The sequence below is a fragment of the Pseudomonas sp. RIT-To-2 genome (genome assembly GCF_029623465.1).
Classification (GTDB): domain Bacteria; phylum Pseudomonadota; class Gammaproteobacteria; order Pseudomonadales; family Pseudomonadaceae; genus Aquipseudomonas; species Aquipseudomonas silvicola.
This window is the reverse complement of record NZ_JAPYKM010000037.1, coordinates 1-57,671: the sequence shown is the minus strand read 5'-3', so window position 1 is coordinate 57,671 and position 57,671 is coordinate 1. Positions and strand designations below refer to the sequence as shown.

The following is a 57,671-nucleotide window of genomic DNA, read 5'->3' as shown; positions in this document are numbered from 1 at the left end:
TGCCCGGCCAGGTTGACCGTGGTGTTGCCGCCCCCAGCGATGCTGGTGGCACTGCCCAGGGTGATGTGCGCGGCACTGAGGTTCATGTCGCCGGTGCTGGTGAGGCGGCCGTTGCCGCCGTAGCTGCCGGACAGGGTCAAGCCCAGGGTACCGTCACTGGCCAGCAGACCGTCGTTGTTCCAGGTGGCGCCGTTGCCGGTCAGGCTGCGGGTGCCCAGCAGTTCGCCGCTGGCGGTCTGGTTGAGGGTGTTGACGTTGACGGTGAGGTCGCCGGCCTGGATGACGCTGCTGTTGGTCCAGTTGTCAGCCGCGATGGTCAGGCTGCCGTTGGTGACCACGCTGCCGCCCGCGTTGGTGAGGTTGGCGGTGGCAATGGCGAAAGTGCCGGTACCCACGTGCAGCAGGCTGCCATTGGCGTTGAGGAAGCTGCCGGCGTTCAGGGTCAGGTTCTGATTGGCGCTTTCCAGGGTGCCGTTGCTGTTGTTCAGCAGTCCACTGACGTTCAGGGTGGTGCTGCCCGTAGCCCCCAGAGCCCGCAACTTACCGGTCTGGTTATCAATGCTGGCCGCCGTAATCCCCAGGGTGCTGTCGCTTTCAACAATGCCGTTTTCGTTGTTCAGCGCACCACTGAGGCTGAGGTCAATCTGCTGGCCGCCGATCTGGCCATCCGCCGCGCCACTGTTATCAAGGTCATGGGCGGTGACGTTGACCTTGCCGCCGGCATACAGGCCGCCGTTCTGGTTGTTGAAGTCACCGGTGCTGATCACCGCGTCGCCGGTTTGCGCGGCAATGCGGCCGCCATCGTTGTCCAGGCCGGTGCTGGTGAGGTTCAGGCTTTGGGCCTGGATAGTGCCTTTCTTGCTGTTGTTGCTCAGGTCGTAGCCGTTTTTCAGCGCGCCGGTCAGGTAGGCGGTGAAGGCGGCCTTGAGGCTGCTGAGGGTGCCGCCACGGCTGTCGAGGGTGTTGGCGGTGACGGTCAGGGCGTCGTTCTGGGCCAGCAAGGTGCCGCTCTGGTTGTCGATATCACCGCTGGTGGTCACGCTCAGGGCGGTGCCGGCTTGCAGGGTGCCTTGGCTGTTGGCCAGGCTGGCGGCGTGCAGGTTGACGGCGGCGTTCTGGCTGTAGATCAGGCCGTTGCCATTGTTTTGCACGGCGCCGCTGGCGGTGATGTTCAGTGCGCCGTTGGCGGCGACGGTGCCGCCCTGACTGTTGTCCAGGTCGCCGGTGAGCAGGGTCAGCAGGGTTTGGCTGGCCAGTTGGCCGTTTTCGTTATTGACCTGGGTGGCGCCCTGCATCAGCAGGTCGCTGCCGGTGGCGAGTTTGCCATGGGTGTTGGTGAGCACGCCGAGCAGGTTGAGGGTGCCGGTACCGTTGGCGGCCACGCTGCCGCTGGTGTTGTCGAAGCTGGTGCCGGTGAAGGCTAAGGCGGTTTCGGCGTTGAGGGTGCCGGCGTTGTTATTCAGGCTCATGGCCTGCAGGGTCAGGCTGGCGCCGCTGTCGATCAGGCCGCCTTGGCTGTTGTTCAGCAGGTTGGCGACGGTGAGGGTTTGGCCAGCGCCGCTGGAGAGGATGCCAGCGGTATTGTCGAGGTTATTGGCGCTGACGTTCAGCGCGCCCTGGCTGACCAGGGCGCCGTTGTTGCCGTTGAGCAGGTCGCCTTGCACGTTGACCGTGACGTCGCCGTAGCGGCTGGAAACGGTGCCGGTGTTGCGGTTGTCCAGGCTGGCGGCGCTGATGATCACCCCTTGCCAGCCAGAAATCAGGCCGCCGGGGTTGAGCAGGCTGCTCGCGGTGAGGGTCAGCAGGTTGTCGCTGATCAGCTTGCCGCTGGTGTTGTCGAGCGTGCGGCCGGCCAGGGTCAGGCTTTGGCCGGTGGAGAGTTCGCCGTTCTGGTTGTTGAGGTCGCGCAGATGCTTGACGGTCAGGTTGCCGGTGGTGGTGATCAGGCCGCTGGCGTTGTTCAGGTCGCCGGTTGCAGTGCCGAAGTCCAGGGCGATAGCGCTGCCCAGCAAGTTGCCGCCGGTGCTGTTGTCGATACCTGCGGCGGTGATGGCCAGGTTGCCGCCGGCGTTGACCAGGCCCAGGTGGTTATTGGTGAGTTGGCCGTTGACGATCAGGGCCAGGTCGCCCTGGCTGTTCAAAGTGCCGCCGGCGTTGTCGAGGCTGGCCGCTTGTACTTGCAAGGCGGCGGCGGCGATGGTGCCGTTGAGGTTGCTCAGGGCCTGGTTGACCAGCACGCTCAGGGACTGGTTGGAGAGCAGTTTGCCGCCGTCGTTGGCCAGGCTGTCGGCATTGAAGGTGAAGGCCTGGGCGCTGGAGATTTCGCCGCTGCTGTTGTCCACGGCAGCGAGGTTGTTCAGCACCAGCACCGGGGCGTTGATCAGGCCGCTGGTGTTGGTCAGTGCACCGTGATTAAGGTCCAAGGTGAGCGCGGTGTTGCTGAACAGCTGACCACCGGCCTGTGCCAGACCGGTGAGGTTGGCGGTCAGGGCGGCCTGGCTGGCGATCTGTCCGCTGGCGTTGTTCAGTTGGCCGGCGGTCAGGGTCAGGCTGTCGCCGCCACTGACATCACCGCCCTGGCTGTTGTCGAACGCGCCGGTGGCGAGGGTCATGGCGCCCTTGGCGCTAAGGGTGCCTTTCTGGCTGTTGTCCAGGCTGGCGCTGCTCAGGTTCAGGCCGCCATCGGTGACCAATTGGCCGCCTTGGTTATTGACCGCGCCGGGGGTGGTCATGCTCAGCAGGCCGGCACTGGACAGGCTGCCCTGCTGGTTGGCCAGGCTGGCCGCCGACACCGTAAGAGTGCCCTCGCTGCTCAGCAGGCCTTGGGGGTTGAGTAGGTCGCTTGTCAGGGTTACCTGCAGGTTGTGCAGGCTGGACAGGGTGCCGCCGGTGTTGTCCAGGGTCTGGCCGGTGAGGGTCAGGCCGGCCTTGCCGGTGAGCTGGCCAGCGTTGCGGTTCACCACGTGGGCAACGTTAAGGCCCAGGCCTTGGGTGGCGATCACCAGGCCGCCATCGCTGTTGTTCAGGCTTTGACCGGTGATGGTCAGGCCGGTGTTGCTGGAGAGTTCGCCGCCACGGTTGTCGATGCTGGCGACGTTCAGGGCCATGGCGTTGAGCGCGCCCACCAAACCGTTCTGGCGGTTGTCCAGGGTGGTGCCGGTGAGGGTCAAGGCGCCGCTGGCGAACAGTTCGCCGTTCGGGTTGATCAGGCTGACGACGCTGGCATTGACATCGCCCTTGCCGGAGATCGAGCCGTTGGTGTTATCGAGATTGGCGGCGCTCAGCAGCAGGTTGCCGTCACTGAGCAACGTGCCGTTCTGGTTGCCCAGTGCCTGGGTAACGCCCAGGTTGAGGTCGCCCTGGCTGCTGAGGGTACCGCCGCTGTTGTCCAGGCTGGTGCTGTGGCTGGTGAGCACGGCAGCGGAGATCATGCCGTTGATGTTGCTCAGGGCCTGGTTGACGACCAGGGTCAGGCCCTGGTCGGAAATCAGCTTGCCGCTGGTGTTGGTGAGGCTGTCGGCGCTGAAGCTGAACGCCTGGGGGCTGGAGATTTCGCCGTGGCTGTTGTCGACCCCGGCGAGGTTTTTCAGCACCAGGATCGGCGCGTTGATCAGGCCGCCGTTGGTCAACTGGCCCTGGTTGAGGTCCAGGTTCAACTGGGTGTTGCTGAACAGTTGGCCACCCTGCTGGTTCAGGCCGGTGATGCTGGCCGTCAGGGCGTCGGTGCTGGCGATGCGGCCAGCGCTGCCGTTGTTGAGCTGGCCAGCGGTCAGGGCCAGGGTGCCGCCGCTGGTGAGGCTGCCGCCCTGGCCGTTGTCGAACTGGCCGGTGGTGACGCGGGTGACGCCGCCCCCGGAAAGGGTGCCTTGTTGCTGGTTGTCGAGGCTGGCGCTGGCCAGGGTCAGGTTCTGGTCGGTGGTGATCGCACCGCCTTCGTTCAACACGGCGCCCGTGGTGGTCAGGGACAAGGCGGTGGCGCTGCTCAAGCTGCCGGAGGTGTTGTCCAGGCTGGCACTGGTGACGCGCAGGCTGCCTTCGCTGTCGAGCAGGCCGCGGGTGTTGGTCAGGGCGTTGGCCAGGTCGATGTTCAAGGCCGACAGCGCCGACAGGGTGCCGCCGCTGTTGTCCAGGCTCAGGCCCTGGAGGGTGACGCGGCCCTGGCTGGACAGCAGGCCCTTGGCCTGGTTGATGACCTGGGCCACGGTGAGGCCCAGGGCCGTGCCGGCCAGGACCTTGCCGCCGTTGCTGTTGTTCAGGCTCTGCCCGGTGATGGCGACGCTGGCCGCGCTGGACAGTTTGCCGCCACGGTTGTCGATGCTGTTGAGCGCCAGCACCAGTGGCTGGTTGGCGGCGACAATACCGCCGTTGCGGTTATCCAGGGTGCTGCCAGTCAAGGTCAGGGCGGCCTGGGACTCCAGCTCGCCGCCTTGCTGGCTGAGGTCACCGACGCTGGCGGTCAGGTTGCGTTTGCTGGTGATCTGCCCGCTGGTGTTGTCGGCGCTGCCGGTGGCGAGGCTCAAGGTGCCGTCGGCAGTGATGGAGCCGGCCTGGTTCGCCAGGCTGCCACTGTGCAGGTCGACCGCGCCCTTGGCGCTGATGGAACCCTGGTGGTGGTTATCCAGCACGCCGGTGACGTGGGTGGTAAGGCTGGCGTTGCTCACCAGACTGCCCGCGTTGCTATTGTCCAGGCTGGCGGCGCTGATGCTGACGGCCTGGCCGGCACCGAGGGTGCCTTGCTGATTGTTGAGCGCGCCGCTGAGCCCGACGGTCAACGCGGTGTCGCCATTGGCCTGGCCGTTGCTGTTGTCCAGGCTGGCCGCTTGTATCTGGGTAGTGGCCGCGCTGGACAGCTCGCCGTTGTGGTTGAGCAGCGCGCCGCCGACGGTCAATGTCAGGTCGGCATTGCTGTCGATGCTGCCATTGCTGTTGTCCAGACTGCCCGCCCGGGCGTCGATGCCGTTGGCCGAAACCAGGCCGGCGATGTTGCTCAGGGCCTGATCGATACGCAGCACCAGGCTTTGCTGGCTGGTGACCTTGCCGTTGCTGTTGTCCAGGCTGCTGGCGGCCAGGGCGAAGGCTTGCTGGCTGGAGATTTCACCGCCCTGGTTGGCCACGGCGGCGAGGTTGTCGAGTTTCAACGGGCCGGGGCTGGTGATCAGGCCGTTCTGGTTGTCGAGCAGGCCATGGTTGAGGTTCAGGGTCAAGGCGCCGCTGGCGCTCAACTGGCCCTTGGCGTGCTGGTCGAGGCCGCTGACGCTAGCGGTCAGCGCCCCGGCGCTGCTGATGTGCCCCGCCTGGCTGTTGTCGACCTGCCCTGCTGTCAGGTTCACGGCCGAGGTAGCGGTGATCGTGCCGCCCTGGTTATTGAGAGCGCCGCTGGCGTTGAGGGTCACTGTGGTACCGGCATTCACCAACCCGGCCACGCTGTCCAGCGAAGCCAGGTTGAGGGTGACGTCGGCCAGACTCGACAGTTCGCCGCCGTTGTTGTTGACGTAGCCGGACTGCACCGTGAGGGCACCGTTACTGGTCACCAGGCCGCCCTGGGCGTTGAGCAACTGGCCGACGGTGAGCCCCAGGGTACCGGTGCTCATGACCCGGCCCTTGTTCTGGTTGTCCAGCGTCGTAGCGCTGGCTTGCACCTGCTGCTGGGCGCTCAGGGTGCCGCCCTGGTTGGTCAGGGTCTGCGCCACCTGGGCGCTGAGGGTGCGGCTGGCAATGACGCTGCCGCTGTTGCTCAGGTTCTGCGCGCTGACGCTGACATCGCCCGTGGTGTTGCGGCTGTTGTCGGCATTGACACCGGCTTCGATGATGCCGCTGTTGCTCAACTGGCCGCCGCTGCTAAGAGTGATGGCGTCGCGGGCGGCGAGGTTCTGGTTGTTGTTAAGGTCACCGCGGGTGGTGACGTTCAGGTGGCTACCGGCATACACCGGGCCTTGGGTGGTGACGCTTTGGGCGTTGACAGTGACGGCGCCGCTGGCCGCTGTTTGGGCGACGTTGAGGTGGCCGTTGGCGTCCAGTTCGATGTCGCCGGCACTGGCCGCCAGGTTGCCGGCCAGGTTGACCCCTACCCCTTGCTCAGTGCCCACCAGTTTGATGGTGTTGGCGTACATGCCGCCCAGGGCGGTGGAGTCAATGGCCAGGGTAGGTTTGGTGCTACCGTCGTCGGCACGGGCGGTGGTGTGCAGGGTGGTGGCATCGACGTCATTGCGGCCGGCGATCACGGTCAGCTGGTTGGCGTTGATCTGGCCGTTGATGCGTGCCGAACGGGTGATGACTTCGAAGCTGTCGACGTTGTTGGCGTTGATGCCGGCGCCGTCGATGGCCACGTCGCCACCGTCTACCTGGTAGTGGTCCAGCTTGCCGCTGGCGTCCAGCACCGGTGTGCCGGTGGTTAGGGTGGCACGCGGGGTGTTGATGAACCCACAACCGTTGCAGGTGATGCCGTAGGGGTTGGCAACGATGACGTGGGCGGCCTGGCCGGCCACTTCGGTGTAGCCATTGAGCTGGCTGCGGTTGGTGCTGGTCACCTCGTTGAGGATGGTGGTGGCGGCCGTGCCCTTGAGGTTGCCGTTGCCGACGATGATGCCGCCCAGTTGCGTGCTTTGGGTACTGCTGGTGGCGTTGTTGAGGATCAGGCCCTGGCTGCCGACGTTGTAGTCGCTGTACTGGTTATGGGAAAGGCCGCTGGCGTTGGGCGCGGCGATGTTGACGATGGGCACGCCATTGCCGGCCGCGTTCAGGCTGGTGCCCTGACCGCTGACGGTGATACCGCCGGCCTCGGCCCACAGCGGTTGCCAGAACAGGGCGTTGGCCAGAATCAGCGCCAGGCCACGCTTGGAGATGCCCCAGAAACGCTCGCGAGGTTGAATCTCGGCCGAGGGTTGGCGGGCCAGGAAAGCCAGGTGGCGTACGTCCATGTTCAGCGTCTCGCAAGCGTTTTTTAAAGGAGGAATTCGAGGCGGAAATACACTGGGGCTTCACGGTCGGTCATGACCGCCGGGCGCTCCAGGGAATGGGCCAGGGTGATGCTGAAGTTGACGTGCTGGCCGCGGGCGAACAGCTCCAGGGAGTCGCTGGACACCCGGCCGTGTTCGTCACCGGCATGCTTGACGTCGCTGATCACGCCCTGGTCATAGCCGATGTCGCTGCCGTATTCGCTGAACACCGGCTGCAGCCAGGCCCAGGCCACGGGTCGGGTCCAGCGCAGGTCATTGCGCCAGTAACCGCCGCTGTCGCCGGTGAGCATCTGGTCCTTGTAGCCGCGAATCGACGACTCGCCGCCCAGGCTCATGCGCTGCGGGCTGAACAGCACGTCTTCGCTGTGCTGCCCGGTGGCCAGGCTGCTGAAACTGAAGGACTCGCCCCACAGTTTGAACGGCAGCAGGTAGCTGAGGGTGCCGGTGTATTTCTGGTAGCGCGCGGTGGCGTCGGCCGGGCCCGGGTCGTGATCGCCCTGGGCCCCTAAAGCACCAATCCCTTGCTGCAGGCCCAGGTCCAGGTTGAGGAACCCGCCGCCGATGCGTCGGCCATGGTTGAAGCCGTATTGCAATTCGGTGATGCGGTTGCTGCTGTTAGCCAGCTTGCTGCCCGCCACGTAGTTGTCGGTGGCCAGGTGCGACAGGCCCAGGCTCAGGGAGGTCTTGCTCAGCGCATCACGGTAGATCACCCGTTCGGCCTTGAACTGATGAGTGTCGCTGTCGCCGCTTTGCTTGAAATCAAAACCGTTGGCCTGGGCCAGGGAGCGGTAGTCGCTCTGGTTGTAGCTGTAGGTGAAGTTCCACCAGCCCCACGGCAGGTTGTAGCTCAGGCCGGCGTTGTGGCTATTGTGGGGGTCGTCCGGGTGGGCGTCTTCGCCGCCATTGAGGCTCAACTGGTCGGCCAGGCCCAGGGGGTTGTCCCAGTCCAGGCGCGAGCCCCATTGTTGCTCGCCGGTGCTCTTTTGCCCGTCATTGCTGCGCGACACCGAGACCCGCCACGGCTTCTGCGCGGCGTTGCTGACCTGCACGTCGCTGGTGCCCACAGTCTGTCCCGGCACCAGAGCCATCTGCGCCTGGTTGGAGGGCAGGCGGTTGAGCTGGTCGACCAGTTGCTCGATCTGACGCAGGTTCAGTACGTCGCCGGCACGGCCGGGAAAGCTCATGTCCAGTTCACGTTGCGACAGGCCACTGCCCTGCTCTGGCGCCAGGCTATGCAGGTGGCCTTCGATGACCTGCACGGTCAAGTGGCCCTTGGACAGGTCCTGGGGCGGCAGGTAGGCACGGCTGGTCACCAGGCCCAGGGCGATGTAGCGGTCGGTGATGACCTTGAGCACATCGTTGAGCTGGGCCACGCCCAGGCACTGGCCCAGGTACGGTTTGACCAAGCGGGGGCCGTCGGGCAGATGGTCGTCGCCCTGCAGGTCGATGGCATCGATCTTGAAACAGCGGCTGCTGGCCGGTGCCGCCGGCGCTGCCACGGTCGGGGTGGGTGCGGGCAGGTTCTGCAGGTCGTCCAGGCGCTTGCGCTGCTCGTCGAGCAGGCGGTCCTGACGGTCGCGGATCAGGTCCTGATCACCGGGGCTGGGGGTGTTGGCCGCGTGTGCCAGGGGCATGGCGGCGGCCAGGCACAACGTAAGAACAAGCCTTGGGGCAGGCGTCCGTGACCACATTGAAATCGTGTCCTAGGCGATGTATCGCAATTTTTTACAATTGCTTACATTTCAAAAGGGCGCGATATTGAAGTGCCATCATTTTGGCGTCAAATTAATAAAAACTCAGGATTGGATCCTTGCCTTCCCCTCGCCGCTCCTTCATTTCTTCACCGTGCCATGGCCGGTTAAGGAATCTCCGAACCAGTCCCGGGGATGCGAAAATCGCCTGACCACCTGATCCGAGCTGCCTATGAGCCAGATGAGCTTTTCCGACTTCGAGTACGCCGGCAAGCGCAAGCAAACCCGTCGCGAGCGCTTTCTTGCCGAGATGGATCAGGTCGTGTCCTGGACAGGGTTATTTGCGGGGAAAAAGGCCTGTCGTTGCGCCAAGGCGCCATTGTCGACGCAACCATTATTCATGCCCCAAGCTCGACCAAGAACAAAGACGGCGAGCGAGATCCCGAGATGCATCAGACCAAGAAAGGTAATCAGTATTTCTTTGGTGAGGTCAAAACAGCTGATGGGTATGGGAGAGTTGTGCTCTTAACGCGGAGAACCGGGCGAAAAACACCCTCGACCCCCGCTGCACCAGGCCGTTTTCAGCAAATAGCGCTGTGTGCTGAGAAAATTACGACCTGCGGCCAGCCTCGGCTTTTGCTCGTTCAGCTCACCTTCACCTAAAAATCGAAACGCTGGTCAAACACTAAATGTTCCCCCACCGTCACGGTGCATTGGCGGGCCACTTCAATCGGCAACACCTTGCCCAGCAACGGGGCCAGCGCCTTATAGAACACCTTATCGCAGGCGGCATCTTCGCTGAAGGCTTGGGAGTTACCGGCCGCGTCGGCGGTAATCCGGCAGGCTGCCACCAATTCGGTGGGCAACTCGTTCAATGGCACCTTCTTGGAGCCGACGCCGTGCAACTCAATCAGCTCGCTGCACGCACCTTGGGCCGGACCTTCCTTGATGGTTTTGGTGAAGGCGACGCGTTGGTAGTCATCGCCGGCGAACAGCACCTGATCGTTGACCGTTACGCGGTATTGTGAGGGTTTGAAGGCAATGGTTTTGATACAGAATTGCGTGGCGACCGGTTTGCCATTGATCTCAGTTGTGGTCGCTTTGCAGCCTGGGGTGGCCTGGGTGAAGGTGGTATCGGGGGAGCTGACGCAACCGGCCAGAGATAGCAGGCACACACCGAACAGCATTCTTTTCATGAGACTTCCTGTGCTCAAACATACATACCGCCTCCAGCAGGCGGCTCCGGACACGGATCATACCAGCGACAGGGTGGCCAAAGGCGCAGGAAGCAAGGTGTGCCCCAAGTTGGCTACCGTACCCGATCTCGACAGCTGGCCGCTTTCGGCCAGAAGCTGCCGATACCACCCCCCCGACGGCTAAAGCTCAGTCACGCGCTGTAGCCGCTGCCGACAGGCTGCGCTGGCCGCTGTGTACGCTGGAGATTTCCAGTGTGGTTGAATGCCAGCGCAGCCTGCGGCAGCGGCTACAGTGCTGGGCCCGGCCATCCGCAATGGTTCGCTAGCGATCAGACGTGACCGGCCGCTATCGCCACTTAGACGCCCTTGACGGAGGGTTATTAGCGGCCAATTGCAGGCCGAATTGCAGCCGAGAAGTAACCTCCAAGCCAGAATGGTTCATGATACGCCAGCGAATTTCCTTTCAACCTGGTCCTGCTCACGCCCCCAATTTTTCCAGCCTCGGAGTTCTTCAGCGTATCGCTGAGAATCAACAACGCGCGGCCGCAGCTCGGCAATGTCGGCGGTATCACCCTATTCAACCAACGCACGTACTTGTCGCGCTATCTCATCGGCGTTATCAGGTACACATACTGAAATGCCCAAATAGTGCTCAAGATGCAGGGTAAGCGTCTGCTCGCCTACCATCAGATCCCAGTAGCGCAGATCCAGTCCGTCGATTTTTGTCTTCCAGTAACCGCCCAGGACACGCTCAAGCCTCTGAGCCACTCTCTCAAAAAGTTTCCAGTCAGCGTGTTCTGATATTTCTATGATCGCCATATGTCACCTCACCAAGCGAGACCAAATTGTCGTGACTCTCGCAATCGTCAGCAATGGGTCGATTGTGTTGAAAAAGTCAGACATGGCTTCCACGGCAGAAAATTACAGCCTCTGTGCTTGAAGTCTTTGCTTTGAGCAGAGGGTTCCGGGGCCAGATTTCGCGTAGATGCGCGCAAAAAAAGCATTTTCGGCAGTCAGTACATACGCATACTGGAACAACCGACTTTTGCAACACAATCGCCCGATGGCTGCCGTCGTCTGTAGGCTCGGGCGTTGCCTCCAGCTTCTGGCGCGCCGTCCTCATGAGGGGCTTCAGACCCGGCCCTGTTGATTGAAATACTGTACAACCATAACCCCCACGAAAATAATCGCTAGGCCTAGGCCTTTTCCCCACCCTATTGGCCTTTCCACAAGCCCCATCAGACCGAAATGGTCGATTGCCACAGCGGACATCAGTTGGCCTCCAATCACGCACGTCATGAACACGGTTACTCCCATCCGGGGTGCCAGGATCAGGGCGGCGGTTATGTAGAGTACGCCGGCGATCCCCCCCGTCCACGCCCAGGTTGGAAGACTGGTCGCTGGTCCCCATTGAGGAGCGCTTGCGCGCATGGCCATCATCACCGGGCTCACCGCCATCAGGCTGATGACCAGTGACATGACAGTGGCCCACAGTGGATGGCCTAGACCTCGGCCCAGCATGGCGTTTGTACCGGCTTGAAAAGGCACGACAGCGCCCGCCGCAATGGCAGCGGCGGCTAGTAAAACCCCGGACAGCGAAATCGGCAGATTCATACCTCTTGATCTCCTAGTGATTGCATTTAATAGAAGTTTCAAATATGAACAGTGAGAATGGAAATTCGTATTTGAACGTATTGGTATTCAAGCTATGAATCGCTTCAGCGGCATGGACCTCAACCTTTTGCTCACGCTTCAAGCGTTGCTCGCGGAACGGCACATCACCCGTGCTGCGCAGCGCTTACATAAAAGTCAGCCCGCCATCAGTCACGCGCTCCGGCATCTGCGCCACCTATTTGGCGACCCATTGCTGGTGAGGCGAGGTAGGCACCTGGATTTGACCCCGCGTGCGGCGGCGCTCATCGCCCCCCTGAATGAGGTACTGAGCCGAATTAGCCAGCTGCTCGATGCGCCGCAATTCGACCCTGCCAAATCACAGCGAGCATTTCGGCTGGTGATGTCGGATTATGGTTCCAGAGTGCTGCTGCCTGGGCTGGTCGAGAGGTGCCGAGCACGAGCACCAGGGGTTGAGTTGCTAGTGCAGCACGGGAGTCGGAATGCCATGCTTGCCGCCGTCCAGGATGGGGACGCCGATTTGGCGCTAGGTGTTTTTCCAGGACGTCTGGCCGAGGTGGTACAGCGCTCCCCATTGTTTGTCGAGCGCTTTGTCTGCTTGGCCGATGCTTCTACGTGCGTTGGCCACGAGGGGCTCACTCTCTCGCAATGGCTGGCCAGGCCCCATATTGTCGTCGGTGGGCGCGCGGTACAGGAGAGCGAGGTTGACCAGGCATTGGCCCGACTGGGGCTGCAACGCAATGTGAAGGTAACGCTCCCGCATTGGAATGTTGCCAGTGAACTCGTCGTTGCAACGGATCTGATCTTGACAGTGGCGATGCGTAGCCTGACCCCGGTGCATGGGGATAGCCGGCTATGCATTTTCGAGCCTCCATTCGACATTCCGTGTTTTGACTTTTCCATGGTTGCACATCGCAGGAGTGATAATGATCCTGCTCATGCTTGGATGCGACAGCTGGTGATGGAAGTGGCGAGTGCTCCATGTTGAGCCGCGGCCGTCTGCTTTAACTCTTTGATCACTCTGAGAATGCCCTCGGCTTGGGATTCGCCTCGCTCAATCCGGAGGAAATCTGCACCGCCAGACAGCCCTTGGCCATAGCCACAGGTTGCGCTGATCCTCGATCACGCTGGATCAGAAACAGCCCTCCACCCGGACGGCTAAGGCTCGGCCACGCGCTGTAGCCGCCGCCAAGCTGCGCTGGCCGCTGGGCACGCGGGAGATTTCCAGTGTGGTTGAAGGCCAGCGGAGCCTGCGGCAGCGGCTACAGAGCAGGGGCTGACCGTCAGCATTGGGTAGAGGGAGGATCGTCCGCGCCGGCTGAATTCGACCCTTATCTGCCTTTCGGAACTGTTAGTTTCTGGTTATCGATTCGACGTGCCCACTCAGCGATCCGCCCACGACATAGAGTCCTCCGCCTACAACCAGAAACGCCGCAAGTACATAGAACATCGCTGCCGGCGGCAAGGCAGCTAGTGCAATCCCACCTATCACGGGGCCCAAGGCACCACCGAGGTTGGAGAGGTTCTGGGCCGCGTAGTACATCCCGCGCAGGTGGGCCGGCGCAATGCGATCAATGAACATGTACTCGACAGGGAACACGATGATTTCACCTAGGGTGAAGAGCAGCATGGCAAACGCCCAGCCAGCCAGGCTCCCTGCCAGAGAGAAACCGACCAGCCCGGTGAGGAAGAGCGCCAGCCCGCCGACGAGCCACAAGGTCAGGCGCCGTGGGTCGATGCATTTACCTACCCAGTATTGCAGACCAATCACCGTGCAGGCATTCACTGCAAGCAGTGTCGTAATCTTCGAGTACACCTCCTGCGGGTCAGCGGTCACTACCAGGTATTGAGACAGGTAAGCTGTGAATTGGCCGAAAACGACCGCACTGAGTACGCCTCCCAGTGTGAAGCACACCAAGCGACGGTCCTTGAGCAGCACCTTGCTGACCTGGGTAAAGGAAAAACGAGGTGCGCTCGAAGGCTCGCACGGCATTCCTCGGTCACCTTGGCTGGCATACAGGCCGAAGAAGGCTGCACCCAGCGCTGCGGATACCAGAAACGGCAACCGCAGGCTGAAGGCCGCTAACCCCGCACCTATGAACGGCCCGACCGCATAGGCAATGTTGATTAGGGTATAACGCAAGGAAAACACACGGCTTTGTTCTTGAGCCGGTAGCAGCCTTCCGAAGGTTGCTTTAGAGGCAACGTCAATGACCGAATAGGCGAAATTGAATACGACCAAGGACAGGAAGAACAAGGCCAGGTTTGGCGCCAGGCACATGCCAATGAACCCCGCGATAAAGCACCCGGTAAACGACAGGATCAGCCGAAACGGCGCTAACAGGTCAGTTAAGTAGCCGCCATATAAGCTCAGCATCAACCCGGCGATGAGTGCGCAGCCGATTACTGTGCCTACCTCGGATACACCCAGGCCGTAGTGGGAGGTCAGGTAGATGACAAGATAAGGCAGGGTAATCGCTCGCCCCAGGGTCAACAGCAGCGCACTGGCCAAGAGCAGGTTTACGCTAACGGGGTATTGCCGAAGAGTAGCAAGCACCTATTGGATCCTTCCTCAGTTCGATCCAGATGCTACAGCAGGTCAAGCCCCTTAGAAATGGGGCTGCCAGCGAAAGCTATCGTTCAACCAGTTAAGACGGCCACCCTTTCCTTCGGACTGTCCCACCAGCGTATCTGGTTGAGTGAACCCTTTGTCACTGACCGCTTTGGGGCGAAAGAATCCTGTTGCCACTGATAGCTATCGACCCATAGCGCACGTTGAGAAAACGCGGCATCCGACCTGTTGACGACCTCCGATTTCGTGATTCATAGTCTAGTGCCTTGGCGCCCGACGATTGGCTGGGGAGCTCGACAGCCATAAGTCCTTATTGGTTCAATTATCCTCATTATCATAGAGCGTCAAGGGTGAAAAAATAATCACCCCTAAAAACGACTAGCTTGCCGAGGAAGATAATACTTTTGGTCTGCTGAATCGACTAAGGGAGCGGTAGTTGCAGCGGTTGTAGACTTTTCATCAGTTTTTGCCATTTTATGATGAGTTTGGGTTTCTTGGGTGTCTGTGGTGCTGGGCTTGGAGAAAATATTTGGAGGGTGGGTAATGGGTTCGTTGCTTTTACTTGGGGTGCTGCCCGCTTTAGTTATGTTTATAACGTCGTATGAATTGTACGGTAAGTCTAAGGGGAGGGGGCTTCCCGTCATTGTGCGATGGGTGCTGCGTGTAGCGTATCCATTGCTTCTTGTTGAATTGTTGGGCGTGCTTTTTATAATTTTCAGGGATTGAAAGTTGTCCTATGAGGGAGCCTTCAGGTAAGAGCTTACATGAACGGATCAGCACACAAACCTCCAATTCCCACCAGTTGCCAGCCTAGCTACGCGGCCGTTAAGCATTCCACTGCACATCGAGCGATTGTTACCTGAATGCCATTCCGAAGTCAGGCGGGTGATAGATTCTGAAATCGCGTGCCGTCGCTTCTTTCTTCATGGCGGCTTTTGACGAGGCAAGCGCGTGGCCTGTTGAGTCTTCATTAGCCTCAACCCTCCGTGAAACCCTGCTGAGCACCCAAGGGAGGGCTTGATGTGCCAACAGGGAGCACGCGACTGTCAGCCTTCGACCCAGGCTGTGTGAAAACGCACTGAACACTTCGAAAGCTGAGATCTAAGGGCGTTGCCTGCAAAACCAGCAGACGTAATCGCGAATTGCCCTAGTCAGTTAAATAGGCGTTCGTTAATACTGTTTGGGCCGCGTCAGCGGCCCAAACAGCAACTCACGGACGATCAAGCGGGTGGATCACGCCCTGATCGCTTCAAGCAGTCCTGAGATACCGAAGATGCTCATCATTCGTTTGAGGCTGTAGGCCAGAACATGAAGGCTCATCTCGGTGCTTACCCTCAGCAGAGTTTTGGTCAGGACGTGGGTACTACCCATCCAGTATTTGAGCGTTCCAAATGGATGTTCAACGGTCTGTCGGCGGAGCCTCATCATCGTTGGATCATTTTCAAGCCGTACCTGCATTGCATCGGCTATGGCTTCATGTTCCCAGCGCTTTACCCGGCGCTCCTTACCGGTCGTACATTGCTTGTGCATTGAGCAGGACTGGCACCCCGAGAAGTAGTAACAATGCAATAACATGCCGTCTTCCACTGAAGAATGCCCCCGGGTCTCTCCCGCAGGGCATCGATACTCGTCCGATGCGGCAAGGTAGATGAAGTCCTGCTTACCAAATCGGACTTCGGCTTTGCTGCATGATGTCAGGGGTTTCGGTACAAAAGTGGTGATGCCAGCCTGCTCGCAGGCAAGGATTTCCAGACCCTTGTAATAACGTCGGTCGGCTACCACCGTCAGCGACTCGGCACTGATCTCCTCACGCGCCTGGTTCGCCATATTGCTGAGTTGCGTCCGGTCATTGCCAACGTTGGTCACCTCATGGGCAATGATCAGATGGTGTTTGTCGTCGACGGCCGTTTGTACGTTATAGCCAACCGTTCCGGTGCCCCGGCCGCTCGTGGCCATTGAGCGTGCATCTGGATCGGTGAGGGAGATTTGCTGGTCTGGGCTGTCGTGAAGCTGTGCCTCGATGTCTTTGAGTTTCTGCATCTGCTGTTTCAGGGTTTCAATCTTTTCTTTCAGCTGCTCGGCTTTGGCCTCAGCCACTTCGGGCGTTGCCCGATCCGCCGAATCCATTGCCGTCAGATATCGATCAATGCTCTGCTCGATCTGCTGCATGCGTGCCTTCACTTTGCCTTGGGTGAAGTTGCGGTCGCGATTATTGACGGCTTTGAATTTGCTGCCATCGATGGCGATGATCGATTGAGAGAAGAGATTGAGGTTACGGCAAATCAGCACGAACTGGCGGCATACACTGCGAATGGCTTTGCCGTTGTCCTTGCGAAAGTCGGCAATGGTTTTGAAATCCGGAGCCAAACGCCCCGTTAGCCACATCAACTCGACGTTGCGCTCGGCCTCACGCTCAAGCCGGCGACTGGACTGAATACGATTGAGGTAGCCGTAGATATAGATCTTCAGCAAGACCGCTGGATGGTAGACCGGACGACCCGTTGCAGCAGGATCGACGCCCTCAAAACCAAGTGCACCTAGGTCGAGCTCATCGACGAAAACGTCGACCTCGCGCACTGGATTTTCTTCGGCTACGTAATCGTCCAGGCACTCCGGCAGCAAGGTGACTTGCGTCCGAGACTCACCTTCGATGAATCGCTTCATGATCGTCCCCACCACGATCTAGACGATCAGAAGACTAGACAATCGCAGGCGTTTTCACACAGCCTGGGTCGATTACAGCCCTTCGCGACTGGCAGCTTCCGGCCACAGCCCCCACCAGAAGTGGAGGACTGGCCAGCCGGCAGCGTAGTTGCTGAAGATTGACGGTTTTGCCCGTCAGACTTGTTTAGCAAGGAATTTAGTAGAGCCGCACCCTGGCTCCGACACTCCTCCAGCGCTCAGTGAGTGAGCGCTTCGACTGTCATAGGCACTTTCCGACGCGTTTACAGCGCATATAGGCAAGGGGTTGTCTCTGGTGGGTTGTCGAGCATCCTGTAGGCATCGTACGCGTCCGATACCGCACTGCTGCCAGCGCCGGCGTCGGCCTCTTCGATAGGCTCTGGTCCGCTTGGCTAATCTGAAAATGCATCTGGAAGACTTGCCTTGGAGATCAATATCAGTAGATCGGAGCGCTCATGGAGCTCCGACCATGACTGATCAGCAAAGTCTTCCAATGCCTGCTGAGTCGCAATCACTCGAAGCTTTTTCGACGCCGATTGCTGGTAAACGCGCAGTCCCCGGGCGATAGCAGGGGAAGCTTGGCGCAGCCAGAAAAAGGCCCCCCGTCCGCCTCCTGATTATCTGAGAGGACAACGTCGCATTGTTCTATCAGGTAACTGAAAAACACTCACACATCGGGCTTTCTCCCCGACCAGCCGCGCGGAGCTTTTTGCTAACCAGACTCAGGAGGCAAGATGTGGACTGCGGGCATCCCGCGAAGCGGAGGTGTACGCATAAAGCGTTGCGAGCATCGCCAACAAGGTCGCCCCCGTACCAATCAGGAACACCACCGCCATGCCCTCCTCGCGGGCTAACAGACCGGCAAGCGGGGCAGCTAGGCCAATGGAGATATCGAAGCAAGCGTCGTAAAAACCGATAGCCAGGCCCAAGCTATGGTGCGGAACGTTGCGAATCGCCACCAGTGCGAACAGCGGATAGATCATTGACACGCCGAAGCCGCTCAGTAGAGCACCGACAATGGCATAGCCAGGTGTCGGCGCCATCCACAGCACAGCCTGGCCTGCCGCTTCAATGACCAACATCAGCAATGCCATGTTAGGCCCCACCGCAGTGTCCGAGCGCGAGCCCAGCAATAGGCGCGCACCGACATAGCCTGCGCCGAAGGCAGCTAGGGCGTAACCGGCACCGTTCCACTGGTACTGGGCGTAGGTCAAGGTGATGAACGAAGATACCGTCACATAACCCACCGTGGCCAAGGCAAAAACCAGGCCCGGACGCCAGATCTTCCTCAACAGCTCTCCTGCCCCCAAGGCTTTCTCCACGCAGTGGAGCAGTCTGGCAGCAGGGGTGCGCAGGGCGATGAGCACGCCCACCAGGGGAATGACCATGGTCACCAGTGAAACCCATGCAAAGCTCACCACCTCACCCAGCAATGCGGCCACTGCGGCGCCTGCGCAGATGCCACCGAACATGGCGATACCGATCCACGACAGTGCCTTGCCCGCCTTGTCTGCACCGAACATGCCGATCGGCCAAGTACTGCCACCCGTGAACAACAGACCTTGAGCGAAGCCCATGGCAATACGCCCGGCGATAATAACCACCAGGCTGACTAGAGGCATTTCAACCAGCTGCGCCGCGACCAGGTAGCAGCCACCAGAGATGGCACTGCCACTCAGGCCGAGCATAACGGCCCATTTCGGACCTCGGCGATCGGCGGCGGTGCCAGCGAAGTGCCGCGTCAGCAAGGTAGCCACCGATTCGATGCCCATGACACAGCCCACTACTGACATACCGAAACCCAGTTGCCCATGGACCCAAAGTGGGACGGAGGCCAGCGGCATGCCCATGGCCATCAGGCCGAGAAAGACAACCACTGCGACCGGTAGTAGCCTTCGTGTATCGCTTTGGTTGGGTGCTCGGGTTTCAACAGGCATGATCCAGATCCTTCTAGTACATAAACGAGATAGCCGCCGTCGCCAGTGATAGCCCCCTCGCCCAGCAGACGCAGGTGACATTGGCGCAGTTGAGTGGTTACCCGCTGATCGCCTTCCCGACGGACTACGGCTCGGGCCTGAACGAAATCGTCGAGACCCTCTACCGCCGCCACGCCCTTACGCGTAGGCCGGCCCCCACCGGCAAGCAGATCACCTCGATCATCGCACTGGTGGCCGCGGGCCGGGGTGTGGCGGTGGTGCCCGAGTGCACGCAGACCCTGGCCAAGCGAGGGGTGACCTACCGGCCACTGGCCGAGCCCGAGGCCACAGCGCCACTCTTGGTGCTCACCCGCAAGCATGAGCGCGCCCCGTTGGTGAGGGCATTTGTCGATGTGCTCAAGAAAACGATGGCGGCGCAAGTGGGGGCCTGATGAACCCGCCGATCATGGCAGGGCTTTCGCGTGCATTCTCAAGGCGCAGATCACCTTAGCCGCCTTGTTGGTTCACTGCAGTCTGTGGTGCCGCCACCGTCTTTCCCGGCAAGCCGTGAAGAACCACTTTTTTCTCGGTGTCCTTCCAGGCGTCGGCCGTTCTCCCCCAAGAACAAACGAACGCAATGACGCAATCCACAACAATAAATTGCGCCTCAGGCCATTTCAAAATGCCTCCCCTGGGCGAAGAATCCCCCTGTGCGGCACACCTTACCCAGGCAGCCGCCCGCGGAGATATTGTCCCGGCACAGGTGCCTATGATGGGCCCGGCACATTCCCCACCCATGCGTATAGCTACTATCGGAGATAATTGTGAAACGCATCCCTACGCCCCGCAAGACACCTACCCAAGCGCGCTCCAGAATGATGGTCGAAGCGATACTCACGGCCACCGCCCACATCATCGTCAAGCACGGCTACAGCGGCACCAACACCAACCTGGTGGCTCAGTTGGCCGGCGTCAGCGTCGGTTCGCTGTACCAGTATTTCCCCAACAAGGATTCGCTGATCGCGGCGCTGCATCAGCGCGAAGCACAAGCGCTGGCAGAGATGATTCGCGACATCACGGCGCAGTACCCACAGGTCAACAGCCTGCATGAACACCTGTCGCTGCTGGTTCGTACCCTGCTGACCCATTACCGCGAGGAAACCCAGCTGTTGCGCGTGCTGGAGAAAAACTTTTCGGCGTTGATCGACCAGCCTTGCGAACAGTTCTACAAGACCGAGATTCCGAACCTGCTGCAGGCCATGCTCAACCGCTGGCAGGATTCGCTATGGCGGCCGAACCTGCCGATGGCGGCCTGGATGACGGCCCACATGATTCGCTCGATGCTGCAGGCCTACGTGGTGGAGACACCGGAAATCGCCCCTCGGGAGATGGAGCAGGCGATTGTCCGTTCACTGATGGCACTGTTGTGCGGCGTCGAAAGCGAGGCCCGCACGCCGGGTTCGAGCCGGCCACTGACCTTGAGCCTGCAGCCTGCTTCGTAATGCCCTGAAGTAACGCAACACGTTAACAACAAGACCATCGAATTCGGCTCGGGCCTCCTCATGCCCTGCCTGCCCAACGGCATGCTCAACGATAGCCAACGATGGCGTCAGATAACGGTTAGCCCGGCACCGTGAGCCTGGCTGACCACCCCATGGCCTGGGGCCGATGATTTGGGCAACTGCCTGCCCACCTCGGCCCCGGCGCCAGCAGCCCGCCATTCGTGGGAGGCCATCCTAGAAGAATCCCCCACCCGACACTACTCGCCTGCCACAGCCCCTGTTTCATGGCCGATGGGCCGGCTCCGCGTGCCCCGTACTCGTTTTTTCCCGGGACACCGTGTCCCGGGTTGGTGAACCTGAAAATGCGAGTAATACCCCCCGTTTCGCATTTGCGCGCCCATGGCCGGAAAATTTTCATCTTCGACTTCCACCTGGCGAATGACCGCTGCATGAGCTCGCCGCAGGCTCACGGGCTACGTCGCAGCCCCCTCGCTTGCATCCCTTCCACCCTGAATGCGAGTAGCTATCACTCGTGGCACTCCCTAGCATTTGCAACAAGCCTGGCGCTGACAACGCAGCGAGCGAAACGTTCTCCCTGCGTCGGTGCCTGTCCCTTCTGACCTTCCGGTCATTTCGCCAAGAGGATACATGCGATGGGTAACAAAGGATTTGATACGGTCATCGAAGTGAAATACCGCGATACCGACTCCATGGGCCACGTCAGCAGCCCGGTGTACTACGACTACCTGCAGCACGCCTACCTCAGCTACATGCACAACCTGCTGAACCTGCCCAAGGATCAGAAGCTGCCGCACATCATGATCAAGACCGCCTGCGAATACGTGCAGCCGGCCATCTACGGCGACACGCTGACCGTGGCCAGCCGCGTGGTGAAGTTCGGCACCAAGAGCTTCGAGATGGAACACATCATGCACCGCAACGACGCGGAAAAAACCACCGTTGCCAAGGGCCAGTCCATCCACGTGATGTTCGACTACGAGCAGAACCGCAGCACGGTGGTGCCCGACCAGTTCAAGCACCAGGTGGCTACCTTCCAGGAAGCCTGACGCACACGGCTGCGCCCCTTCGCCGGTGGTCAGCGCCGGCGAAGCCCTACACCAAGAAGGACTTTGCACATGAATCTATCCTGGAGCGACGCCTACCGCGCCGTGATCGAGCGTTACCGAAACCTGGGTGCGGAACTGGCCGCGGCACGTTCCGGCGCCCCCGAGGGCTTCGACTACGCAGGCTGGCAGCGCGTGACCGAGAGTGGTCTGTGGAAGCTGGTCATCCCGCAAGCCTACGGCGGCCAGGGTGAAGACTGGTGGGCCTTCACCGCCGCGCTGGAAGGGCTGGCGACGTCTATCCGCACCCCTGAACTGCTGCTGTCGGTGATCGCCCAGGCAGGCATGGTTCGCGCCATGATGCTGTACGGCAGCGAAGAGCAGAAAGACCGTTACCTGACCGCCATTCTCAACGGCGCCATCAGCGCCACCGGTATCGCCGAGCCAGGCACCGGGACCGATGTGCGCAGCATCGCCACGCAGATCACCGCCGAAGGCGACGGTTACCGCCTGGTGGGCAGCAAGTACAACATCGCCCACGCCCCCATCGCCGATTTCACCCTGGTGGTCACCAAGGTGGCGGGCGCCGAGAAACAGAACATCGCCCTGGTGCTGATCGACAAGGACACCCCCGGCCTGACCCGTGGTGAGCCTGACAGCAAGCTGGGCAACCGCAACCTGCCCACCGGCGCGCTGTTCTTCGACAATGTGCCCGTGCCGGCTACCCAGGTGCTGGGCCAGGTGGGCAAAGGCCTGCAGCAGTTGATCAACATCATCTCCCTGGGGCGCGCCTACTACGGGCTGGTGGCCGTCAACCTGCCGACGCCCTTCATCGGCGAAGCCCTTGAGTACGCGGCGAACCGCCAGAGCTTCAAGAGCGCCATCGACACTCATCAGTACGTGCAAAAGCGCCTGGTGGACCTGACCATCGGCATGGAGCGCAACCGCTGGATGGTGTATGCCGCCCTGCACCAGCTGCTCACCAACGACCCGCAAGCCCTGCTCAGCTGCTCGATCGCCAAACTGGGCGCCGCCCAGGACTTCATCGACAGCGCCCTGAGCCTGCTCAAGCTGTATGGCAGCCTGGGCTACCACGAAGGGCCGGTGTCGCAACTGGTCAAGGACGCCCTCGGTTTCGCGGCCGTCGGCGGCACGGAAGAGATGCACCAGAAGAATATCTTCAACCAGATCCTTCGGCTTCACGGCACCAGCGCCTGAGCACAGCCTCGCGAGGACGCGACCCGACGAGGTAGCGCCCGCCGTTCATTTTAATAAGACCCACCCTGCCTATGTACACAAGCCCCCGCCTGCGCCCCCGCAGCCGCGGCCCCTGTGTGCGCGGGCGGGGTGCGTCACTGACTGGGTAAAACACGATGAACGAACCACTCAAGCAACCGGGCGCGGCAGCCAACCTTATCCCCCAGGCGCTGCAAAGGTCGGTGATTCAGACCCCTTACGGTGACGAGCTGGAGCATGCCAGCATCGACCAGTTGCGCGATTTCCAGCTCCAGCGCCTGCGCTGGACCCTGGACCATGCCTATACCCACGTACCCTGGTACCGGGACCGCTTCCACCACCTGGGCGTGCACCCCTACGACCTGCATGATGCAGCGGACCTGGCCCACTTCCCGCTGACCACCAAGGCGGACCTGCGCGCCCACTATCCTTTCGGGCTGTTCGCCGTGCCCATGGATGAAGTGGTGCGCCTGCATGCGTCCAGCGGCACCACCGGGCAACCGACCGTGGTCGGCTATACCCGCAATGACATCGACGTCTGGTCATCACTGGTGGCCCGCTCCATCCGCGCGGCGGGTGGCAAACGCGGTGACCGCATGCACATCGCCTACGGCTACGGCCTGTTTACCGGGGGCCTGGGTGCCCATTACGGCGCGGAAAAGCTCGGCTGTACGGTCATTCCCATGTCTGGCGGGCAAACCGCCCGCCAGGTGCAACTGATCCGCGACTTCCGGCCAGACCTGATCATGGTCACCCCCTCGTACATGCTCAACATCGCCGAGGAAATCGAGCGCCAGGGCATCTCGCCGCAAGAACTGTCGCTGCGCGTGGGTATCTTCGGGGCCGAACCGTGGAGCGCCACCATGCGCAACGAACTGGAAACCCGCCTGGGCATCCAGGCGCTGGACATCTATGGGCTCTCGGAACTCATGGGGCCGGGCGTGGCCATGGAACACCTGGACACCAAGGACGGCCCGACGCTGTGGGAAGACCACTTCTACCCTGAAATCATCGACCCGGACACCGGCAAGGTGCTGCCCGACGGCGAGTTCGGCGAACTGGTGCTGACCACCTTGAGCAAGGAAGCGTTGCCGATGGTTCGCTACCGCACCCGTGACCTCACGCGGTTGCTGCCGGGTAACGGCCGGGCCATGCGCCGCCTGGACAAGATCACCGGGCGCAGCGATGACATGCTGATCATCCGCGGTGTGAACGTGTTCCCCACGCAGATCGAAGAGCAACTGTTGAAGGTAGCCGCGCTCAGCCCCGTGCACGAACTGCACGTACGCCGCGATGGCCACCTGGACACCCTGACCGTGAACGTCGAGTTGCGCGCCGAACACGCCGACTGGACCCCCGCCCAGCAACACGCCGTGTCCAAGGACCTGGCTCACCGCATCAAGGTGCATGTGGGCATCAGTACTCAGGTGGTTGTACACCCATGCCAGGCCCTCAAGCGTTCGGAGGGCAAGTCCAGCCACGTCCTGGATTACCGTCAGCCCGCGTGAATGCGCAGCCTGCAGGAAGATGCCCGATGCCAGACTCCTCCCCTATGCACCCCGACACCGCTTTGGCCGCTGGGCCAGGCGTGATCGAACAGGCGCTTGAGCATCAGCTTCAGCGCCTGCTGCCCACCCACCACTGGCTGTGCCGTGCGCCCAGCTTCAAGCGCAAACAGCAGTGGTTTCGCCGGCTGCTGGATGAAACCAGTCATGCCGTGCAGTTGCAGGACAGCGTCGTCCGGCAGCCTGCCCGCCCCGCCCCTGCCAGGCCTTGGGCGCGACACCTGGCGGTGCCGACGCCGCCGGGCACCCTGGCTGATTTCGCGGTGACCAGTTGGCTGCTCGATAGCGCCAACCCACCCGCGCAGCCCGACAGCCAAGCTCACCCCACTTTCGCCAGTGCCTGCGAACGTATCGAGCGACGGGCGATCTTCCACCGCCGCCAGGCCTTCGAACTGTTGCTGGCCATGACCCAGAAACGGCAGGCGGGCCTTGGCGGCCAGGTTCAGGCCGCCATCGATCGGCAGTGGCCGCACTTGCTGGCACGCCTGGCAGGCTGGCCCGCCGACGAGCAGCAGGCCTTCATGGCCCGCACCCTGGAACAATTGCAGTTTCTCGGCTGCCGCGCCGGCACCCGCGAAGCCAAAGGGGTGGCCCATGGCTGAGTCGTCCTCCGTCCTCGACACTTTGTTGCAACTGGGCGACAGCGCACTGATCGCCAGCCAGCGCCTGTGTGAGCGCTTCGGCCAGGCGCCGACCCTGGCGCAGGACCAGCAATGGCTGAGCATCGGCATGGAACTGCTGGAGCAATCGCGCCAGTGGCTGGAGTACGCCGCTGAACTGCTCAACGATGGCCGAGATGCCGACCAACTGGCCTTCCTGCGCGACGCCCGGCAATTCCACAACCTGGTGATACTCGAACAGCCGCACAGCAACCCACTGCAAGCGGGCCTGTGCCACTGGCTCTATGACGGCTGGCACCAGGAACGGCTGAGCACGCTGCAACTGTCACCGCTGCCGTTGCTGGCGATCACCGCCCGCCGTGCCCTGCCCCAGGTGCGCGCCCACTGGCAGCACGCCAACCAGTGGCTACTGGATGCCAGCGCGCAGGACCGCCCCGGCCTGCAGCATGCCCTGGACCAGCTATGGCCGCTGTGCCAGGGCGTGCCGCCGGACAACCCCGACACCGATGACAAGGGCATCGACCGCAGTTGGCGCATGCCACTCAAGGCCGCCCTCACCCGTGCGGGTCTTGCCCCACCCCGCCTGGCACCAGCCTCTCAATCGCGCGACCACGCCCACTTGCAGGCCGTGCTGCAACCCCTGCAAGGCGTGGCGCGTACCGCCCCCCATCACCGATGGTGAGCTGAACCCACCACCAAGGACAATCGATCATGGACATGACCATTGGCGACTTTTTACTGCGCCGCTTGCGCGAACTCGGCATCGACCACCTGTTCGGCGTACCGGGGGACTACAACCTGGCCTTCCTGGAGCAGGTGGAAGCGCGTGATGACATTCATTTCATCGGCAACTGCAATGAACTCAACGCCGCCTACGCCGCGGACGGCTATGCCCGCACCCGTGGCTTCGGCTGCCTGCTGACCACCTATGGCGTGGGCGACCTGAGCGCCCTGAATGGCGTGGCCGGCGCCTACGCCGAGCGCGTGCCCGTGGTGCTGGTCTCGGGCGCCCCGCCCTTGCACGCCATCCTCAACCGCGCCCTGCTGCACCACACCCTGGTGGATGGCAACTACGACAACGTGATGGTTGCCGTACGCCAGTTCACCGTGGCCCAGGCGCGCATCACGGTGGAGAACGCCACCGCGGAAATCGACCGCGTGCTGCTGACCTGCTTCCGCGAGCGCCGCCCGGTGTACCTGCAGCTGCCATCGGACCTGGCCACGCTGCAGGTCGAGGTCCCCACCACCGCGCTGGCCCTGCGCGAAACCCGCAGCGACCCCCAGCAACTGGGCGAAGTGCTGGAGCGCCTGCAACAGCGGCTGGCCAAGGCCGTCAGCCCGGTATTGCTGGTGGACGTCGATGTGGCGCGCTTTGGACTGACCGAGCAAGTGCTCTCGCTGATCGAGGCGCGCGGGCTACCGTTCGCCAGCATGGTACCGGCCAAGGCCGTGCTGGATGAAAACCACCCTTTGTTCCTGGGTACCTACGTGGGCGCCGGCTCGGCCCCGGCCGTACGCACGGCCGTGGAAAACTCCGATTGCGTGATCGGCCTGGGCGCCTGTTTCGCCGACGTCAGCACCGGCCTGTTCTCCCAGCAGCTGCAAGCGGATGCGCTCATCCAGCTGCACCCCTACAGCGCCTCACTGGACGGTCTGAATTTCAACGCCGTCGCCGTCGGCCAGGTCCTGGATGGGCTGATCACCACCACCGTCAAGCGCGCCGACACCCCGGCACTGGCCAGCGTGACAGCACCCCAGGCCTGGCAGGCCGAGGCCGACAGCCCGCTGAGCCAGGCACGATTCTGGACGCGCATGGGCAGCTTCATCCGTTCCGGTGACGTGATCATCGCCGAGAACGGCACCTCGGCCTCTGGCCTGGGCGGCCTGCGCATGCCACCGGCGGTCACTTACATCAGCCAGCCGCTGTGGGGTGCCATCGGCTATACCTTGCCGGCCCTGCTGGGCACGCAACTGGCGCAGCCCGCGCGACGCCAGTTGCTGTTCATCGGCGATGGTTCATTGCAGGTCACCGTGCAAGAGCTATCGAGCCTGCTGCGCCTGAACCTCAAGCCGATCATCTTCGTGATCAACAACGATGGCTACACCATCGAGAGGCTGATACTGGGGGAGAATTCCAGCTACAACGATATCAACCCGTGGCGCTATGCCGAACTGCCCAAGGTGCTCGACACCCGTCAGCGGGCGCGCTGCTTCACGGTGCATACGGAGGCACAACTGGAAGCGGTGTTGAGCGACCCGCAGGGGCCTGAGGAATTGCTGTTCATCGAGGTGGTGATGGAGCGCATGGACGCACCTGATTCACTGCGGCGCTTTGCCAAGCTGTTCGCCGACTTCGATTACGGCGTACGCCCAGCGCGGCAGGGTGTGCCGGTGAACTGAAGGTGCCACGGCCCCACCGGGCAATGCTATCGCGCAGGGGGGGGAATGCCCCCCCGTCATGGCATCAGGCAATCGCCCGAACCACCCCACCATCCACCCGCAACGCCGCACCCGTGGTAGCACTCGCCTGCCGCGAAGCCAGGTAGACCACCATATTGGCCACCTCCTCAACCGTCGCCAACCGGCGGATGATCGAGGTGGGCCGGTGTTCAGCGATAAAGTCTCGCTCCAACGCATCACTGCCCACACCGTTCTCCTCAGCCATCTGCTGAAAGAAACTGCCCACCCCTTCGGAACGCGTCGGCCCAGGCAACACTGCATTGACGGTCACACCCGTCCCCGCCAAGGTCTCCGCCAACCCACGGGACACCGCCAGCAAGGCCGTCTTGGTGGTGCCGTAATGCACCATCTCCGTCGGAATCTGCAAGGCCGACTCACTGGACAGAAACACCACCCGGCCCCACTGGGCCGTGACCATCTGCGGCGCGTAATGGCGCGACAAGCGCACGGCGCTCATCACGTTGACGTCGAAGAAGTGCTGCCACTCCTCATCACTGATATCGAAAAATGCCTTGGGCGCGAAGATCCCCAGGTTGTTGACCAGAATATCGGTCTTGGTCACCCGCGCAAACAGCCGCCTGGCGCCGTCAACGGTACTCAAATCCGCTGCCACGCCAATCAGCTTGGCGCCCGGCAGTTTGCTCTGGATGTGCTTGATGGCCTGCAGGACACGCCCCTCCGTGCGGCCGTTGATCACCACTTCGGCGCCGGCCTCGGCCAACCCCGCGGCAATGGCAAGGCCGATACCGGCGGTGGAGCCACTGACGATCGCACGCTTGCCGTGTAGAGAAATATTCATGGTTACCTCGCTGGGGTGGGGAATCGCTGAAAGGGCCCACGGCGCTCGCGTCGGCCGCGCGTAGCAGCGGACCTGGCCGCGTCACAAGCGCCGCGCGGCACCAGGCACACCGCATGCGCCGCCGACGCGGCCATGGCCGCTACAAGGGGTGGGGCGCCTGGCCGTTGGTGGCCACCGGCAGCATTGATTGCCAACCGCCGCCCAAGGCTTTGTACAGGTTCACCCGTGCCAGGGAGACGCTGGCCGAACTGTCGACCAGTTGCTCCTGGTTGCTCAGCAAGGTCGCCTGCACGGTCAGCACGTTGAGGAAGTCCACGGCGCCGGACACGTATTGGTGCTGCACGGTATCCAGGGCAACCTGGCTCTGGCTCACCGCCTCGGCCAGGCGGTCACGGCGCAATTGCTCGGCGTTGTAGGCGACCATCACGTCATCGATGTCATGCCAGGCCTTGAGCACCGTCTGCTGGTACTCGATCGCCGCTTGCTGCTGCTGCGCTTCACTCAGTTTCAACATGCCTCGCAGGCGCCCGCCCTCGAAAATCGGCAAGGTGAACTGCGGTCCGAAGGCAAAGGCGTGTGAACTCCATGAACCGAGATTGGACAACTGCAACGCCTGGAACCCCACGCTACCCGACAGGCTGATCCTGGGGTAGAAGTCGGCCTTGGCCACGCCGATCATGGCGGTGGCTTGATGAAGCGCTGATTCGGCCTGGAGAATATCGGGACGTCGCTGCGCCAGTTCCGACGGCAGGCCCATCCCCAGGCGCTCGGTGCTCACCGGCACCGGTGCCGCTTTTTCCAACTGTGCCTGCAAGGCACGTGGGGCCTGGCCCAGCAACAGGCTCAAGGCATTGATGAGGCGCGCCTGCTGTTCTTCCAGCGTCGGCAGGCGGGCCTCGATGGACGCCACCTGGGCAGAGGCCTGGGCGATATCCAGGTGGGTAGCGACACCGTCGTCGAAACGCATCTGCGAGAGTTTCAGGCTGTGCTGCGACACCCCGAGGTTGTCGCGTATCACCGCCAGCGTCGCCTGGGTGGCGCGCAGCCTGATGTAGTCGGCGGCCGTCTCGCTCAACACGCTGAGCAATACCCCCCGGCGGGCATTTTCCGATACCTGCACGCCGGCGTTGGCAGCCTCCACTTCACGGCGGATTCCGCCCCAGAAGTCCGGCTCCCACGACGTTTGCAGGTCGGTCTGCCAGAGGTTGAAGGCCGAATGACCGTCTTTGAAAGAAGGGTCGTTGAGGCCCACCGCACTGTTGCGCGCACGGCTGTATTCACCGCTGGCATCCACCGAAGGGTAACGGTTGCCATTGACCACTTGCAGCGTGGCGCGGCTTTGCAGCAGCCGGGTCGCGGCCACTTTCAGGTCCAGGTTCTGCTCGACCGCCTGCTGGATCAATGCGCTCAGTTGAGGGTCATTGAAGCTGTCCCACCAGCGCTCCCCCAGGCTCGCGGTAACGGCCTGGCTGGGGGCCAGGGGGCCTTCGACCGGCAGCCATTGCACTTCGCTGGTGGGCGCGGGCCGCTTGAAATCGGGGCCGAGGGTACAGGCACACAGGCTGGCGGCCGAGATCATCAGCACCATTGTTTTCAGGCTCATCGTGCGGTGACCTCTTTCGCCCTGGCTTGATCACCATGGGCGCCGATGCTGATACGCGCCTCCACCGACATGCCCACGCGCAGGCGGCTGGCCAGTGCCTGGTCGGCGTCCAGCACGATCTTCACGGGAATACGCTGCACCACCTTGGTGAAGTTGCCCGTGGCGTTGTCCGGCTTGACCTGGGCGAAGGTCACGCCGGTGGCGGGTGCCAGGCTGTCCACATGGCCGGTGAGGTGCTGATCACCGAACGTGTCGACACTGATGTCGACCTTCTGCCCTGGCACCACATGGGTCAGTTGGGTTTCCTGGAAGTTGGCCACCACGTAGGCCTGCTGCAACGGCACCACGGCCAGCATCCGCGCGCCCGGCTCGACGAATGCGCCGACACGCACGGCACGCTGGCCGACGATACCGTCGATAGGCGCCACGATGCGGGTGTAGGACAGGTTCAGGCGCGCGATATCTTCGGCAGCCTTGGCGTGCTTGAGGCCGCCTTCGGCACCGTCGACCTGGGCGGTGAGAATCTCCACCTGCTTGCGCGCCGCCGCCAATGCCGCCGTGGAGTTGGCCAGGCGGGCCCGGCCCTGGTCAACCTGGCTGCGCGATTGCTGGGCATTCTGCACGGTACCGGCACCCTGCCCGGCCAGGTGGTTGTAGCGCACCCACTCATGCTCGGCGAACGCCAGCGCCGCCTGGTCGGCCTGCACGCTGGCCTGGGCCTGGGCGATGATCGACGCCTGGCGTTCCAGGGTTGCCTTGGCGTTCTGGAACTGCGCCTGGGAGATCAGGGTCTGGGCCTGGGCGGCCAGCAGGGCCGCCTGGTAATCGCGGTCATCGATATGGGCCAGTTCCTGGCCGGCCTTGACCCACTGGTTGTCCTCCACCAGCACTTGGGTAATGAACCCCGAAACCTTGGGCGCCACCACGGTGTAGTCCGCCAGCACGTAGGCATCATTGGTGCTCTGCGAGCCCGAGGCGCCAAACACCGCGGGCCAGGCCAGGTAAAGAATCCCGGCCACCGCGGCCACGGCCGCAGTGATCAGAATGACAGTTGGCTTCTTGGTCATCATCACGACTTCTCTCTTGAAGGTTGGCTACGCCACCGCGCGCGGTGGGTAGATACGGGTAGGCACAAAGGGGATCAGCACGATCAGCAACGCGGCCACCATGCCCATGTACAGGTACAGGTCGGCGCTGGTCAGCACCTGGGCCTGGGCATGCAGGCGCCCGGCCAGGGTGGGGTCGTTGAGGTCGGCCAGGGGCGAGTTGCCCAGGCTGTCCACCAGCATCGTCGAGTGAAAATGCTGGCGTGTGGTGGTCAGCCATTCGATCAGGCCGCTGGCCACCACCGAGGCCAGGCCCTTGACGGTGTTGAACCAGGAGGACGCCAATGGCCCTTCCGGCGGGGTCATGCCATTGGTGGCCAGCATCAGCAGGGGGATCACCGCCATCGGCTGGCCGAAGATCTGCAGGCATTGCATCAAGTAGAAATTGTCGCGAATCCACTGCGAGGTCATCAGGCTGCCCGCCATGCAGGCCGCGCATAGCAGCCCCAGCCCAACGGCAAGCACCCAGCGGCAGTCGACGCGGCGGATATTGCACAGGGCCGCTACCAGCGGCAGCGCCAGCAACTGCGGCAACGCCACCACCAGCAGCACCGGCGCGGTCTGCGCCGGACGGTAGCCCTGGATGTGCGCCAGGAAACTGTAGGGAATGATGATGACGCCGGACAGCACTACCAGCACGCCACCCAGGGTGATCAGCGAATGGGTGAGGTTGCGGTTGCTGAGCATCTGCAACTTGAAGAACGGCAGTGGGTGCGACCACTCGTTGATCATGAACAACACCATCAGCACTGCCCCGCCGCCCAGCAACCAGCAGATCAACGTTGACTCGAACCAGTCCATGCGGTCGCCCAGGGAAATTCCGATGACCAGTGAGCAGATCGCCGGCAGGCCGAGCATCAACCCGCGGTAGTCAAACTGCTTGAGGCGCTCCAGGCGCATGGGGTCCTGGGGCAAGCCGTAGGCCACGCAGGCCATGGCCACCAGCGCGGGCGGGATGATCTGCCAGAAGATGACCTGCCAGGGTGCGTACTCGGTCCAGAGGCCCGCCAGCGGCAAACCGATGCTGGGCCCGAAGGTAGCGGTCAGGGCATAGCCGGCCAGCCCGTAGAGCTTGATGTTGGGCGGCAGGAAGCGCAGCGCCACGCTCATGAGCATGGGCGGCAAGGCGCCGCTGGCCGCCCCTTGCAAGGTGCGCAGCACCATCAGGCATGTGAGGTTGGGGGCCAGCGGGCAGAGCACGCCCAGTACCGCGAAGGCACCGATGGCGCACAGGGTGAAACGGCGCAGGGTGAAGGTCACCGCGCACCAGGGGGCGAAGGCCATGGCCGACACCGAGGTGGCCGAATACAGCGCGATCAGCCAGGTGCCTTCGTCCGAGCCGATATGCATGGCGCCACGAATATCGGACATGGCCATTTTGGTGACCATTTCGTTGACACCGGCCAGCAGCACGGCCAGCAGCACCCCCACCAGCCCGATGATAATGCGCATGCCGAACGGCTGTGCCACCGGCGGGGCAGCAGGCTTGGGTTGCTCCACGGGCGCCGCGGCCCCTGGCATCTCAAGCGCCTGGGCGCCGAGGGCGTTCATGGCCCCACCCTCGTTGGGCGGTGGCGGACAATGGCAAGGGGCATTGGCTTCATGGCTCCGGAAAAAGGTTCCGGTGAATTCTATGAAGCGCCAATGCTGACGAAAACTGACATATCGGAAGGTTACTACTGCACCAGACGCACGTATCGCCAGGTGCCTTAATGTGTGACGTGCCCGCGTGCCAAACCGCTGCCGCTGCGGGGGCCGGCTCCTACACGACCGGCAGCCTCACACGCTCACTCGGCCTGGTGGCCGGGCAACTGCAGCTCACACGCCTGCTTCAGGGTGCGGCGCAACCAGCGGTGCGCCGGATCGTTATCGAACCGAGGGTGCCAGGCCTGGATGATGACCACGCTGGCCAGCGACATGGGCAGGTGGAACGAGCGCAAGGGCAGCCCCAGACGGGCGACGCTCCATTGCACGTGCTCGGGCAGCGGCAATATCAGGTCGGAGCCCGGCAGCGAGAACATCGCCGAGTGAAAGCTGGGGGTGATCAGCGTCACCCGCCGCTCCAGCCCCATGGCGGCCAGTGCCGTGTCGATCGGGCCGGTAGCGCGGCCGCGGCGCGACACGCTGACCTGGTCGTAGGCGGCGAACCGCTCGGGGGTGATTTCGTCGTCGAACAAGGGGTGGTCGACCCGGGCCAGGCCCACGAAGGAGGTCGTGAACAGGTTCTGTACCTTGATCTCCGGACCAAAGGGGCGCATGGCGCTGATGTACAGGTCGATGCGCCCCTCGCGCAGCGCGTCGTCCTCGCCCTCCCCCTCCGGCACAAAGCGCAGCACCGTGTTGGGCGCGTGCTCGCGCATGGTTTCCATCAATTGGCCACCGAACGCGGCGATGAACACATCGTTGGCGCGCAGGTTGAAGCAACGCCGCAAGGTGGACAGGTCGACCTCCTCGCGAGAACTGAACACCACCGCGGCCTGTTCCACCAGGCTGCGTACCCGCCCGCGCAGGGCCAGCGCCCGTGGCGTGGGGACCAGGCCGCGGCCGGCACGCACCAGAATGGGGTCATCCACGGCGTGACGTATACGCGTCAACGTACGGCTCATGGCCGCCGGGCTCAGGTTCATGCGTCGCGCCGCGCCTACCACGCTGCCCTCATCCAGCAAGGCATCCAGCGCAATCAACAAGTTCATGTCCGGCAGTTGCATGGCCCATATCCTCCAGGCGTTACTTCAATAGTGGCATTGCGCTCCTCGCGTGGCGCGACCTTACACTTTTTGCAACAGATTGCAAAACACGCAACTACTCATTGTCCAGCACGCCATTTACCAGCCGGGTTCTTTCTCTGAACAATGCGCCCATCGCTTACAGCCCGGACATACCATGACCACGAACGTTTTGATCGCCATCGATGGCAGCGACCAGCGCCACGCCGTGATTGACCTGGCGGGCCGGTATCTGACGCCATCCCGGCATGCCCTGAAGGTGCTGCTGGCCGTGGACCCCTCCTTCTCGCTGGCGTCCGAAAACGACCACATCGCCCGCCCCGATGAAGTGGAATACCCCGCCGCCAGCGAACAGCAGCACGCCGCGAACCACCTGATCAAGGCCGCCTGCGACACCCTTGAGGCAGCCGGTTATCACGTCGAAGGCGCCCTGGTGCAGGGTGAGCCCGCCGACGTCATCGTCAACCGCGCCGCAGCCTTGAATTGCGGGTTGATCGTCATGGGCCACCGCCACCTGAGCTGGCTCGGCAAAGTCTTCGATCCTTCCGTCAGCGCCCGGGTTCTGGACGCCGCGCGCTGCCCCGTACTGATTCAGACACGCTCCACACCCGACGCCCCAGCGGAGAAATGATCATGACCCTGCACTACCTTGAACTGGAAACCCACGAAGCCGTCGCCCTGATTCGCTTCAACCGGCCCCAGGTGCTCAATGCGCTGTGCGCCGCGATGATGGCTGAGTTGGCGGGCGTGCTGGACCAGCTGGAGCACGACCCCGCCATCCGTGCCGTGGTACTGACGGGCACCGCCGACGCCTTTGCCGCCGGCGCTGATATCAAGGAGATGCGCGACCTGACGTACATGGATGTGTACCGCGCAGACTTCGTGACCGTCGACTGGGAGCGCATCGCCAGCTTCCGCAAACCCATCATCGCCGCGGTCGCCGGGTTCGCCCTGGGTGGCGGCTGTGAAATGGCGTTGATGTGCGACTTCATCCTGGCGGCCGACAACGCCCGCTTCGGCCAACCGGAAATCAAGCTGGGCACCATCCCCGGTGCCGGTGGCAGCCAACGCCTGGCGCGCTTCGTGGGCAAGTCCAAAGCGATGGACATGGTGTTGACCGGCCGGACCATGGATGCCCACGAGGCCGAGCGCTGCGGCCTGGTCAGCCGCGTGGTGAATGGCAGCGAACTGCTGGATGAAGCACTGCTGGTTGCGTCACGTATCGCCAGCTATTCGGGGCCTGTGTGCATGCTGGCCAAGGAAGCCGTGAACGCGGCCTTCGAAACGACGCTGGCCGAAGGTGTTCGCCAGGAGCGCCGCCTGTTCCATTCCACCTTTGCCATTGAAGACCAGAAGGAAGGCATGGCGGCGTTCAGCGAAAAACGCCGCGCGCAGTTCAGCCATCGCTGATCGCCAGGGCGCCTCCCTGGCAGCGCGCAACGTCAGGTGCCCCTTATGCTTGACTGCGCGGCGTTCGTGACGCGGCCAGGTCCGCTGCTACGCAGCGGGGGTGTTCAACCCAGACGGGCGATGGCGCTGGCGACGGTGGCGACGTTGTGCTCGTTCAAGCCCGCCAGGCACAGGCGGCCGCTGTCGACCAGGTAGATGCCGGCGTCTTCACGCAAGCTGCGCACCTGTTCCACGCTCAACCCGGTGTAGCTGAACATGCCTTGTTGGCGCAGCAGGTAGTCATGGCGGCCGTCCGGGTATTCGTCGCGCAGCAGCGACGCCAATTGCGTGCGCATGGCCTGGATGCGCACGCGCATCTGTTCCACTTCTGCCAGCCATTGGGCGCGCAGGTGCTCGTCGCCCAGCACACCGGCCACCAGACGCGCGCCATGGCTGGGTGGGCTGGAGTAGTTGCGGCGCACGGTGGCCTTCAATTGGCCCTGCACATTGGCGGCAGTGGCCGCATCGCGGCACACCACCGACAAGCCGCCCACCCGCTCACCGTACAGCGAGAATATCTTCGAGAACGAGTTGCTCACCACCAGCGTCAACCCGGCATCCGCCATGGCGCGAATAGCGTAGGCGTCCTGCTCCATGCCCTGGCCCAGGCCCTGGTAGGCGGTGTCGAGGAATGGAATCAGCTGGCGCTCGGCCAACACGCTCACCACCTGATCCCACTGCGCGGCGCTGAGGTCGGCGCCCGTGGGGTTGTGGCAGCACGGGTGCATCAGCACGATGCTGTGGGCCGGCAGCGTGGCCAACGCCGCACACATCGCGGTGAAGTCGACGCCACCGGTGGCGGTATCGAAATAGGGATAGGTGTTGACGGTAAACCCGGCACCGCCGAACAGCGCGTGGTGGTTTTCCCAGGTCGGGTTGCTGACATACACCTGCGCCTCGGGGAACCACTGGCGCAGGAAGTCGGCACCGACCTTCAAGGCACCCGAACCGCCAACGGTCTGGATGGTGGCTACGCGGCGCTCATCCAGCACCCGTGCCTGTTCACCGAACAGCAGCCGTTGCACCTGCGCGCAGTAGTCGGCCAGGCCGTCCATAGGCAGGTACAGCGACGGCCCCTGCTCGCTCGCCAGCCAGCGGCGCTGGGCCTCTGCCACCGAGGGCAGTTGCGGAATCCGGCCCTGGGCGTCGTAGTACAGGCCGATGCTCAGGTTGACCTTGCCGGGCCGCGGGTCGGCCTGGTAGGCCTCCATCAGCGACAGGATAGGGTCGCCGGCATAGGGGCGGACGTGTTCAAGCATGGTGAACTCCAGACAGTGGGTAAAAAATTCAGGCGCAATAACGACCCGCGCGATGGTTGAAGGCAATGATCAGGTTCAGCACTACCGCCCCCACCACCGAAATGGCCAGCAGCCCCGGTGCCACGGTGGTCAGCGAGCCGGCCAGTATCAGCACATCGGCACCCATCTGCAGCCAACCGGCACGCCAGCCAAAACGCTGCTGCAGGTACAGGGCGAGGATGTTGATACCGCCCAGGCTGGCGCGGTGGCGGAACAGGATGAGAAAACCGGTACCCAGGATGACGTTACCCATCACCGCCGCGTACAGCGGCTGGATGTGCGCCAGGCTGATCACCCCGTGCAGATGATCGGAGAACACCGACACCAGCGCAATACAGCTGAACGTCTTGAGGGTGAACGCCCAGCCCATGCGACGCACGGCCAGGTAGTAGAACGGCAGGTTGAGCACAAAATAACTCAAGCCAAAGGCATAGCCCAGGGCGTAGTGCAGCAGCAGCGCCACGCCGGCCATCCCGCCCGTCATGATGCCACCGTCGCGCAGCAACAGCAGGCCGAAGGAAATCATCACCGTGCCCACCAGCATCGCCAGGCAATCTTCGGCGCGGCTGTGGGGGCATGTGGGGGCTAGGGCTGTGTTCATGGTTCGCTCGATATCGGGTTGTCACGGGCGGCAGGCAAGCAATGCCGCAATCGAGCGCGAAACTAACAAACGACGACCGAAATGTGTATTTAAAATTGATTTTATGCGCTATACGAGCACCAAATACCAATAACATGCGCCGAATGAGTGCGGAAATCCGCCGCCGGCCCATTTTCAGTGCAGTTTCAGCCCGCCGCGATCCCCGCTTCCTTGATCCGCTGCAGCACCACGGCAGTCTTGATATGGCTGGTGCTGCCATTGTTGGTGAGGCGCCCCATCAAGGCGTTCAACTCGTTCAGGTCAGCCACCGCCACCTTCAGCGAATAGTCCGCATCACCGGTGGTCTTGTAGGTGTCGATGATCGCGGTTTCCCCCTGCACGAATGCCTCGAAAGCGCTGGATTGCGCCAGCGTATGGCCGACCAGACGCACGTCCATCATCGCCACCATCTGCGTGTTCATGGCCTGGGGCGCCAGGCGCGCGTGGTAGCCCAGGATCAGCCCGGCCTGCTCCAGAGCGATACGGCGCCGTGAGCACTGGGACGCCGACAGCCCCACCAGCTCGCTGAGGTCCTGGTTGGTCAGGCGCCCGTTGGCCTGCAGCAGGGTCAGGATCTTCAGGTCGAAATCGTCGATGGCGGACATGGCAAAGGCTCCGTGGCACAGGGAATCGGGCCAGCAGGTTACCAGCACCCATACCCCTGCGCCCATGCCTGGCACCTGATTTGCAAACGAACCCTGCAAGACGTCACGCAGGGCATCGGCCAATGCCCGCCTCCCTTTTGATCAGGACATCGCCATGAGCCAGTCACCCGCCTCATCGTTGCACCGGGGCTTGAAGAACCGTCATATCCAGTTGATCGCCCTGGGCGGTGCCATCGGTACCGGGCTGTTCCTGGGCATCGCCCAGACGATCAGCATGGCCGGCCCCTCGGCCATCCTCGGCTACGCCATCGCCGGCGTCGTGGCCTTCATGATCATGCGCCAGTTGGGCGAGATGGTGGTCGAGGAGCCGGTCAGCGGCACCTTCAGCCACTTTGCCCATCGCTATTGGGGCCCATTCGCCGGGTTCATGTCGGGGTGGAACTACTGGGTGCTGTACGTACTGGTGGGCATGGCCGAACTGACCGCCGTGGGCCTTTACGTGCAGTACTGGTGGCCGGGCGTTCCCACCTGGGTGTCGGCAGCGGTGTGCTTCGTGTTGATCAACCTGATCAACCTCACCCACGTCAAATGCTACGGGGAAGTGGAGTTCTGGTTTTCCCTGATCAAGGTGGTTGCCATCGTCAGCATGATCCTGTTCGGCGGTTGGTTGCTGGCCACCGGCACCGGTGGTGAGCAGGCGGCGGTGAGCAACCTGTGGGCCCATGGTGGCTTCTTTCCCCATGGCCTGGGCGGCCTGGCGATGGCCATGGCGGTGATCATGTTTTCCTTCGGTGGCCTGGAACTGGTGGGCATCACCGCCGCCGAGGCCGATGACCCCAAGCGCAGCATTCCCAAGGCCACCAACCAGGTGATCTGGCGCATCCTGCTGTTCTACATCGGCGCGCTGGCGGTGCTGCTGTCGCTGTACCCCTGGGAAAAGGTCGTGACCGGGGGCAGCCCCTTCGTGCTGATCTTCCATGCACTGGACAGCAACATCATCGCCTCGGTGCTCAATGCCGTGGTGCTGACCGCGGCGTTGTCGGTCTACAACAGCTGCGTGTTCAGCAACAGCCGCATGCTGTTCGGCCTGGCGCGCCAGGGCAATGCCCCGGCGGCCGTACTGCGGGTGAACCGCCGTGGCGTGCCGGTGGTGGCGCTGGGGGTTTCCTCACTGGCCACAGGTGTTTGCGTGGTGCTCAACTACCTGATGCCGAGCGATGCCTTTGGTTTGCTGATGGCCCTGGTGGTGTCGGCGCTGGTACTTAACTGGGTGGTGATCAGCATCACGCACCTGAAGTTCAAGCGTCATCAACAGCGCCAGGGCGGCGTCTCCATCTACCCTAGCTGGGGTTACCCACTGACCAATTACCTGACCCTGGCGTTTCTGGCCGGCGTGCTGCTGGTGATGTTCCTGACCCCGGGCATGCGCTTGTCGGTGTACCTGATACCGGTATGGCTGGGGCTGCTGGCGGTGGCTTACCGGCTGCGCCGCGCGCAACCGCTTTCGGGTGCGGTACCTGCCTGATGGCCACTGCTGAAGGGCGTGCCAGATGAAATTCACCGGGTGGCTGAACAAAGCCATCCATCCCCCCTGCAACCCGGCTACGCTCTGTGTTTTAGACTGACTTTGCAGGAACACCACGTTGGCAACCATCTGCTCGAGCGGCCTGGATACCGGCTTCGCCTCCCTTGACTATGTGCAAATCGGCATTCTGGGGGTTATCCAGGGCATTTCCGAACTGCTGCCCATTTCCTCTACCGCGCACATGCGCATCGTGCCCGCCCTGCTCGGCTGGCCCGACCCCGGCTCGGCGTTTTCCGCCGCCATGCAATTGGCGGCGCTGGCGGCGGTGCTCAGTTACTTCTGGAGCGACGTGCAGCAAGTGGTCGGCGGCAGCGTCAATGCCGTGCAACGGCGCGACTTCAATGACCGCTGGTTCGTGCTGGCCGTGGCGATCGTGCTGGCCACGGTACCCATCGTCATTGCCGGGGTGGCCCTTTCACCCGTCCTCAATGCCTGCAATTCGCCGTTGCGCGGGCTGCTGGTGATCGGGGGAGCCTGCCTGGTGATGGCGGCGCTGTTGGCGGTGTCCGAGCTGACCTGCCGCCACCGCCGTACGGTGGAACAGATGCGCCTGCGCGATGCGCTGATCGTCGGGCTGGCCCAGGTGGGCGCGCTGATACCAGGCGTATCGCGCTCGGGCTCGACGCTGACCGCGGCGTTGTTCCTGAATTTCAAGCGCGAGGAAGCGGCACGCTTTTCCTTCCTGCTGGGTATTCCGGCCATCGCCCTGGCAGGGTTGAAAGAGCTGTGGGTGCTGCTGCATGCCGACATCGGGGGCCAGGCCTGGGGGCATTTGCTGTTCGGGCTGGTGGTGGCCAGCGTGTCGGCGTTCTTTGCCATCTGGGGGCTGATGAAGTTTCTGGAAAGGTTCTCTACCTGGCCATTCATCATCTACCGGGCGGTGCTGGGGGTGTTTCTGATCGTGGCCGTGACCAGCGGGTGGCTGGCGGGGTAACTGAACCGGAGGTGCAATCCCCCCGCAGGGGGGAGGATTGCGTCACTGAACGGAATCGACAAACTCCGCTATCAAGCGGTTGACCTGCTCCGCCGCTTCCATCTGCACCATGTGGGCTTGCCCCGCCAGCACCTCGACCCGGGCCTTGAGGCCTTCGCCGTGGGCCGCTGGAATGATCGCGTCTTCACTGCCCCAGATCACCAGCACCGGTTGCCCGCCATCCTGTACCACGGTACGCAGGTCCTGTTGCTGGCGGCCATCGGCGAACAACGTGCCGGCCAGGGTGCGCAAGGCGTGCTCCACACCCTCCAGGCGCTTGTACTTGAGCATGTCCTCCAGCATCTGCCGGTTTACCCGCTCGGCGTTGGAGAACAGGTGCACCAGGTGCGGCTTGAGCGCGTTACGGTGGGTGGCGTCGACGAAGCCTTGCAGGTAGGCACCATTGATCTCGTTGCCCAGCCCGGCGCTGGCGATCAGGGTCAGGGAGCGCACGCGCTGCGGTGCCAGGCGGGCGATGTTGAGCGACACTGCACCGCCCATGGAGTGACCGGCCAGGTGCGCGGAAGGAATGTCCAGATGGTCGAGCAGTGCCAGCACCGCTTGGCTCAGTTCGTCCAGGTCACCCCGTTGCAGTTGCTTGCCGGATTCGCCGTGGCCCGGCAGGTCCAGGGCAATCACCCGGCGCCCGGCGGCCAGCGCTTCGTGGTTGAACAGCCAGTTGTTGAGGTCACCGCCAAAGCCGTGGATCAACACCAGTGGCACGCCGCCTTCGCCGCGCTCGAAGTAGCGGATTATCCGGCCCTGCAGCTCGACTTTCTTCGGCTTCGGGCCGCTGTCTTCATCGGCGCCTGCACCGGGCACGAAGCTGGCCTGGAACTGTTCGACCACGGAGTCGATCTCGGCGTCGCTGGCCTCGCCGTCAACCACGATGCCCAGCAGCGCGCCCACCGCCAGGGTCTCGTCCTGACGGGCGATCTGCCGGCGCAGTACGCCGGTAAAGGGGGCCTCGACGCTGCTGGAGATCTTGTCGGTCTCCACGTCGAGCACTTCATCGCCCTTGTTGATGGCCTGCCCCTCTTCCTTGAGCCAGGCGTCCACCCGGCCTTCGGTCATGGACAGGCCCCACTTGGGCATGGTCAGGGTATGGATCTGGGTCATCAGTGCTTGCTCCACTCGATCAGTTTCAGCACGGCGGTCTCGATCTTCGCCGCGTCGGGGATGTACAGGTCTTCCAGGGCGTCTGAGAACGGCACCGGGGTGTGCGGCGCGGTGACCATTTCGATCGGCGCCTTCAGCGCGCCGAAGGCTTTCTGCGCCACCAGCGCAGCGATATCGGTGGCCAGCGAGCAGCGCGGGTTGGCCTCGTCGATGACCACCAGGCGCCCGGTTTTTTCCACACTTTCCAGAATGCTGTCCTCATCCAGCGGGCTGGTGGTGCGCAGGTCGATCACCTCGCAGTCGATGCCACGCCCGGCCAGGCTGCGGGCGGCGTCCATGGCGGTATTGACCGTGCGGCCGTAGGACACCAGGGTCACGTCCTTGCCGTCGCGCAGAAAGTTGGCTTCGCCGAAGGGGATGGCATACAGCTCTTCGGGCACCTCGCCCTGCACGCTGTAGAGCAATTTGTGTTCGCAGAAGATCACCGGGTCGTTGTCGCGGATGGCCTGGATCAACAAGCCCTTGGCCTCGTAGGGCGACGAGGGGCACACCACTTTCAGCCCCGGAATGTGCGTCCACAGCGAAGTGAGCATCTGCGAGTGCTGGGCCGCGGCGCGCAGGCCGGCGCCGACCATGGTGCGGATCACCAGCGGCGTGGTGGCCTTGCCGCCGAACATGTAGCGGAACTTGGCAGCCTGGTTGAGCAACTGGTCCAGGCAGCAGCCGGCGAAGTCGACGAACATCAGTTCGCACACCGGGCGAACGCCGCAGGTGGCGGCACCGACGGCGGCACCGACATAGCCGATCTCGGACAGCGGTGTGTCCAGCACGCGGCCAGGGAACTGGTCGTAAAGGCCCTTCGTCACGCCCAGCACGCCGCCCCAGGCGTCGCTGGCCCCGGGCGCGCCGGCGCCACCGGCCACGTCCTCACCCATGATAAAGACGCTGGGGTCACGCCGCATTTCCTGGGCCAGGGCTTCGTTGATGGCCTGCTGATAACTGATTTTTCTCGCCATGATGTCGGTCTCGGTCTTGTTATTGGAAAGGCGCTCAGGGGTAGGCGACGTACACGTCGGTGAGCAGGTCGGCGGCGCTGGGCTTGGGGTCGGACTTGGCCTTGCGCACGGCGTTCTCGATCAACAGGTCTACTTCGCCATCGATCTGGTCGAGCTGGCTGGCCTGCACCAGGCCTGCACGGGTGCTGCGTTCGCGGAACTGCATCAGGCAGTCGCTGCGCTCACGAAAGTTTTTCACCTCATCGGCGGCGCGGTAGGTCTGGGCGTCGCCTTCGAAGTGACCGTAGTAGCGGGTCAGCTTGACCTCGATCAGGGATGGCCCCTCCCCTGCCCTGGCCCGTTCGATGGCGGCGCCAGCCGCTTCGTGCACAGCGAAGAAATCGAAGCCGTCCACCGTCACCCCTGGCATGCCGAAGCCGGCGGCGCGGTCGGCGATGTGGTCGCAGGCTACCGACCAGTTGGACGCGGTGGCCTCGGCATAGCCATTGTTCTCGGCGACGAAAATGCACGGCAGGTTCCACACCGATGCCATGTTCATGGCCTCGAAAACCGCCCCTTCGTTGGAACCACCGTCACCGAAGAACGCCACGCCGACACCATCGGTGCCCTTGAGCTTGGCCGCCAGGGCCGCGCCCACCGCCAGCGGCGCGCCGGCGCCGACGATGCCATTGGCGCCGAGCATGCCTTTCTCCATGTCGGCGATGTGCATGGAGCCACCCTTGCCCTGGCACACGCCGGTTTTCTTGCCGTAGATCTCGGCCATCATGCCGTACACGTCCACGCCCTTGGCGATGCAGTGGCCGTGACCGCGGTGGGTAGAGGCAATGAAGTCGGCGTCGCCCAGGTGGGCCATGACGCCCGCCGCCGAAGCCTCTTCCCCGGCGTACAGGTGGACGAAACCGGGGATCTCGCCCGTGGCGAACTCCACGTGCAGGCGTTCTTCGAACACACGGATGGTGCGCATCACCTGGTAGGCGTGCAGCAGTTGATCAGCGCTCAGCGATGTCGACATTTCTTATTCTCCAAGGGTGTCTTGAGGCATGAGGGGGTGCAGCGGGTGTTCACGGCCGATGGCCAGCAGGCGCTGTTGCGCCGCATGGGCCAGGGCCGCCGGGACATCGATGCTCAGCGGGCCGCAGGCATCGAGGGTGACTGTGGGCCGGTCATGGGCGTTGAATTCGATTTCGCGCTCGCCATCCAGGGCCAGGGTGCCGCTGGGGAGCCACGGGGAGTGGGCGATGCCTGGCTGAAGCAGTTGCGCATCGAGCACGCCACAGCCTTGCAACAGGCCAGGGGCAAGGGGCGTCAACAGCGCCTGGGGCGCGTGCGGGTCCAGGCGCATCCAGGCACCCTGCGGTGACTGGCGCGAGACCGGCAGCCATAGCCCGCACAGAGCCGACAGGCCGATGGACTGGGGTTCGGCAAAGGTCACGAATACCTCGGCCAGGTCACTGCCGCGGCTGATGGCGCGGGCACCGATGAACGGCAGCGACGACACGGCCACGTCCACCAGGGCGATTGCTTCCAGGCCCCGGGCGGCATCACGCACCACCAGGCGCTTGTTGCGCCGCAAGGCCACCGCGGCCGGCAGCCGGCCGCTGGCGTACAGGCCGCCCGCGAGGCCCGCGCTGGTGGCCTCACGCAGTTCCGGGAAGGCGTTATTAGTGCCGGTTGACAGGGTCAGCAACGGAATATCGCCCACTTCACTCGCCACGGCCTTGTGGGTGCCATCGCCCCCCAGCACGGCGATCAGCGTCACTTCGCGCTGGGCCATCCACCGCGCGGCCTGGCGGGTATCCTCGACCGTCTGGCGCAGCGCCATGTCGAGAAATTCCACGTGCGGCCAGTGTCCCTGGCGAGCCTGACGGCCATGGCTGTTCTTCAAAACGGCGGCGGCGATGCCCGTCATGTCGGTAGGCATTATCACGCGCTCGACGCCCGTGGCGCCGAACGCAGCCAGGAGGCGCTGGATAACCGAAACCTTGTCGGTGCTGGAGAACAGCCCGGCATTGGCCGTCAAGCGGCGCAGGTCACGGCCGGAGGCGGGGTTGGCGATGATACCCACGGTCAGGGGCTGGCGCGGCATGGGTGGACCTCATTGTTATTATTCGTTGCAGGCATTGGAGCAAGGGCGGTGCCAGGTTTCTGTATTTCAGCGCAAAGGCCCGCCCCAGAGCGCCTGCACAGTGCCAGCCGAACCAACGCGCTGGCCGTGGATGAGACGCGCCATCGCAGCCTGCACGGCGGCGCGGCGAGACCGTGAGACGCCACGTCTCACCGCCACCGCCCACCGGTTGCCGCTTGCCGCCGCCGGCCGTTGGGGGCTTAATGCCCGTACAACGATAAGAAACTGGATCCGGAGGCCTTCATGCTTTCCGCTCACTCCAAGGCGCACGTGGATTGCGTCAGCCGTGTCCTTAAAAATGCGGCGCAACTGCCGCAACTGCCGGTCCCTGACCTGATCCTCGACTCGTGGCGCCGGTCCATGGAGCAGCACCACCTGGACCCAGGTTCCTTGCAGGGCCCACGCATTCTTTCCCATAACGTACTGCGCGAATGCCGCGAGCGTGCCGAGCTGTTCCTGCGCATCGCCAGCGAAGAAGTGGCCCGCCTGCACGGGCGCGTGCGCGACGCTGACTACTGCGTGCTGCTCACCGACACCCTCGGCCATACCATCGACTACAAAGTGGACAGTGCTATCCGCAACGACTGCCGCAAGGCCGGCCTGTACCTGGGCACCTGTTGGTCGGAGGGCCAGGAAGGCACCTGCGGGGTGGCTGCGGTGCTCACCAGCGGGGTGCCGGTGACCGTGCACAAGCGCGATCACTTTCGTGCCGCGTTCATCGGCCTGACCTGCTCCGCCGCGCCGGTCTACGACCCCCAGGGCCAATTGCTCGGGGTGCTGGACGTATCAGCCGTGCGTTCGCCGGATGAGCGCCGTTCCCAGCATCTGATTCGCCAACTGGTGGTGCAGAGTGCCAAGGACATCGAGCACGCGTTCTTCATGAATAGCGCCCAAGGGTATTGGGTGCTGCGTGCCCACCACAGCCCAGGCTACGTCGACAGCCAGCCCGACCTGCTGTTTGCCTGGGACGACGAGGGCTGCCTGCAGGCGCTGAACCCGACAGCCCGGCGCTACCTGCTGCAGCGCCACGGGCAAGTACCCGGGCATATCAGCCAAGTGTTCGACCAGGCGTTGCTGCACCGCGCTCGCGACCAGTCGCTGTGCCAGTTGCACGACCTGCACGCGCGCCTGAGCCCACCACGCCGTACGGCCGCACCACGGCAGCGAGCGAGCCTGGCCCCGGCCGATATAGACCCGCGCATCGAGCAGAGCCTGCGCCTGGCCGTGCGGGTCAAGGACCGCAACCTGCCCGTGCTGATCCAGGGCGAGACCGGTGCGGGCAAAGAGGTGTTCGCGCGCCAGGTGCATGAGGCCAGCCAGCGAAGTGCGCGGCCTTTCGTGGCGGTGAACTGCGCGGCGATACCCGAGGGGCTGATCGAAAGCGAGCTGTTCGGCTACAGCGCTGGCGCGTTCACCGGTGCTTCCAGCAAGGGCATGCAGGGCCTGCTGCAACAGGCCGACGGTGGCACGCTGTTTCTCGATGAGATCGGCGACATGCCGTTGGCCCTGCAAACCCGGCTGCTGCGGGTACTGGCCGAAGGCGAAGTGGCCCCCTTGGGCGCCTCCCGGCGCAAGGCCGTGGATATCCAGGTGATCTGCGCCACCCACCGCGACCTGGAAACACTGGTGGCGGCGGGAAGCTTTCGCGAAGACTTGTATTTTCGCCTGGGCGGCGCGCGCTTCCCATTGCCGCCGCTGCGTGAGCGCAGTGACCGGCTGAGCCTGATAGGCCGCATCCTCCAGGAAGAAGGCGCTGGCCTGCGATTGAGCGATACGGTGCTGGAAGTACTGTTGGGCTATCGCTGGCCGGGTAACGTGCGGCAACTGCGCCATGTGCTGCGCTATGCGTGCGCGGTGTGCGAGGGCGATCAGGTGTTGCTGGAGCACCTGCCCGAACCCCTGGCGACGGGCGACAGCGTCCACCACCCGTACGCCCCCACCGCTTCCAGCCCTGAACGCCAGGCGCTGCTGGACGCGCTGATCCGCCACCGCTGGAAACCGCTGGCCGCGGCCCGGGCGCTGGGTATTTCGCGGGCTACGCTGTACCGGCGCGTGCACCAGCACGGGATTGAAATGCCGGGTAGAAGCCCGCTGTAGGGGGGCTGAGGGTGCGCGGTGTTTGCTTCCCGAGCTTCGCCCGGTCTTGCAGGGGCGGCGAAGCTCGGGAGGCGCGCGGCGCGGTCAGGCGTGGTCCAGCGGCGACGGCTTGGCGTCAATGCGGATCTTGTACAGGTGCACCGGGTACTGCACGGTGGACGATTTACCCCCCGTGGTCGCCGGGGTACGGTTGATCTGCGCGGCCGGCAGGTAGAGGTAGCCGTCCTGAATCCACAAGGCATCCACCCACACCAGGCGCGGGTCTGCCACCACCGTGGTCACGGTCTTGTCCGGGGCTATGCGCTTGACGCTGCGGGTGTTGACGTCCGAGGCATAGATATTCCCCGCGGCATCGATAGCGGTACCACCCGTGCTCCAGGTGTCCAGCCAGTGTTCGGCATGCTCGGCCACCTGGGCCGTGGGCAAGGTGGGGTCATCGACGTAGCGGGTGGCGATACGCGCCAACGGCCCGGGAATGGCCTGGTAATACAGGTACTCACCGTCCGGCGATACCTCCAGTTGGTCCAGGCCCACGCGTTTTTCCTCGCCATTGGGGATGAACAGCTTGTTGCCATCGGCATACATGGGCAGATGGTCGATGGACAACGGGTGGCTTTCAAGCAGCGTGCGGGCCTTGCCGCTGTCCAGGTCCAGAACGACCAGGCGCACGGCGCCGGGGTCGGTCAGGTAGGCCTGACGGCCATGGAACCGCACGTCGTCGAAGTAGCTGTTGTCCTTCTGCACCGCGCCCTGGAGGCTGTACACCTTGTCCACCTGGTTGGTGGCCAGGTCAATGCGTACCAGTTTGCCTGCGCCCTTCACCGCGTGGGCGCCGGTGTTGATGCCGGTATTGCCCGCGTCCACCGCCCACAGTTTGCCATCAGGCCCTACGCGCAAGGCGTTGACATGAAGAAAATGCTGGCCCGGCTCGGCGGCATCCCAGGTGTTCCAGCGGGCATCCGGGTAAGGGTGCAACTGCCCATCCTTCCCCACCTCGGCCAGCGACATGCCCGGGCCTTCGGACTGGGTCAGGGACACGAAAGTACGCCCCTGGGCAGTGACCGCCGCTCCATTCCAGATATGCGGAGACGTCGCGACCTCGATCAGGCGGCTGTCTTGCTGGGTAGGCAGGGTTGGCGGCAGGTTGTCCTTGGCGACGGCGGCCAGGGGGCACACCAGCGCAAGGGCAAGCAACAGGGGGCTGTTCAACGGCATGGGCACTGCTCCGGTTTATTGTTGTGGGAGGCAACCGGGAGTATTGCCGGGGCATTCGTTCGAATCCATTTGCAAATTTTCAAGGAATCTTTCCTTTTGGGAATGGTTGGCTTCCGTTTGAAAATGTTGCTAATGGATGGTTCCACATTGGCGGTGGTGGTGACCGTCGAGTGGGTGGTGCTCAACGCCTGGGCGGGCTATTGAAAGATGGCCCAGATGATGCCGCCCATGATCAGCACCACCATCACGGCGGCGCCGAAATCGGCGTGTGCGACCCTGCTGGTCCCGTCATTGCGCCCCCTGGCCTTGGCAAAGGGCGACAACGAATGACGGGGCTCGGAAGTGACAGGCTTGCTCAGACGTAGCGCCATGTTCATACCCTCACGAGATGGTGGATATCACATAGCCATTATCCATATTGATACAAAAGCGTACCAGCTGTGAACTCATCCAGCCTGGGGAAATACTCAGTGGGCGATGCAATGCGTGGGACCACAGCCTGCTGGCGAACGATGCGCTGCGGTCTGTCAGGTATCGCGCAGTGCCTTTTTCGCCAGCAAGCCATACTGACCAGTGCGGCTACAGGTCGATACTATTTTTCACGCGCCTTGTCCTTGGCCGGATTGTCGATGGGTGGCGGATGGGGTGGGTCGGTGGCCGGGTCATTGACGTCTGGCGAGTCCGGGTCGAAGCCCAGGTCCTTGTCCTTGCCACTGGACGTGTCGGTGGGTGCCTTGGAATCACTGCTCATTCGGTGCTCCTTTAACCATAAACACGGAAAAACCCGCGCCTGAGGTTTGGAAGCACACGGCATAGGCAAGTGCCCTCCACATGACAAACGGTAAAGGGGGTCAGTTGAGCGGCCGTGAACGCCGTGCCACTGCCGGGTGAGCGATTGCTCGCCCGATGCCACCCCTTCACGGCCGCTACAGGCTGGCTCAGCGGCCTGCCTTGTTGGTGCACAGCACCCGCAGCGCGTCAGGCAGCCAACGACGCTGCAACAACCAGCCATCGATGGAAAACTTGCCAGCGCCCGTCAACAGCACGCTGCCAAATACCACCAGCAGCATCATGACGTATTCCCACCCTCCCCCTCCAGCGGAAGCCCAGGCGTATCCGCGGCCCCATTCGCCACCGAAGCCTACCGTCGCGACCAGGAAATAGAGGAGGCTGACCAATGCCCCAAGGCGCGCAAAAAGCCCCAGGCCCACACTGATGGCCGATGCTAGCTCCACCAGCCCACCCAGTATCACGAACAGCCCCGCCCACTGAGCAAAGCCCAGATGGCGAAAGCCCTCCTCCAGCGTGTGGAACGAACCCAGGCCGGCGAAGATCTTCTCGGTGGAGTGGCCCAGCTCGTTGAGCCCGAAGTACAGGCGCACAATCGTCATCTGCCACAGGACCGTACCCAGCCATGCCCCGGGTGACGCGCGTTCACGACGCCAGTCATTGACCACGCAATCGGCGAACTGCAACAGCAGGACCACGGCCGTGAAGCTTGAAACCCACATCAGCAGCCCAGCACCGTTCATGGCGGCGACGCGCCAGGCGATGAGAAAGGGCAGCAACGACACCAGGTAACCCACGGTGAAATTGCGCGGTGTGAGGACCAACGCGCTCAGCAATGCCAGCGCCAGTGCCAACGAGGCGGACCACGCGGCGAAATCGGGTAGCGTCTGGTCGCCCCACCCGCATTGGATAGCGGCCACCAACGTCAGGCCAATAGCCAGGGACGCCAGCCATTGCGGCACATAGGCAGGTTTGAGGGTGCGGTAGTCGCGGGCACTGACGCCGTCGACCCTATCGAGCGTTAAAATAGCCTGGTTCATGACGGTTCCTTGCGTCAGAGAGCGTTGGGCGGCAGCCCACGTTCGAAGCCGCGCGCCAGGTCCGTGGCAAATTGCTGTTCTTGCGCGTCACTGGCGCCACCGGCAATGCCGATGCTGCCGATGGCCGCCCCTTGCTGGCGGATGACCACGCCCGCCACGGCCGGCAGGATGCCGGGGATACTGCCCAACGCCGGGTTCTGCTTGCGCGCGACGTCGTAGAACACTTGCGTGTCGACGTCGTTGATAGCCGCCGAACGGGCTTTGGCCATGGCCGCTTCAACACAGCCTGGCGCGGCGCCATCCATGCGTTTGAAGGCGAGCAGGTTACCGCTGGCGTCGGCGATGGCGATGCAGGGGTGCACATGGTCCGCCGCCGCCTTGCTCACCGCCTGCTCCAGCAGCACGGACGCGCCTTGCAGGGAAAGGTCGACGCGTGGGCGCACCAGGTCGTCGTTACCGGCCGCCAGGGCGCAGTACGACAAGGGCAGTGTGGAAGCGGCAGCGGCCAAGGCAAGCCGATAAAATCCTTTCATTCCGGGCATGTTCGTTTCTCATGTTGTTTTTGGGGGTATTGCGTCTATTCCGCGCGCGATGGCGGGCTGCAGTGGCCGGCCGGGCTGTGCCGGCAGGTCGTCGGGCCGGCGCAGCGGGCCGACGATGAACAGGTAACTGACGAACGCCCCGGCCGCATTCAGCGCCACGTAGATCAGCGCGCCGTTGAACGAGCCCATGGACTGGACCATATAGCCGATGACCACGGGGGTGACGATGCCCGCCACGCTGCCGAAGGTATTGAAGATGGCGCCGTTGATACCGGCGCTCTGCTTGGGCGAGACGTCGGCGATGATCGCCCAGCCGAGCGCGCCCATGCCCTTGCCGAAGAACGCCAGGGCCATGCACACCACCACCAGCAGATCGGTCTGCACGTAGTTGCACAGGATCATGGTCATGGACAAGGCCATGCCGATGAAGATCGGCAGTTTGCGCGCCAGCGTCAGCGACAGCCCCTTGCGCAGCATCCAGTCCGACACCAGGCCGCCGCTGATACCGCCAATGAAGCCGAAGATGGCCGGGATCGCCGCCAGCAGGCCAGCGTTGAGAATGGACAGGCCACGCTGCTGCACCAGGTACACGGGAAACCAGGTCAGGAAGAAGAACGTCAGGGTGCTGATGCAAAATTGCGCCAGGTAAATGCCCACGAACATGCGCTGGCCCAGCAAGGCCTTGGCACTGGCCCATGATTCGCGCCATGCCGGGGCCTTGACCGCTGACCCGGTGCGCTCCTGCAGGCCTGCGCCGCCCTGGCGCATGGCCTCAAGCTCGACCTGGCTCAGTGCCCCGTGGTCCAGCGGCGCCTTGACACGCCAGATGAACACCGCGCCCATGGCGATACCGGCCAAGCCCATCACATAGAAAATCCACGGCCACCCCCAGCGCGTGGAAATCCACGCCAGCAAGGGCGTGAACACCACCGCGGCGAAGTACTGCGAGGCATTGAAAATGGAGGTGGCCGTACCGCGCTCGGCGGTAGGGAACCACAGCGAGACAATCTTGCTGTTGGCCGGAAAACACGGTGCTTCGGCAACGCCCACCAGGAAGCGCAAGGCGAACACGGCAATGAACGCCACGCCCACCGGCATCAGTGCGACGCTGCCGATAGCAGCGGTGAACAGTGACCAGGCAATGATCGCCAGGCCCAGCACCTTGATGCTGCCGAACCGGTCGATGGCAAGGCCGCCCGGCAATTGCAGGAGCATATACGCCCAGGCGAACGCCGAGAACAGCCAGCCCATCTCGCCATGGCTAAGGCCCAGTTCCCCGGAAACGCTGGCGCCGGCGACCGACAAGGTGGCCCGGTCGCCCTGGTTGATGATCATCATCAGAAACAGCAGCGCGATGACCTCATAGCGGCGGTGCTGGGCGATAAAGCGGCGAAGAGAATCTGTTTTTTTCATTGTGTTCTCGATCCCGGAAAGCGGTGGTCAATCAGTAACGGGTTTCCCGAATGATGGCATCGGGGCGCCGCTTGATCTCGGGCCGCAACGCCGTTCCCAGACCAGGCCGCACGGGCGCTTCGGCAAACCCTGCGTTGATTTGCGGCAAGTGGGTGACCAGCTCGCCGTACCAGGTAGACAGCGAGGCCCGCACCACTTCCTGCAACACCGCGGTGGGCGCGTGAAGCCCCAGTTGCAGGCCGGCGAACAGGGCGACGGGCCCTGTGCAGTCATGGGGCGCCAGCGGTTTGTTGTAGGCCTGGGCCAGCGCGGCGATCTTGCGCGCCTCGGTGAACCCGCCGCACCACACCAGGTCCAGCATCAGGTAGTCCAGGCTGCCGGCATTGAGCAGGTCCCGGTAGGCGACACTGCCGCCCAGGGTCTCGCTGGCACAGACAGGCACCCGGGTGCGGGTGCGCAGGTCGGCCAGCGCCTGGGCGTCGTCCATCTTGCACAAGGGGTCTTCGACCCAGTAGGGGTCGAATTCTTCCAGGGCCTGGCAGATGCGCAAGGCAGCGGTGCTGTCCCACAGGCTGTGCAGCTCGCACATGATCTCGATGCGGTCGCCCACGGCCTCGCGGATCTGGCGGAAGGCCTCGCAGCCCTGGCGCACTTCGGCCAGGCTGATACCGTTGGCCCCTGCCTGGCGGGCGAAACGGTCGAACGGCCAGATCTTCATGGCTGTGTACCCTTCCTCCACCAGGCTGACGGCCAGGGCACCGGCGTCGCGACTGAAGGCCAGTTGGTCATCGTAGGGCCCCTGGGCCCGGTCCGCCGCGGTGATCTCGCGGCGGGCACCCTGCTGGGTATTGAATTCGTAGCCGGCGCAGGTGTTGTACACCCGGATGCGGTCACGGCAGGCGCCCCCCAGCGCTTCATGGATGGGAATGCCATGGCGCTGGCCCATCAGGTCCCAGAGGGCGATGTCCACGGCGCTGGCGGCGCGAATTTCGGCGCTGGCGCTGTGGTAGCCAATGTAGGGGTTGGTGAGTTCCAGCGAAATGGCTTCGATCCGCCTGGCGTCACGGCCGATCAGGCCAGGGGCGATCAACTCGTGCACCGCCGCCTCGACAGTGGCTGCGCCACGGAAGGTTTCGCCCAGGCCGACGAGGCCTTCGTCGGTCTCGATTTCCAGCCAGATCAGCTTGGGGCGTTCGGGCAGGCGCAAGGTTCTGATGCAGGTGATGTTGGACATTATTGTGATTCCTGGCGGTTCGCTTCCAAATGGTATCGTTACCATTTTGATCGAACATAACCCAGAATTCTTCAAACGACAAGGCCGCGATGACAGGGGTGGGACCGGGCGAAGCTCGGGAATGGGCCATGCGCAGCACCTGAAATTCCGCGGTGCCTGTCTACCGGGCTGGCGCCGGCCCTACCAAGGACGGGTGGCGCTACGATGTGCCGCGTGTTGCCGTGCTGTCGCGTTCGACCAGGCTGAAGCCCAGGTCTATTCGGCTCTGGACCGCCTGCTCGCCGCCCAGGCGTTGCAGCAGCATCTGCGCCGCCGTATCACCGATCAGCGTGCCGTCGACCTTGACCGTCGACAGCGGCGGAAACGTATGGGCAGCGAAATTCATGTCGCCAAAGCCCATGACCGCCAGCTCATAGGGCACTTGCAGCCCCCGGGCGGCGGCCTCGGTCAGCACACCATGGGCGATGGTGTCCGAAGTACAGACCACGGCCAGCGGCTGCGCCGGGCCGGTCATGCTGTGCTCCAGCACCTTGCTTAACCCTTCCCGCCCCAGGGCAAGCGTGGGCGCGCCCGGCCAGACATGGCTGCACACGTCCGTGATGCCCTGTTCTTTCAATGCTTTGAGAAAACTGTCGGCGCGGCGCAGGCCGCGAGGGTCGTCCACCGCCAACAGGGCATAGCGGCGATAGCCCTGGGCAAACAGCGTGCGGGCGGTTTCACGACCCGCATCCTCATGGGAAAAACCCACCAGCATGTCGATAGGGTCCGGGCTCAGGTCCCAGGTTTCCACCACGGGTACACCACTGACCCGCAGCCGGTTGCGGCAGGCCGGGGTGTGCAGGGTACCAGTGAGGATGATGCCATCGGGCCGCCGGCTGAGGATGACTTCCAGCAGCTCCTCCTCTTGCTCGCGTTGATGCCCGGAGACACCCAGCAGCACCTGATAGCCGCTGGCGCTGAGGCGTGTACTGATGGCCTGGAAGGTGTCGGAGAACAAGGGGTTGGTGACCATGGGCAAGACCACGGCCACCAGGCGCGTGCGGTTTGACCTCAGGGCCCCCGCCAGGCGGTTGTGCACGTAACCGGTCTGCTCGATTGCACGTTGCACTTTGTCTCGGGTCGCCGACTTCACGGCCTGCGGGCTGTTGAGGTAGCGCGACACGGTCATCGGCGCCACGCCGGCCAGGCGCGCCACGTCACCCAAGGTGACCGAACCACGGTTTTTCAGGCTGCCAGGCTGGGACACATCCATCATCTTGGTACCGATATTCATAACGTTCGAGGAACAAGGTAAGGGATGCTAACAGCCCTGTGTGAATTGACGCGATACCCGGTGTTCATCGGCCCGGCGGCAAGCCCCGGAAAAACGCCCCGGCAACGCCTGAGAACGTTCTCGCCATGCAGGTATCGTTACCATGACGTCACGATCTGTACAGGTCGATGACGCTGGCCTCCCCTTCATCGCCCAATGCCGAAAACGGTGGCGTTTCGCCAAGCCACTGCCATTCTTTAGGCTTCTGGCGGCCAGGCGACGCCGACGCGGCCAGGACCGTTGCGACCTACGCACTCCCTGACTTCACGACCTCAAGGAACCCGCGCCATGCACTCGATCACGACCAAAGACGGTACCGTCATTTTCTACAAGGACTGGGGCCCGAAAGACGCCACGCCCATCGTCTTCCACCACGGTTGGCCACTGAGCGCGGACGACTGGGACAACCAGATGATGTTCTTCCTGCTGAAGGGGTATCGGATCATTGCCCACGACAGACGCGGCCACGGGCGCTCCACTCAAACCTGGGCTGGCAACGAAATGGACACCTACACCGCTGACGTCATCGAGCTGACCGACGCGCTGGACCTCAAGGGTGCGATCCATGTCGGGCACTCCACCGGCGGCGGTGAAGTCGCGCGTTACGCTGCCCGTGCCAAGCCAGGCCGGGTGGCAAAGGCGGTATTGATCAGCGCTGTGCCTCCGGTCATGGTCCAGTCGGAGAAAAACCCGGGCGGCTTGCCTCTGGAAGTGTTTGATGGTTTCCGCGCCGCGCTGGTCGCCAGCCGCGCCCAGTTCTACCTGGATGTTCCGACAGGGCCGTTTTATGGCTTCAACCGCCCAGGGGCCAAGGTCTCGCAGGGGATCATCGAAAACTGGTGGCGCCAGGGAATGATGGGGGGAGCCAAGGCTCACTACGACTGTATCAAGGCATTTTCAGAGACCGACTTTACCGAAGACCTGAAAGCCATTGAAGTGCCCACCCTGGTCATGCACGGCGAGGACGACCAGATCGTTCCCTTCGCGGATTCGGCACCGCTGTCAGCCAGGCTCCTGAAGCATGGCACCCTCAAAACGTACCCGGGCTTGCCCCATGGGATGCCGACCACTGACGCCGAAACGATCAACGCGGACCTGCTGGCGTTCATCCAGCGCTGACAAAGGAGCCATCAGCCATGGCTCATTGCAGTCCGACGAAATGGGCAGTGAGCCTCTATCCAATGCACGCACGAGGCGTCATGATCGCAACTTGCCACTACCGAGACGACCATCATGCCGGACAGGCCGATGAAGCTCAGGAGCTGGAACGCGTCATGGAGACTGGTTGGAGACAGCGTGCAGTGCGCACAGTGTGGAAGGGCGCAGGACAAGCGGTACAGGGACAGGCCTTTCGTGCATGCAGACACGTGCCCTGCCAAAAGCGAGACGGCCCAGCGGCCGTGGCGCGACCTCCATGACATCCTGCATTCGGTGTTTGGGGCGCAGTGAGTTGATCGGCAGTGGTAGAATCCCTGCCCACGCCTGGGCGGTTGATCGCCAGACGGGTAGAACGGTGCCCTATGTTTCCAAGCCTTGAACTGCGCTGCTACGAGCGAGACAGCCCTCACCACCACCATGACTTTGCTCAAGTGGTGCTGCCGGTTCGTGGCCGAATGGAAATTGACGTGGACGGTCGCGGTGGGTACATCGATCCGTCATTGGCGGCATTCGTGTCGCCGGGCTCGACGCACTCGCAGAGCGCCCAAGCCGATGGCCGGTTCCTGGTATTGGACTGTGCGCCGAGTACCTTGGAAACACTCCAGACAGCGCGCATGGCCAAGGGCATATACGTACCTATCTCGCCTGCGACCCGGCGGCTCATCGAATTCGCCGAGCTGACAGGTAATCAGCAACTGGCTGCCGGCGCTGCCCAGCTGGCCCCCCTGCTGCTGTCGTCCATGGGCTCGGATGCGGCACATTTTTCGACCCCCATGGAACAGTTGATCGCCCGCCTGCGTGCCAACCCCGGCGCCGCCTGGAGCAACGAGCGCATGGCGAAAGCAGCCAACATGAGCCTGAGCCAACTCCACCAGCGATTTGGACAATTGTTCGCAACGAGCCCGCAGGCCTGGTTGACCCACCTGCGTATCGAGCAAGCGCAGCGATGGTTGCAGGGCACCTCATTGCCGATTGCCGAGATTGCCTTGCGTACCGGTTTTTCCGACCAGGCAGCGCTGACCCGAGCCATGCAACGTGTGAGCGCCACTACCCCCGCCGCTTACCGTAAAATGCAAAAACAGCCTGGGTAAAAAAACCGACAGTTTCCGACAATATTGCCTGGCTGCACTGCCTCAGACTTCGAGCTTTGCAATCTGGAGTGCGGTGCGATGTTGGCTGATCGAATGTTGCTGAAGGGTATCGGCTATGGGGTGTGCGCCGGTCTTTGCTGGGGGGTGATTTTCCTTGGCCCACAGCTCACCCCGGGGTTGAGCGGCCTGCAATTCGCCGTTATCAGGTTCCTGTGTTATGGCGCAATCTCGGCAGCCCTGCTGTTGCCTCGTTGGCGGCGCGTGTGCGCCACCCTCACTCGCGCCGACTGGCAATCACTTTTCTGGCTCAGCCTGATCGGAAACCTTGTCTACTACTCATTGGTGGGCACTGCTGTTCAGTGGGTGGGCATTGCGACCACGTCGCTGATCGTCGGGCTCATCCCGGTACTCGTCACCTTGGCGGGTCGCAAGGACGCAGACGCCGTTTCCCTGAGGACACTTTTCCCTTCGCTTTGCTGCGCTGTCGCAGGCGTCGTGCTGATGAGTTGGCATGCACTGGTCAATGGCCAGCGGCCCGAGACACTGGCGAGCATCGCGGGAATCGCATGCGCGGCAGGCGCACTGGTGACATGGAGCTGGTTCGCGGTAAGCAATGCCCGGCGACTGCAGGTGACTGCCGTGTCCTCCCATGACTGGGCACTGCTGACAGGTGTCATCACCGGCGCTCAGTCACTGGTGCTGGCCGTTCCGGTATTGGGCTTTCAGGCGGGTATGCACGGCACGAGCCAATGGCAACATTTCTTCCTGGTGGCCGCTGGCGTGGCACTGTTGTCTTCGGTGGTGGGCGGGGCTTGCTGGAACCAGGCCAGCCGACTCCTGCCGTTGGCGCTCAGTGGTCAAGTGCTGGTGATTGAAACGCTGGCGGCGCTCATGTTCGGGTTCCTGTGGGAACAGAGGTGGCCCGACGGCTACGAAGGCGCCGCGATCGCGTTGCTGGTGACCGGGGTGGCCTGGTGCTTGGCCTGTCATCGACGGCCCCCATGCACCGCGTGATAGCAGACAGGCCGCGGGGGCATCGACGGGGCCAGGTCTACTACAAGGCTCAACCGTCTGCCAGTTGCTTCAGGTGTTCTTCGCTGAAAGCGGCCGCGCCCACCGCGTGCAGATTCTCCACCTGCATTGGTGTGATCTGCCGGACTGGCCATGGGGCAAGGATGGCCATATGATGGCCGACCTTGGACGCCATGGAGGCGGCCATTGTCATGATTCAAAAGGAATAGTCATGAAAGATTTCGTGATCAGCGTCAACAACACCGTTCTCTACATTGCCCTTGGCGTTATCTGGCTCACGGCAATCGTGATGCTGTTCAACAGCTTCCTGGTAGGTGTGGGGACTTTCGTGGTGGGCACGTTGAGTTGGTGCATCGTTTCGGGGTTCTGGTTCGTGCAGTCGGCGACGTATGAAGAGCTGCGCAAGCTCAACAGCAAGAGCAACTGAGGCTCAAGCTGAGCCCGGGCAGAACGCTCGAAACATGAAAAAGCCCAGCCTGTGAAGGTTGGGCTTTTTTGTGGGCGCCAGCCAGGGCGCGTCAGGAGCACTGCGGTAGCCCTGCCGAACGCCAGATAGACAAAACCCCCAGCTGCTTTCGCAACTGAGGGTTTCGGAATTTAATCTTGACGATG

At 63.0% G+C, this 57,671-nt stretch carries 46 protein-coding genes and 2 pseudogenes (1 of these 48 running past the window's edge); 19 read left to right on the top strand and 29 right to left on the bottom strand.

The genetic code is table 11. The annotated features are described in order from the left end of the window. Together QBK88_RS25430 and QBK88_RS25425 are read right to left on the bottom strand one after the other, a co-directional pair. Nucleotides 1-6,917: the 5' portion of a two-partner secretion domain-containing protein gene (locus QBK88_RS25430; protein WP_277964198.1), read on the bottom strand. Its footprint begins 5,482 nt before the window's first position; the window shows 6,917 of its 12,399 coding nt (coding positions 1-6,917); it begins with the start codon at nt 6,915-6,917; the stop codon falls past the left edge of the window. 23 nt (nt 6,918-6,940) lie between these two features. Continuing rightward, nucleotides 6,941-8,647 carry a ShlB/FhaC/HecB family hemolysin secretion/activation protein gene (locus QBK88_RS25425; protein WP_445764997.1) on the bottom strand — a complete coding sequence of 569 codons (1,707 nt, stop codon included), beginning with the start codon at nt 8,645-8,647 and terminating at the stop codon, nt 6,941-6,943. A gap of 232 nt (nt 8,648-8,879) precedes the next feature. Between QBK88_RS25425 and QBK88_RS25420 the strand changes: the two are divergent. Continuing rightward, nucleotides 8,880-9,133, top strand: a pseudogene (locus QBK88_RS25420) (hypothetical protein); the annotation flags it as partial. A 173-nt stretch (nt 9,134-9,306) separates the two neighbouring features. Here QBK88_RS25420 and QBK88_RS25415 read toward each other — a convergent pair. The 3 genes from QBK88_RS25415 to QBK88_RS25405 form a co-directional block, all read right to left on the bottom strand. Further along, nucleotides 9,307-9,843 (bottom strand): hypothetical protein, encoded by a 537-nt coding sequence (locus tag QBK88_RS25415; RefSeq protein ID WP_277964196.1) that lies wholly within the window; start codon nt 9,841-9,843, stop codon nt 9,307-9,309. Nucleotides 9,844-10,416: 573 nt separating this feature from the next. Beyond that, nucleotides 10,417-10,662: a DUF3630 family protein gene (locus QBK88_RS25410; RefSeq protein WP_277964195.1), complete on the bottom strand. Its 246-nt coding sequence runs from the start codon at nt 10,660-10,662 to the stop codon at nt 10,417-10,419. Nucleotides 10,663-10,974: 312 nt separating this feature from the next. Further along, the gene (locus tag QBK88_RS25405; protein ID WP_277964194.1) at nt 10,975-11,457 is read right to left on the bottom strand and encodes a DMT family transporter; all 483 of its coding nucleotides are present in this window, start codon (nt 11,455-11,457) and stop codon (nt 10,975-10,977) included. Between the two features lie 94 nt (nt 11,458-11,551). Between QBK88_RS25405 and QBK88_RS25400 the strand changes: the two genes are divergently transcribed. After that, on the top strand, nt 11,552-12,463 hold the full coding sequence (locus QBK88_RS25400) for a LysR family transcriptional regulator (protein ID WP_277964193.1): 912 nt from the start codon (nt 11,552-11,554) through the stop codon (nt 12,461-12,463). A 363-nt stretch (nt 12,464-12,826) separates the two neighbouring features. Here the strand turns inward: QBK88_RS25400 and QBK88_RS25395 are convergent, their stop codons facing one another. From QBK88_RS25395 to QBK88_RS25385, 3 genes are all read right to left on the bottom strand, one after another. After that, on the bottom strand, nt 12,827-14,032 hold the full coding sequence (locus QBK88_RS25395) for an MFS transporter (protein WP_277964192.1): 1,206 nt from the start codon (nt 14,030-14,032) through the stop codon (nt 12,827-12,829). A 1,248-nt stretch (nt 14,033-15,280) separates the two neighbouring features. Next, nucleotides 15,281-16,711, bottom strand: coding sequence for an IS1182 family transposase (locus tag QBK88_RS25390; protein ID WP_277964191.1), 1,431 nt, complete (start codon nt 16,709-16,711; stop codon nt 15,281-15,283). A 740-nt stretch (nt 16,712-17,451) separates the two neighbouring features. Beyond that, nucleotides 17,452-18,666, bottom strand: coding sequence for an MFS transporter (locus QBK88_RS25385; protein WP_277964190.1), 1,215 nt, complete (start codon nt 18,664-18,666; stop codon nt 17,452-17,454). Nucleotides 18,667-18,695: 29 nt separating this feature from the next. Between QBK88_RS25385 and QBK88_RS25380 the strand changes: the two are divergent. From QBK88_RS25380 to QBK88_RS25345, 8 genes and pseudogenes are all read left to right on the top strand, one after another. Next, nucleotides 18,696-19,097, top strand: a pseudogene (locus tag QBK88_RS25380) (LysR family substrate-binding domain-containing protein); the annotation flags it as partial. Between the two features lie 372 nt (nt 19,098-19,469). After that, nucleotides 19,470-20,147 carry a TetR/AcrR family transcriptional regulator gene (locus QBK88_RS25375; RefSeq protein ID WP_268150438.1) on the top strand — a complete coding sequence of 226 codons (678 nt, stop codon included), beginning with the start codon at nt 19,470-19,472 and terminating at the stop codon, nt 20,145-20,147. Between the two features lie 653 nt (nt 20,148-20,800). Continuing rightward, nucleotides 20,801-21,214: an acyl-CoA thioesterase gene (locus QBK88_RS25370; protein WP_268150437.1), complete on the top strand. Its 414-nt coding sequence runs from the start codon at nt 20,801-20,803 to the stop codon at nt 21,212-21,214. Nucleotides 21,215-21,283: 69 nt separating this feature from the next. Continuing rightward, nucleotides 21,284-22,429 carry an acyl-CoA dehydrogenase family protein gene (locus QBK88_RS25365; protein WP_268150430.1) on the top strand — a complete coding sequence of 382 codons (1,146 nt, stop codon included), beginning with the start codon at nt 21,284-21,286 and terminating at the stop codon, nt 22,427-22,429. Between the two features lie 155 nt (nt 22,430-22,584). Continuing rightward, the gene (gene paaK / locus QBK88_RS25360; protein WP_445764996.1) at nt 22,585-23,955 is read left to right on the top strand and encodes a phenylacetate--CoA ligase PaaK; all 1,371 of its coding nucleotides are present in this window, start codon (nt 22,585-22,587) and stop codon (nt 23,953-23,955) included. Between the two features lie 26 nt (nt 23,956-23,981). Further along, nucleotides 23,982-24,614 (top strand): hypothetical protein, encoded by a 633-nt coding sequence (locus tag QBK88_RS25355; protein WP_277964189.1) that lies wholly within the window; start codon nt 23,982-23,984, stop codon nt 24,612-24,614. Then, the gene (locus QBK88_RS25350) at nt 24,607-25,314 is read left to right on the top strand and encodes a Phenylacetic acid catabolic protein (RefSeq protein WP_277964188.1); all 708 of its coding nucleotides are present in this window, start codon (nt 24,607-24,609) and stop codon (nt 25,312-25,314) included. The genes QBK88_RS25355 and QBK88_RS25350 overlap by 8 nt, the downstream gene beginning before the upstream one ends. Before the next feature lie 29 nt (nt 25,315-25,343). Further along, on the top strand, nt 25,344-27,032 hold the full coding sequence (locus QBK88_RS25345; protein ID WP_277964187.1) for a thiamine pyrophosphate-binding protein: 1,689 nt from the start codon (nt 25,344-25,346) through the stop codon (nt 27,030-27,032). 64 nt (nt 27,033-27,096) lie between these two features. On the opposite strand, the gene QBK88_RS25340 is transcribed toward QBK88_RS25345, so the two are convergent. From QBK88_RS25340 to QBK88_RS25320, 5 genes are all read right to left on the bottom strand, one after another. Continuing rightward, nucleotides 27,097-27,891, bottom strand: coding sequence for an SDR family NAD(P)-dependent oxidoreductase (locus QBK88_RS25340; RefSeq protein ID WP_268150422.1), 795 nt, complete (start codon nt 27,889-27,891; stop codon nt 27,097-27,099). A gap of 139 nt (nt 27,892-28,030) precedes the next feature. Beyond that, entirely contained in the window at nt 28,031-29,494 is a 1,464-nt protein-coding gene (locus QBK88_RS25335) for an efflux transporter outer membrane subunit (RefSeq protein ID WP_277964186.1), read from the bottom strand. Further along, complete coding sequence (locus QBK88_RS25330) at nt 29,491-30,561, bottom strand: HlyD family secretion protein (RefSeq protein WP_445764999.1); 1,071 nt, start codon at nt 30,559-30,561, stop codon at nt 29,491-29,493. Before QBK88_RS25330 ends, QBK88_RS25335 begins: the two co-directional genes overlap by 4 nt. Before the next feature lie 27 nt (nt 30,562-30,588). Beyond that, a complete protein-coding gene (locus QBK88_RS25325) occupies nt 30,589-32,121 on the bottom strand; it encodes an MFS transporter (RefSeq protein WP_277964201.1) in 1,533 nt (510 codons plus the stop codon). 266 nt (nt 32,122-32,387) lie between these two features. Further along, nucleotides 32,388-33,308 (bottom strand): LysR family transcriptional regulator, encoded by a 921-nt coding sequence (locus QBK88_RS25320; RefSeq protein WP_268150418.1) that lies wholly within the window; start codon nt 33,306-33,308, stop codon nt 32,388-32,390. Nucleotides 33,309-33,483: 175 nt separating this feature from the next. Here QBK88_RS25320 and QBK88_RS25315 point away from each other — a divergent pair, with 175 nt between their 5' ends. Together QBK88_RS25315 and QBK88_RS25310 are read left to right on the top strand one after the other, a co-directional pair. Further along, nucleotides 33,484-33,957, top strand: a complete 474-nt coding sequence (locus QBK88_RS25315) for a universal stress protein (protein WP_277964185.1) — start codon at nt 33,484-33,486, stop codon at nt 33,955-33,957. A 2-nt stretch (nt 33,958-33,959) separates the two neighbouring features. Next, nucleotides 33,960-34,736, top strand: coding sequence for an enoyl-CoA hydratase (locus tag QBK88_RS25310; protein ID WP_277964184.1), 777 nt, complete (start codon nt 33,960-33,962; stop codon nt 34,734-34,736). A gap of 104 nt (nt 34,737-34,840) precedes the next feature. On the opposite strand, the gene QBK88_RS25305 is transcribed toward QBK88_RS25310, so the two are convergent. The 3 genes from QBK88_RS25305 to QBK88_RS25295 form a co-directional block, all read right to left on the bottom strand. Continuing rightward, nucleotides 34,841-36,034, bottom strand: a complete 1,194-nt coding sequence (locus QBK88_RS25305; RefSeq protein ID WP_277964183.1) for an amino acid aminotransferase — start codon at nt 36,032-36,034, stop codon at nt 34,841-34,843. A gap of 28 nt (nt 36,035-36,062) precedes the next feature. Next, nucleotides 36,063-36,674: a YitT family protein gene (locus QBK88_RS25300; RefSeq protein WP_277964182.1), complete on the bottom strand. Its 612-nt coding sequence runs from the start codon at nt 36,672-36,674 to the stop codon at nt 36,063-36,065. Between the two features lie 185 nt (nt 36,675-36,859). Further along, a complete protein-coding gene (locus QBK88_RS25295) occupies nt 36,860-37,318 on the bottom strand; it encodes an Lrp/AsnC family transcriptional regulator (RefSeq protein ID WP_277964181.1) in 459 nt (152 codons plus the stop codon). 154 nt (nt 37,319-37,472) lie between these two features. Here QBK88_RS25295 and QBK88_RS25290 point away from each other — a divergent pair, with 154 nt between their 5' ends. Continuing rightward, nucleotides 37,473-38,843 carry an amino acid permease gene (locus tag QBK88_RS25290; RefSeq protein WP_277964180.1) on the top strand — a complete coding sequence of 457 codons (1,371 nt, stop codon included), beginning with the start codon at nt 37,473-37,475 and terminating at the stop codon, nt 38,841-38,843. A 118-nt stretch (nt 38,844-38,961) separates the two neighbouring features. Then, on the top strand, nt 38,962-39,837 hold the full coding sequence (locus tag QBK88_RS25285; RefSeq protein ID WP_277964179.1) for an undecaprenyl-diphosphate phosphatase: 876 nt from the start codon (nt 38,962-38,964) through the stop codon (nt 39,835-39,837). Between the two features lie 42 nt (nt 39,838-39,879). Here QBK88_RS25285 and QBK88_RS25280 read toward each other — a convergent pair whose 3' ends face one another. The 4 genes from QBK88_RS25280 to QBK88_RS25265 are packed head-to-tail and all read right to left on the bottom strand — an operon-like array spanning nt 39,880 to nt 44,097. Beyond that, the gene (locus QBK88_RS25280; protein ID WP_277964178.1) at nt 39,880-40,995 is read right to left on the bottom strand and encodes an acetoin dehydrogenase dihydrolipoyllysine-residue acetyltransferase subunit; all 1,116 of its coding nucleotides are present in this window, start codon (nt 40,993-40,995) and stop codon (nt 39,880-39,882) included. Next, nucleotides 40,995-42,011: an alpha-ketoacid dehydrogenase subunit beta gene (locus tag QBK88_RS25275; protein ID WP_277964177.1), complete on the bottom strand. Its 1,017-nt coding sequence runs from the start codon at nt 42,009-42,011 to the stop codon at nt 40,995-40,997. Before QBK88_RS25275 ends, QBK88_RS25280 begins: the two co-directional genes overlap by 1 nt. A gap of 34 nt (nt 42,012-42,045) precedes the next feature. After that, nucleotides 42,046-43,023 carry a thiamine pyrophosphate-dependent dehydrogenase E1 component subunit alpha gene (locus tag QBK88_RS25270; protein WP_277964176.1) on the bottom strand — a complete coding sequence of 326 codons (978 nt, stop codon included), beginning with the start codon at nt 43,021-43,023 and terminating at the stop codon, nt 42,046-42,048. 3 nt (nt 43,024-43,026) lie between these two features. After that, the gene (locus tag QBK88_RS25265; protein ID WP_277964175.1) at nt 43,027-44,097 is read right to left on the bottom strand and encodes an NAD(+)/NADH kinase; all 1,071 of its coding nucleotides are present in this window, start codon (nt 44,095-44,097) and stop codon (nt 43,027-43,029) included. A gap of 282 nt (nt 44,098-44,379) precedes the next feature. Between QBK88_RS25265 and QBK88_RS25260 the strand changes: the two genes are divergently transcribed. Continuing rightward, nucleotides 44,380-46,233, top strand: a complete 1,854-nt coding sequence (locus tag QBK88_RS25260) for a sigma-54-dependent Fis family transcriptional regulator (RefSeq protein ID WP_277964174.1) — start codon at nt 44,380-44,382, stop codon at nt 46,231-46,233. Between the two features lie 84 nt (nt 46,234-46,317). On the opposite strand, the gene QBK88_RS25255 is transcribed toward QBK88_RS25260, so the two are convergent. The 8 genes from QBK88_RS25255 to QBK88_RS25220 form a co-directional block, all read right to left on the bottom strand. Continuing rightward, nucleotides 46,318-47,448 (bottom strand): L-dopachrome tautomerase-related protein, encoded by a 1,131-nt coding sequence (locus QBK88_RS25255; RefSeq protein WP_277964173.1) that lies wholly within the window; start codon nt 47,446-47,448, stop codon nt 46,318-46,320. Nucleotides 47,449-47,645: 197 nt separating this feature from the next. Further along, nucleotides 47,646-47,819 carry a hypothetical protein gene (locus QBK88_RS25250; protein WP_277964172.1) on the bottom strand — a complete coding sequence of 58 codons (174 nt, stop codon included), beginning with the start codon at nt 47,817-47,819 and terminating at the stop codon, nt 47,646-47,648. A gap of 221 nt (nt 47,820-48,040) precedes the next feature. After that, nucleotides 48,041-48,199, bottom strand: coding sequence for a DUF6021 family protein (locus QBK88_RS25245; protein WP_277964171.1), 159 nt, complete (start codon nt 48,197-48,199; stop codon nt 48,041-48,043). Between the two features lie 187 nt (nt 48,200-48,386). Next, nucleotides 48,387-49,277: a DoxX family protein gene (locus QBK88_RS25240; protein WP_277964170.1), complete on the bottom strand. Its 891-nt coding sequence runs from the start codon at nt 49,275-49,277 to the stop codon at nt 48,387-48,389. Nucleotides 49,278-49,291: 14 nt separating this feature from the next. Beyond that, a complete protein-coding gene (locus tag QBK88_RS25235) occupies nt 49,292-49,810 on the bottom strand; it encodes a heme-binding protein (RefSeq protein ID WP_277964169.1) in 519 nt (172 codons plus the stop codon). Nucleotides 49,811-49,828: 18 nt separating this feature from the next. After that, a complete protein-coding gene (locus tag QBK88_RS25230; RefSeq protein ID WP_277964168.1) occupies nt 49,829-51,232 on the bottom strand; it encodes an MFS transporter in 1,404 nt (467 codons plus the stop codon). Nucleotides 51,233-51,263: 31 nt separating this feature from the next. Next, entirely contained in the window at nt 51,264-52,466 is a 1,203-nt protein-coding gene (locus QBK88_RS25225) for a mandelate racemase/muconate lactonizing enzyme family protein (RefSeq protein ID WP_277964167.1), read from the bottom strand. A 199-nt stretch (nt 52,467-52,665) separates the two neighbouring features. Beyond that, a complete protein-coding gene (locus QBK88_RS25220; RefSeq protein ID WP_445764998.1) occupies nt 52,666-53,721 on the bottom strand; it encodes a LacI family DNA-binding transcriptional regulator in 1,056 nt (351 codons plus the stop codon). Between the two features lie 345 nt (nt 53,722-54,066). Between QBK88_RS25220 and QBK88_RS25215 the strand changes: the two genes are divergently transcribed. From QBK88_RS25215 to QBK88_RS25205, 3 genes are all read left to right on the top strand, one after another. Beyond that, a complete protein-coding gene (locus tag QBK88_RS25215; RefSeq protein ID WP_277964165.1) occupies nt 54,067-54,897 on the top strand; it encodes an alpha/beta fold hydrolase in 831 nt (276 codons plus the stop codon). A gap of 401 nt (nt 54,898-55,298) precedes the next feature. Further along, complete coding sequence (locus tag QBK88_RS25210) at nt 55,299-56,027, top strand: AraC family transcriptional regulator (RefSeq protein ID WP_277964164.1); 729 nt, start codon at nt 55,299-55,301, stop codon at nt 56,025-56,027. A gap of 78 nt (nt 56,028-56,105) precedes the next feature. Beyond that, on the top strand, nt 56,106-57,041 hold the full coding sequence (locus QBK88_RS25205) for a DMT family transporter (protein ID WP_277964163.1): 936 nt from the start codon (nt 56,106-56,108) through the stop codon (nt 57,039-57,041). A gap of 49 nt (nt 57,042-57,090) precedes the next feature. Here QBK88_RS25205 and QBK88_RS25200 read toward each other — a convergent pair whose 3' ends face one another. Then, a complete protein-coding gene (locus QBK88_RS25200; protein WP_277964162.1) occupies nt 57,091-57,234 on the bottom strand; it encodes a hypothetical protein in 144 nt (47 codons plus the stop codon). Between the two features lie 36 nt (nt 57,235-57,270). Here QBK88_RS25200 and QBK88_RS25195 point away from each other — a divergent pair, with 36 nt between their 5' ends. After that, complete coding sequence (locus tag QBK88_RS25195) at nt 57,271-57,486, top strand: hypothetical protein (protein WP_158157379.1); 216 nt, start codon at nt 57,271-57,273, stop codon at nt 57,484-57,486. Nucleotides 57,487-57,671 lie beyond the last annotated feature (185 nt).

What these genes read in the sequence shown, in the direction of transcription:
- QBK88_RS25225 (WP_277964167.1), bottom strand. Translation starts at nt 52,466, where the DNA reads ATGTCCAACATCACCTGCATCAGAACCTTGCGCCTGCCCGAACGCCCC.
- QBK88_RS25335 (WP_277964186.1), bottom strand. Translation starts at nt 29,494, where the DNA reads ATGAGCCTGAAAACAATGGTGCTGATGATCTCGGCCGCCAGCCTGTGT.
- QBK88_RS25210 (WP_277964164.1), top strand. Translation starts at nt 55,299, where the DNA reads ATGTTTCCAAGCCTTGAACTGCGCTGCTACGAGCGAGACAGCCCTCAC.
- QBK88_RS25415 (WP_277964196.1), bottom strand. Translation starts at nt 9,843, where the DNA reads ATGAAAAGAATGCTGTTCGGTGTGTGCCTGCTATCTCTGGCCGGTTGC.
- QBK88_RS25345 (WP_277964187.1), top strand. Translation starts at nt 25,344, where the DNA reads ATGGACATGACCATTGGCGACTTTTTACTGCGCCGCTTGCGCGAACTC.
- QBK88_RS25275 (WP_277964177.1), bottom strand. Translation starts at nt 42,011, where the DNA reads ATGGCGAGAAAAATCAGTTATCAGCAGGCCATCAACGAAGCCCTGGCC.
- QBK88_RS25280 (WP_277964178.1), bottom strand. Translation starts at nt 40,995, where the DNA reads ATGACCCAGATCCATACCCTGACCATGCCCAAGTGGGGCCTGTCCATG.
- QBK88_RS25390 (WP_277964191.1), bottom strand. Translation starts at nt 16,711, where the DNA reads ATGAAGCGATTCATCGAAGGTGAGTCTCGGACGCAAGTCACCTTGCTG.
- QBK88_RS25255 (WP_277964173.1), bottom strand. Translation starts at nt 47,448, where the DNA reads ATGCCGTTGAACAGCCCCCTGTTGCTTGCCCTTGCGCTGGTGTGCCCC.
- QBK88_RS25300 (WP_277964182.1), bottom strand. Translation starts at nt 36,674, where the DNA reads ATGAACACAGCCCTAGCCCCCACATGCCCCCACAGCCGCGCCGAAGAT.
- QBK88_RS25315 (WP_277964185.1), top strand. Translation starts at nt 33,484, where the DNA reads ATGACCACGAACGTTTTGATCGCCATCGATGGCAGCGACCAGCGCCAC.
- QBK88_RS25355 (WP_277964189.1), top strand. Translation starts at nt 23,982, where the DNA reads ATGCCAGACTCCTCCCCTATGCACCCCGACACCGCTTTGGCCGCTGGG.
- QBK88_RS25295 (WP_277964181.1), bottom strand. Translation starts at nt 37,318, where the DNA reads ATGTCCGCCATCGACGATTTCGACCTGAAGATCCTGACCCTGCTGCAG.
- paaK (WP_445764996.1), top strand. Translation starts at nt 22,585, where the DNA reads ATGAACGAACCACTCAAGCAACCGGGCGCGGCAGCCAACCTTATCCCC.
- QBK88_RS25340 (WP_268150422.1), bottom strand. Translation starts at nt 27,891, where the DNA reads ATGAATATTTCTCTACACGGCAAGCGTGCGATCGTCAGTGGCTCCACC.
- QBK88_RS25410 (WP_277964195.1), bottom strand. Translation starts at nt 10,662, where the DNA reads ATGGCGATCATAGAAATATCAGAACACGCTGACTGGAAACTTTTTGAG.
- QBK88_RS25330 (WP_445764999.1), bottom strand. Translation starts at nt 30,561, where the DNA reads ATGACCAAGAAGCCAACTGTCATTCTGATCACTGCGGCCGTGGCCGCG.
- QBK88_RS25245 (WP_277964171.1), bottom strand. Translation starts at nt 48,199, where the DNA reads ATGAGCAGTGATTCCAAGGCACCCACCGACACGTCCAGTGGCAAGGAC.
- QBK88_RS25320 (WP_268150418.1), bottom strand. Translation starts at nt 33,308, where the DNA reads ATGCAACTGCCGGACATGAACTTGTTGATTGCGCTGGATGCCTTGCTG.
- QBK88_RS25290 (WP_277964180.1), top strand. Translation starts at nt 37,473, where the DNA reads ATGAGCCAGTCACCCGCCTCATCGTTGCACCGGGGCTTGAAGAACCGT.
- QBK88_RS25350 (WP_277964188.1), top strand. Translation starts at nt 24,607, where the DNA reads ATGGCTGAGTCGTCCTCCGTCCTCGACACTTTGTTGCAACTGGGCGAC.
- QBK88_RS25425 (WP_445764997.1), bottom strand. Translation starts at nt 8,647, where the DNA reads ATGTGGTCACGGACGCCTGCCCCAAGGCTTGTTCTTACGTTGTGCCTG.
- QBK88_RS25205 (WP_277964163.1), top strand. Translation starts at nt 56,106, where the DNA reads ATGTTGGCTGATCGAATGTTGCTGAAGGGTATCGGCTATGGGGTGTGC.
- QBK88_RS25230 (WP_277964168.1), bottom strand. Translation starts at nt 51,232, where the DNA reads ATGAAAAAAACAGATTCTCTTCGCCGCTTTATCGCCCAGCACCGCCGC.
- QBK88_RS25305 (WP_277964183.1), bottom strand. Translation starts at nt 36,034, where the DNA reads ATGCTTGAACACGTCCGCCCCTATGCCGGCGACCCTATCCTGTCGCTG.
- QBK88_RS25195 (WP_158157379.1), top strand. Translation starts at nt 57,271, where the DNA reads ATGAAAGATTTCGTGATCAGCGTCAACAACACCGTTCTCTACATTGCC.
- QBK88_RS25385 (WP_277964190.1), bottom strand. Translation starts at nt 18,666, where the DNA reads ATGCCTGTTGAAACCCGAGCACCCAACCAAAGCGATACACGAAGGCTA.
- QBK88_RS25370 (WP_268150437.1), top strand. Translation starts at nt 20,801, where the DNA reads ATGGGTAACAAAGGATTTGATACGGTCATCGAAGTGAAATACCGCGAT.
- QBK88_RS25365 (WP_268150430.1), top strand. Translation starts at nt 21,284, where the DNA reads ATGAATCTATCCTGGAGCGACGCCTACCGCGCCGTGATCGAGCGTTAC.
- QBK88_RS25260 (WP_277964174.1), top strand. Translation starts at nt 44,380, where the DNA reads ATGCTTTCCGCTCACTCCAAGGCGCACGTGGATTGCGTCAGCCGTGTC.
- QBK88_RS25215 (WP_277964165.1), top strand. Translation starts at nt 54,067, where the DNA reads ATGCACTCGATCACGACCAAAGACGGTACCGTCATTTTCTACAAGGAC.
- QBK88_RS25405 (WP_277964194.1), bottom strand. Translation starts at nt 11,457, where the DNA reads ATGAATCTGCCGATTTCGCTGTCCGGGGTTTTACTAGCCGCCGCTGCC.
- QBK88_RS25220 (WP_445764998.1), bottom strand. Translation starts at nt 53,721, where the DNA reads ATGATGGATGTGTCCCAGCCTGGCAGCCTGAAAAACCGTGGTTCGGTC.
- QBK88_RS25325 (WP_277964201.1), bottom strand. Translation starts at nt 32,121, where the DNA reads ATGCCAGGGGCCGCGGCGCCCGTGGAGCAACCCAAGCCTGCTGCCCCG.
- QBK88_RS25265 (WP_277964175.1), bottom strand. Translation starts at nt 44,097, where the DNA reads ATGCCGCGCCAGCCCCTGACCGTGGGTATCATCGCCAACCCCGCCTCC.
- QBK88_RS25200 (WP_277964162.1), bottom strand. Translation starts at nt 57,234, where the DNA reads ATGGCGTCCAAGGTCGGCCATCATATGGCCATCCTTGCCCCATGGCCA.
- QBK88_RS25400 (WP_277964193.1), top strand. Translation starts at nt 11,552, where the DNA reads ATGAATCGCTTCAGCGGCATGGACCTCAACCTTTTGCTCACGCTTCAA.
- QBK88_RS25240 (WP_277964170.1), bottom strand. Translation starts at nt 49,277, where the DNA reads ATGAACCAGGCTATTTTAACGCTCGATAGGGTCGACGGCGTCAGTGCC.
- QBK88_RS25270 (WP_277964176.1), bottom strand. Translation starts at nt 43,023, where the DNA reads ATGTCGACATCGCTGAGCGCTGATCAACTGCTGCACGCCTACCAGGTG.
- QBK88_RS25310 (WP_277964184.1), top strand. Translation starts at nt 33,960, where the DNA reads ATGACCCTGCACTACCTTGAACTGGAAACCCACGAAGCCGTCGCCCTG.
- QBK88_RS25235 (WP_277964169.1), bottom strand. Translation starts at nt 49,810, where the DNA reads ATGAAAGGATTTTATCGGCTTGCCTTGGCCGCTGCCGCTTCCACACTG.
- QBK88_RS25250 (WP_277964172.1), bottom strand. Translation starts at nt 47,819, where the DNA reads ATGGCGCTACGTCTGAGCAAGCCTGTCACTTCCGAGCCCCGTCATTCG.